Annotated in this window: 43 protein-coding genes, 2 tRNA genes and 1 pseudogene (1 of these 46 running past the window's edge); 7 read left to right on the top strand and 39 right to left on the bottom strand. The window is 71.7% G+C overall.

Translation table 11 applies throughout. The annotated features are described in order from the left end of the window. Positions 1-589, bottom strand: the 5' portion of a protein-coding gene (locus AB0G35_RS03895) for an AMP-binding protein (protein ID WP_360943220.1). Its footprint begins 1,301 nt before the window's first position; 589 of the gene's 1,890 nt are visible here — the first part of the coding sequence; the start codon lies at positions 587-589; its stop codon lies beyond the left edge, outside the window. A gap of 372 nt (positions 590-961) precedes the next feature. Next, positions 962-2,836: a translation elongation factor 4 gene (gene lepA / locus AB0G35_RS03890; protein WP_360943217.1), complete on the bottom strand. Its 1,875-nt coding sequence runs from the start codon at positions 2,834-2,836 to the stop codon at positions 962-964. 473 nt (positions 2,837-3,309) lie between these two features. Here lepA and rpsT point away from each other — a divergent pair, with 473 nt between their 5' ends. Together rpsT and AB0G35_RS03880 are read left to right on the top strand one after the other, a co-directional pair. Then, the gene (rpsT, locus tag AB0G35_RS03885; RefSeq protein WP_360943214.1) at positions 3,310-3,576 is read left to right on the top strand and encodes a 30S ribosomal protein S20; all 267 of its coding nucleotides are present in this window, start codon (positions 3,310-3,312) and stop codon (positions 3,574-3,576) included. Positions 3,577-4,307: 731 nt separating this feature from the next. After that, positions 4,308-5,288 (top strand): hypothetical protein, encoded by a 981-nt coding sequence (locus tag AB0G35_RS03880; protein ID WP_360943211.1) that lies wholly within the window; start codon positions 4,308-4,310, stop codon positions 5,286-5,288. Between the two features lie 435 nt (positions 5,289-5,723). Here AB0G35_RS03880 and holA read toward each other — a convergent pair whose 3' ends face one another. Further along, complete coding sequence (holA, locus tag AB0G35_RS03875; RefSeq protein WP_360943208.1) at positions 5,724-6,707, bottom strand: DNA polymerase III subunit delta; 984 nt, start codon at positions 6,705-6,707, stop codon at positions 5,724-5,726. Positions 6,708-7,064: 357 nt separating this feature from the next. Between holA and AB0G35_RS03870 the strand changes: the two genes are divergently transcribed. Next, positions 7,065-7,301 carry a hypothetical protein gene (locus AB0G35_RS03870; protein ID WP_360943795.1) on the top strand — a complete coding sequence of 79 codons (237 nt, stop codon included), beginning with the start codon at positions 7,065-7,067 and terminating at the stop codon, positions 7,299-7,301. Between the two features lie 260 nt (positions 7,302-7,561). On the opposite strand, the gene AB0G35_RS03865 is transcribed toward AB0G35_RS03870, so the two are convergent. The 8 genes and pseudogenes from AB0G35_RS03865 to AB0G35_RS03830 form a co-directional block, all read right to left on the bottom strand. Further along, on the bottom strand, positions 7,562-8,347 hold the full coding sequence (locus AB0G35_RS03865) for an arylamine N-acetyltransferase (RefSeq protein WP_360943205.1): 786 nt from the start codon (positions 8,345-8,347) through the stop codon (positions 7,562-7,564). A gap of 420 nt (positions 8,348-8,767) precedes the next feature. Next, a complete protein-coding gene (locus AB0G35_RS03860) occupies positions 8,768-11,386 on the bottom strand; it encodes a ComEC/Rec2 family competence protein (RefSeq protein WP_360943202.1) in 2,619 nt (872 codons plus the stop codon). A gap of 623 nt (positions 11,387-12,009) precedes the next feature. Continuing rightward, complete coding sequence (locus AB0G35_RS03855; protein WP_360943199.1) at positions 12,010-12,801, bottom strand: ComEA family DNA-binding protein; 792 nt, start codon at positions 12,799-12,801, stop codon at positions 12,010-12,012. Positions 12,802-13,549: 748 nt separating this feature from the next. After that, positions 13,550-14,395 (bottom strand): DegV family protein, encoded by an 846-nt coding sequence (locus AB0G35_RS03850; RefSeq protein WP_360943196.1) that lies wholly within the window; start codon positions 14,393-14,395, stop codon positions 13,550-13,552. Positions 14,396-14,964: 569 nt separating this feature from the next. Next, a pseudogene (locus tag AB0G35_RS03845) lies at positions 14,965-15,708 on the bottom strand (hypothetical protein); the annotation flags it as partial. A gap of 415 nt (positions 15,709-16,123) precedes the next feature. Then, complete coding sequence (locus tag AB0G35_RS03840) at positions 16,124-19,030, bottom strand: class I tRNA ligase family protein (protein WP_360943193.1); 2,907 nt, start codon at positions 19,028-19,030, stop codon at positions 16,124-16,126. A gap of 269 nt (positions 19,031-19,299) precedes the next feature. Further along, positions 19,300-21,258, bottom strand: coding sequence for a S53 family peptidase (locus tag AB0G35_RS03835; protein ID WP_360943190.1), 1,959 nt, complete (start codon positions 21,256-21,258; stop codon positions 19,300-19,302). Between the two features lie 343 nt (positions 21,259-21,601). Continuing rightward, positions 21,602-21,674, bottom strand: a tRNA-Ala gene (locus AB0G35_RS03830). A 155-nt stretch (positions 21,675-21,829) separates the two neighbouring features. Here AB0G35_RS03830 and AB0G35_RS03825 point away from each other — a divergent pair. Beyond that, positions 21,830-23,164 carry a glycosyltransferase 87 family protein gene (locus tag AB0G35_RS03825; RefSeq protein ID WP_360943187.1) on the top strand — a complete coding sequence of 445 codons (1,335 nt, stop codon included), beginning with the start codon at positions 21,830-21,832 and terminating at the stop codon, positions 23,162-23,164. Between the two features lie 197 nt (positions 23,165-23,361). On the opposite strand, the gene AB0G35_RS03820 is transcribed toward AB0G35_RS03825, so the two are convergent. From AB0G35_RS03820 to AB0G35_RS03780, 9 genes are all read right to left on the bottom strand, one after another. Beyond that, positions 23,362-23,595, bottom strand: a complete 234-nt coding sequence (locus tag AB0G35_RS03820) for a hypothetical protein (RefSeq protein ID WP_030413843.1) — start codon at positions 23,593-23,595, stop codon at positions 23,362-23,364. A gap of 3 nt (positions 23,596-23,598) precedes the next feature. Then, positions 23,599-23,775, bottom strand: a complete 177-nt coding sequence (locus AB0G35_RS03815) for a hypothetical protein (RefSeq protein ID WP_360943183.1) — start codon at positions 23,773-23,775, stop codon at positions 23,599-23,601. A 146-nt stretch (positions 23,776-23,921) separates the two neighbouring features. Beyond that, a tRNA-Ala gene (locus AB0G35_RS03810) sits at positions 23,922-23,994 on the bottom strand. Between the two features lie 114 nt (positions 23,995-24,108). Beyond that, on the bottom strand, positions 24,109-24,762 hold the full coding sequence (locus tag AB0G35_RS03805; protein ID WP_360943792.1) for a histidine phosphatase family protein: 654 nt from the start codon (positions 24,760-24,762) through the stop codon (positions 24,109-24,111). Beyond that, the gene (gene rsfS, locus AB0G35_RS03800; protein ID WP_360943180.1) at positions 24,759-25,193 is read right to left on the bottom strand and encodes a ribosome silencing factor; all 435 of its coding nucleotides are present in this window, start codon (positions 25,191-25,193) and stop codon (positions 24,759-24,761) included. The genes AB0G35_RS03805 and rsfS overlap by 4 nt, the downstream gene beginning before the upstream one ends. A 272-nt stretch (positions 25,194-25,465) precedes the next feature. Then, positions 25,466-27,334: a LytR C-terminal domain-containing protein gene (locus tag AB0G35_RS03795; RefSeq protein ID WP_360943177.1), complete on the bottom strand. Its 1,869-nt coding sequence runs from the start codon at positions 27,332-27,334 to the stop codon at positions 25,466-25,468. A gap of 24 nt (positions 27,335-27,358) precedes the next feature. Continuing rightward, a complete protein-coding gene (nadD, locus tag AB0G35_RS03790; protein ID WP_360943174.1) occupies positions 27,359-27,970 on the bottom strand; it encodes a nicotinate-nucleotide adenylyltransferase in 612 nt (203 codons plus the stop codon). Positions 27,971-28,022: 52 nt separating this feature from the next. After that, positions 28,023-28,232 carry a hypothetical protein gene (locus AB0G35_RS03785; protein ID WP_360943852.1) on the bottom strand — a complete coding sequence of 70 codons (210 nt, stop codon included), beginning with the start codon at positions 28,230-28,232 and terminating at the stop codon, positions 28,023-28,025. Positions 28,233-28,324: 92 nt separating this feature from the next. Continuing rightward, a complete protein-coding gene (locus tag AB0G35_RS03780) occupies positions 28,325-28,474 on the bottom strand; it encodes a hypothetical protein (protein WP_360943171.1) in 150 nt (49 codons plus the stop codon). A gap of 151 nt (positions 28,475-28,625) precedes the next feature. On the opposite strand from AB0G35_RS03780, the gene AB0G35_RS03775 reads away from it, so the two are divergent. Further along, positions 28,626-29,714 (top strand): M48 family metallopeptidase, encoded by a 1,089-nt coding sequence (locus tag AB0G35_RS03775; RefSeq protein WP_360943168.1) that lies wholly within the window; start codon positions 28,626-28,628, stop codon positions 29,712-29,714. 72 nt (positions 29,715-29,786) lie between these two features. Here the strand turns inward: AB0G35_RS03775 and AB0G35_RS03770 are convergent, their stop codons facing one another. The 5 genes from AB0G35_RS03770 to proB all read right to left on the bottom strand — a co-directional run bounded on the left by AB0G35_RS03770 (position 29,787) and on the right by proB (position 34,934). Further along, positions 29,787-30,911, bottom strand: coding sequence for a hypothetical protein (locus AB0G35_RS03770; RefSeq protein WP_360943165.1), 1,125 nt, complete (start codon positions 30,909-30,911; stop codon positions 29,787-29,789). Between the two features lie 107 nt (positions 30,912-31,018). Beyond that, positions 31,019-31,636, bottom strand: a complete 618-nt coding sequence (locus tag AB0G35_RS03765) for a hypothetical protein (RefSeq protein ID WP_360943162.1) — start codon at positions 31,634-31,636, stop codon at positions 31,019-31,021. A gap of 96 nt (positions 31,637-31,732) precedes the next feature. Next, entirely contained in the window at positions 31,733-33,001 is a 1,269-nt protein-coding gene (locus AB0G35_RS03760) for a glutamate-5-semialdehyde dehydrogenase (protein ID WP_360943159.1), read from the bottom strand. Positions 33,002-33,073: 72 nt separating this feature from the next. Further along, on the bottom strand, positions 33,074-33,571 hold the full coding sequence (locus AB0G35_RS03755; RefSeq protein ID WP_360943156.1) for a hypothetical protein: 498 nt from the start codon (positions 33,569-33,571) through the stop codon (positions 33,074-33,076). A 244-nt stretch (positions 33,572-33,815) separates the two neighbouring features. Beyond that, a complete protein-coding gene (gene proB, locus AB0G35_RS03750; protein ID WP_360943153.1) occupies positions 33,816-34,934 on the bottom strand; it encodes a glutamate 5-kinase in 1,119 nt (372 codons plus the stop codon). A 504-nt stretch (positions 34,935-35,438) separates the two neighbouring features. Between proB and AB0G35_RS03745 the strand changes: the two genes are divergently transcribed. Further along, complete coding sequence (locus AB0G35_RS03745; protein ID WP_360943150.1) at positions 35,439-37,523, top strand: hypothetical protein; 2,085 nt, start codon at positions 35,439-35,441, stop codon at positions 37,521-37,523. Between the two features lie 422 nt (positions 37,524-37,945). Here AB0G35_RS03745 and obgE read toward each other — a convergent pair whose 3' ends face one another. From obgE to AB0G35_RS03705, 8 genes are all read right to left on the bottom strand, one after another. Then, positions 37,946-39,382, bottom strand: coding sequence for a GTPase ObgE (obgE, locus tag AB0G35_RS03740; protein WP_360943147.1), 1,437 nt, complete (start codon positions 39,380-39,382; stop codon positions 37,946-37,948). Positions 39,383-39,602: 220 nt separating this feature from the next. Further along, complete coding sequence (rpmA, locus tag AB0G35_RS03735; RefSeq protein ID WP_360943144.1) at positions 39,603-39,860, bottom strand: 50S ribosomal protein L27; 258 nt, start codon at positions 39,858-39,860, stop codon at positions 39,603-39,605. 14 nt (positions 39,861-39,874) lie between these two features. Then, a complete protein-coding gene (rplU, locus tag AB0G35_RS03730; RefSeq protein ID WP_360943141.1) occupies positions 39,875-40,195 on the bottom strand; it encodes a 50S ribosomal protein L21 in 321 nt (106 codons plus the stop codon). A 285-nt stretch (positions 40,196-40,480) separates the two neighbouring features. Continuing rightward, a complete protein-coding gene (locus AB0G35_RS03725) occupies positions 40,481-44,332 on the bottom strand; it encodes an Rne/Rng family ribonuclease (RefSeq protein WP_360943138.1) in 3,852 nt (1,283 codons plus the stop codon). A gap of 225 nt (positions 44,333-44,557) precedes the next feature. After that, complete coding sequence (locus AB0G35_RS03720) at positions 44,558-45,358, bottom strand: TIGR03936 family radical SAM-associated protein (RefSeq protein ID WP_360943135.1); 801 nt, start codon at positions 45,356-45,358, stop codon at positions 44,558-44,560. 133 nt (positions 45,359-45,491) lie between these two features. Next, on the bottom strand, positions 45,492-46,091 hold the full coding sequence (locus AB0G35_RS03715; protein ID WP_360943132.1) for a GNAT family N-acetyltransferase: 600 nt from the start codon (positions 46,089-46,091) through the stop codon (positions 45,492-45,494). A 76-nt stretch (positions 46,092-46,167) separates the two neighbouring features. After that, complete coding sequence (locus tag AB0G35_RS03710; RefSeq protein WP_360943129.1) at positions 46,168-48,090, bottom strand: TIGR03960 family B12-binding radical SAM protein; 1,923 nt, start codon at positions 48,088-48,090, stop codon at positions 46,168-46,170. 91 nt (positions 48,091-48,181) lie between these two features. Beyond that, positions 48,182-49,765 (bottom strand): CYTH and CHAD domain-containing protein, encoded by a 1,584-nt coding sequence (locus AB0G35_RS03705; RefSeq protein ID WP_360943126.1) that lies wholly within the window; start codon positions 49,763-49,765, stop codon positions 48,182-48,184. A 185-nt stretch (positions 49,766-49,950) separates the two neighbouring features. On the opposite strand from AB0G35_RS03705, the gene AB0G35_RS03700 reads away from it, so the two are divergent. Continuing rightward, complete coding sequence (locus tag AB0G35_RS03700; RefSeq protein WP_360943123.1) at positions 49,951-50,421, top strand: ATP-binding protein; 471 nt, start codon at positions 49,951-49,953, stop codon at positions 50,419-50,421. 24 nt (positions 50,422-50,445) lie between these two features. Here the strand turns inward: AB0G35_RS03700 and rodA are convergent, their stop codons facing one another. From rodA to ndk, 6 genes are all read right to left on the bottom strand, one after another. Then, entirely contained in the window at positions 50,446-51,627 is a 1,182-nt protein-coding gene (gene rodA / locus AB0G35_RS03695; RefSeq protein ID WP_360943789.1) for a rod shape-determining protein RodA, read from the bottom strand. A gap of 29 nt (positions 51,628-51,656) precedes the next feature. Further along, positions 51,657-53,807, bottom strand: a complete 2,151-nt coding sequence (gene mrdA / locus AB0G35_RS03690) for a penicillin-binding protein 2 (RefSeq protein WP_360943120.1) — start codon at positions 53,805-53,807, stop codon at positions 51,657-51,659. Next, on the bottom strand, positions 53,804-54,520 hold the full coding sequence (mreD, locus tag AB0G35_RS03685) for a rod shape-determining protein MreD (protein WP_360943117.1): 717 nt from the start codon (positions 54,518-54,520) through the stop codon (positions 53,804-53,806). The genes mrdA and mreD overlap by 4 nt, the downstream gene beginning before the upstream one ends. Positions 54,521-54,523: 3 nt before the next feature. Further along, a complete protein-coding gene (mreC, locus tag AB0G35_RS03680; RefSeq protein ID WP_360943114.1) occupies positions 54,524-55,456 on the bottom strand; it encodes a rod shape-determining protein MreC in 933 nt (310 codons plus the stop codon). A 287-nt stretch (positions 55,457-55,743) separates the two neighbouring features. After that, complete coding sequence (locus AB0G35_RS03675) at positions 55,744-56,763, bottom strand: rod shape-determining protein (protein WP_003985182.1); 1,020 nt, start codon at positions 56,761-56,763, stop codon at positions 55,744-55,746. A 294-nt stretch (positions 56,764-57,057) separates the two neighbouring features. Then, positions 57,058-57,471, bottom strand: coding sequence for a nucleoside-diphosphate kinase (gene ndk / locus AB0G35_RS03670; RefSeq protein WP_360943111.1), 414 nt, complete (start codon positions 57,469-57,471; stop codon positions 57,058-57,060). Positions 57,472-57,671 lie beyond the last annotated feature (200 nt).

Below are 57,671 nucleotides of genomic sequence, written 5' to 3'. Positions count from 1 at the left end.
GCAGCCCGGCGACCCGCTCCTTGACGCACTCCGGGTGCTTCTCCAGATAGGCGTTGCCGCGCTTCTCCAGGTCGGCGAGGGAGAGCACCCACCCCTCGGGGTCGTCCGGGTCCGCCTCCGCGTCGGCCGCGTCGATGACCACGACGTGCGCCAGGTCGGGCAGCTCGGCGCGGCGCTCCCGCGCCTTGGCGAGCTGCCCGGCGTCCTCGGCGATCAGCACCCGGCTGCCGGAGTCGGCCAGGATGTAGGCGGTCTCCTCGCCGTTGGTGCTGGGATAGACCGTGGTGGTGGCGGCGCCGGAGCACAGCACACCGAGGTCGGCGAGGATCCACTCCACGCGGGTGCCGGCGGCCAGCGCGACCCGCTCCTCGGGCCGTACGCCCAGCGCGATGAGCCCGGCGGCCACGCCGTAGACCCGCTCGGCGGCCTCGGCCCAGCTGATCGCCTTCCAGTCGTCCGGCCCCTGGCCGGAGGCAGGGGGGACCGGATGGCGATAGGCCTCGATGTCGGGAGTGGCCGCGACCCGCTCCAGGAAGAGGTGTGCCACCGAAGGCGGCCGGTTTTCGATCAGCGTGTGGATGTCCGTCACGGCGTCCTCCGGGGCCCGCTTCGTTGCTGGTGACTCGCGAGTAACCTTTGAGCAGTGATCAGAGTAGAGCGCGTTGCGCCGACACGTAAGGGGCTACGCCCGACTGGTTCACGATGTGACCAGGGCGATAGGTGTACGTAGCACACGCATCGCCCGATGGCGAGGCGCGCCGATCACCCCCACCAGACCACACCCGTGGACCGCGGAGCCCGGCCTCGCGGAACGCCACGCTCCGCGTTCATCCCGATGACGGGCCCGCGGCCATCCCGATGACGGGTCCGCGGCCGCCGGCCCAGGCCGGGACGCAGAGGGGCGCCGGGCCCCTGCACGGACCCGGCGCCCCTCTTCTGCGGTACGGCTACCGCCCCACCGTCACTTCTTCGCCTTGGAGTCGCCGTCGGAGTCCGAGGACAGCACCGCGATGAAGGCCTCCTGGGGGACCTCCACGCTGCCGACCATCTTCATCCGCTTCTTGCCCTCCTTCTGCTTCTCCAGCAGCTTCCGCTTACGCGAGATGTCACCGCCGTAGCACTTGGCGAGGACGTCCTTGCGGATGGCGCGGACCGTCTCACGGGCGATGACCCGGCTGCCGATGGCCGCCTGGATCGGCACTTCGAAGTTCTGCCGCGGGATCAGCTCCCGCAGCTTGGCGACCAGCCGCACACCGTAGGCGTAGGCCTTGTCCTTGTGGGTGATCGCGGAGAACGCGTCGACCTTGTCGCCGTGCAGCAGGATGTCGACCTTGACCAGGTCGGAGGTCTGCTCACCGGTCGGCTCGTAGTCCAGCGAGGCGTAACCGCGCGTCTTGGACTTGAGCTGGTCGAAGAAGTCGAAGACGACCTCGGCGAGCGGCAGGGTGTAGCGGATCTCGACGCGGTCCTCGGACAGGTAGTCCATGCCCAGCAGCGAGCCGCGGCGGGTCTGGCACAGCTCCATGATCGCGCCGATGAACTCGCTCGGCGCCAGGATCGTGGCCCGCACGACCGGCTCGTGGACCGTGTCGATCTTGCCGGTCGGGAACTCGCTCGGGTTGGTGACGACGTGCTCGCTGCCGTCCTCCATGTCGACGCGGTAGACGACGTTCGGCGCGGTGGCGATCAGGTCCAGCCCGAACTCGCGCTCCAGCCGCTCCCGGATCACCTCCAGGTGCAGCAGGCCGAGGAAGCCGACGCGGAAACCGAAGCCGAGCGCCGCGGAGGTCTCCGGCTCGTAGACCAGCGCCGCGTCGTTGAGCTGGAGCTTGTCGAGCGCCTCGCGGAGCTCGGGGTAGTCCGAGCCGTCCAGCGGATACAGACCCGAGAACACCATCGGCTTGGGGTCCTTGTAGCCGCCGAGCGGCTCCTCCGCCCCCTTGGAGAGCTGGGTGATCGTGTCACCGACCTTGGACTGCCGGACGTCCTTCACACCGGTGATGAGGTAGCCCACCTCACCGACGGAGAGACCGTCCGCCGGCGTCATCTCCGGCGAGTTCGTCCCGATCTCCAGCAGTTCGTGCGCGGCACCGGTGGACATCATCTTGATCCGCTCGCGCTTGCTGAGCGTGCCGTCGACGACCTTCACGTACGTCACCACGCCGCGGTAGGCGTCGTAGACGGAGTCGAAGATCATCGCGCGGGCGGGGGCGTCCTTGACGCCGACCGGGGCCGGCACCTCGCGGACGACCTTGTCGAGCAGCTCGGGCACGCCGACGCCGGTCTTGGCGGAGACCTTCAGCACGTCCTCGGGCTCGCAGCCGACCAGGTTGGCCAGCTCGGCGGCGAACTTCTCGGGCTGCGCGGCCGGCAGGTCGATCTTGTTGAGGACGGGGATGATCGTGAGGTCGTGCTCCATCGCCAGGTAGAGGTTGGCGAGGGTCTGGGCCTCGATGCCCTGGGCGGCGTCGACGAGGAGGATGCACCCCTCGCACGCGGCGAGGGAGCGCGACACCTCGTACGTGAAGTCGACGTGGCCCGGGGTGTCGATCATGTTGAGGATGTGGGTCGTACCACTTCCCTCTTCGCCCTCGGAGGGGGCCCAGGGCAGCCGGACCGCCTGGGACTTGATCGTGATGCCGCGCTCGCGCTCGATGTCCATGCGGTCGAGGTACTGCGCGCGCATCTGCCGCTGGTCGACGACACCGGTGAGCTGGAGCATCCGGTCGGCGAGCGTCGACTTGCCGTGGTCGATGTGCGCGATGATGCAGAAGTTACGGAGGAGGGCCGGATCGGTACGGCTCGGCTCCGGCACGTTCGTAGGGGTCGCGGGCACGCAGGGTCCATTCAGTGAACGCGGGTAGGCGGGACTCGGGTATGTGACGTCTCCCCCCATCGTCCCATGAGCAACGCCCTCGGTCCGGTTCGGGCGGGTGTGGCTTGAAGGGGAGGGGGGCCTGAGGCGAGTCCGAGGCGCGGGTGCGGCCTCGGGGGAAGGGGAGTCTGGGGCAGGGGGCTACGGGGGAGGGGCGCGGTCTTGCGGGGGGAAGGTTGCGGTCTTCCGGGGAGAGGGTGGCGGTCTTCCGGGGGGAGGGTTGCGGTCTCCCTGGGAACGGTGGAGGTCTTCTCGGGGAAGGTTGGGGTCTTCGCGGGCCTCTTCGCAGGCCCGGGCTTCGAGGGCCTGTGGTCGGGGGCCCGGTCCGGTTTGGGAGGCCGTAGACCCTGCTGGTAGCCTGGTCCACTGCGCTTCGTGCCCTCTCTCGTGCGCGGCGCAACTCGAAACTCCAACGAACCTGAAAAGGCTCTTTCGTGGCGAACATCAAGTCCCAGATGAAGCGGATCAAGACCAACGAGAAGGCTCGTCAGCGCAACAAGGCTGTCAAGTCCGCTCTGAAGACCTCGATCCGTCGCACCCGTGAGGCCATCGAGGCCGGCGACCTGCAGAAGGCCACCGCCGCCCAGGCCGAGGCGGCCAAGAAGCTCGACAAGGCCGTCAGCAAGGGTGTCATCCACAAGAACGCCGCCGCCAACAAGAAGTCGGCGCTGGCGAAGAAGGTCGCGACCCTCAAGGGCTGACCCCGACCTTCGCGGGGGATCTTCCCGGCACTCGGCCCCGGCCCGGCCCCTTATTAGGGAAAGCCGTACGGAGTCCGGGTCTCTACGAGACCGGATCGGGATCTTCACCCGCGTCACGCAGAAGGCAGTTCCGACTGCCACTGCACTTGCACTACTGCACGACCCTGCCGACAGGGACCCAGCGGCCCCTCTCACCGCTCCCTGACCGGTGCACCACCGCGCCGCACGCGGCCTGCGTTCGCCACGCGGGTGCGGCGCACCCGGCTCACCGGCGGCCTCCACCGCCGATCGAGCCCGAACTTTCCAAGACGAAGGCCTTCCGCCCCGTTCTCCGGGGTGGGGGGCCTTTGTCGTGGGCTGGTCGCTGTGGGGCGGTCGCTGTGGGCCGGTCGCTGTGGGGCGGTCGCTTTCGATGAGGCGAGCGGAGCAGGGAGTGGGACGGGCTGGTTACGCCAGCCGGAACTGCCCCGTCGCAAAGACAGGCCCACGAAGAGATGGCCGTCGCAGAGAGAAGTGATGGCTGTCGCAGAGAAGAGACGGCCGTTGTAGAGAAGAAACGGCCGGTCGCAGAGAGAACAGATGGCCGTCGTAGAGAAGAAACGGCCGTCATGGAGAGAAGAGAAGGCCGTCGTAGAGGGGGTGCAGACGCGCCTCCCTCGTCGTGGGGTTATTCGTCGTACAGGCGTCCGCGGGCCGCAGCCCGGGCCCGGCCGGTCCGCTACGCTGCGGCCATGTCCACCCCGGGGGAGCCCTCTCATCCGTACGGCCTGCCGCAGCCCAACCCTTACGGCCAGGTCCCCGCACCACCACAGAATCCGGTGCCCGCGCAGCAGAATCCGTACGCGCAGCAGAATCCCGTGCCCGGACAACCGGGGCCGGCCGCCGGGCAGCAGTCCCCGCCGCAGCCACCGTTGCCGCCCCCGTCGCAACCGTCCGTCGGCACCTACGGCTATCCGCCGGTGGGCATGGGCGCGCCCGTGACGACACCCGGGGCTTCCTCCGGGCCGGTCGGTGTTCCCGGCGGCAGCGGCAGTGCCGGCGGCCGCGGTGCCTCCGGCTGGCTGTGGGCGCTCGGTGGTGCGGTCGCCGCCTCCGCGATCTGGGGTTCGCTGCTGTTCGCCACCAGTGGTTTCTCCTCCGAGCCCAGCCCCGACCTCGCGGGCTACGCCTACACCGACGACCTGTGTGCGGCCACCTCGATGTCGCCCTTCGAGAACGCCCACTACAAGACCAAGGAGAACACCGGCTCCTCGTCGAAGGACGCCAACCCCCAGCACAGCGGGGCACGGCAGAAGTCGATGGACAACATGTGGTGCAACGTCTCACTGGAGCAGGAGAACGCGAGCTCCTCCACCTACTCCTCGACCTGGCTCTACACCAGCGCCACGCTGCACCGGACTGCCGACCCGGCACCGGAATTCGCCGACAACTACCGCGCGTACGAGAAGCAGGAGACCTCGGTCGGCTACAAGGTCGAGTCCGTTCCTGGCATCGGCGACGAGGCCTACCTGGTGACGCGGAACGACATGGGCAGCGACAGCGGTTCCTACGTGATCCTCGGCGTGCGGGACGGCTGGATGACCTTCCAGGCAACGTGGTCGAGCTACGCCTCCAGCAGCAGCTCCGGCAAACAGCCCACCTCCGACGAGGTCGCCACCATGCTCAAGACCAGCGCCACGGAAACCCTCAAGCGCCTGCAGAACGCACGCTGAGGCGGACCGCCGGAATTCCGGCTGGCGTCCCGCCGGGACTTGAGGCACCGCGGCCCGCCGTATTAGGGGGCTGGGGACAGGACGGGGGTCGGAGGTCGGAGGGCTGAGGCCTTGAGGCCCGCGGTTCGGGGGTGCGGTCCGGGATCAGACGGAATCCTGGGTTCGGCGTCCGCTGGAACTTCCGGGATGGCCGGGGCTCGGCGGACGCCCGGCATGCCGGTGAAACCGGGGTCTGGGCCCGGGATCTGACGGAATTCCGGGCTCCAGGCCCAACGGAACTCTGGGCTCCGCGGCCCGCGGGAACTCACGTGGCCCCCGGCCCGCCGGAATTTCGAGTTTCGAAGGCCTGTGACCTGATGGCTCCTGATGGCTCCTGATGGCTCCTGATGGCTTACGGGGCAGCAGAGCTCGCCCGAATGTCCGTTCGCCCGCGCCTCAGCGGGACCGCGCCGCGCGGGCAATCGTCACGACCGCCTTCTCCAGGGCGTACTCGGGATCGTCCCCGCCCCCCTTGACGCCCGCGTCGGCCGCCGCGACCGCCCGCAACGCCGTCGCCACGCCGTCCGCCGACCAGCCGCGCATCTGCTGCCGGACCCGATCGATCTTCCAGGGCGGCATGCCCAGTTCGCGCGCGAGGTCGCCGGGGCGGGCGCCGCGCGGCGCGGAAGCCAGCTTGCCGATGGCGCGGACGCCCTGCGCGAGCGCGCTGGTGATCATGACGGGCGCGACACCGGTCGCGATCGCCCAGCGCAGCGCCTCCAGCGCTTCGGCGGCCCGGCCCTCGACGGCACGGTCCGCGACGGTGAAGCTCGACGCCTCGGCCCGACCCGTGTAGTACCGCCCGACGATCGCCTCGTCGATCGTGCCCTCGATGTCGGCGGTCAGCTGCGCACATGCCGAGGCCAGCTCCCGCAGATCGCTGCCGATCGCATCGACCAGCGACTGGCATGCCTCGGGCGTCGCCGATCGCCCGACCGTACGGAACTCCCCCCGCACGAACGCCAGCCGGTCCGCCGGCTTGGTCATCTTCGGACAGGCCACTTCCCGCGCCCCGGCCTTACGGGCGGCGTCCAGCAGCCCCTTGCCCTTCGCACCACCGGCGTGCAGCAGCACGAGCGTGATCTCCTCGGCGGGCGACCCGAGATACGCCTTGACGTCCTTGATCGTGTCCGCGGACAGATCGTGCGCCGAGCGCACCACCACGACCTTCCGCTCGGCGAAGAGCGAGGGGCTGGTCAGCTCGGCGAGGGTGCCGGGCTGGAGCTGGTCGGGGGTGAGGTCGCGCACATCGGTGTCCGCATCGGCCGCGCGGGCAGCCGCCACCACCTGCTGCACCGCACGCTCCAGCAGCAGGTCTTCCTGCCCCACCGCGATCGTCACGGGGGCAAGCGGATCGTCGTTAGCTGTCTTCCTGGCCATCGCGATCCAGCATCCCACGCCCCACCGACAACGCCGCCCGAACCCTCTCCGTCCCCTGCCCCCCGCCCCGCCCGTCCGCCCGTCCCCTCCCCCTCCCCCCGGCCGCCAGTCGCCGGTCGCCGGTCGCCGGTCGCCGGTCGCTTTCAGCCCGGTAACCGAACTGGACATACGGCCCGGTACGCCGGGAGACGGGTTCCTGCACCCGGGCATCGGAAGCCGCACTCACCGAACCGGGACAATGGCCTGATGAACGACCACGCCGCCGCGCCCAGGCACCCCGACCACCCCGGTCCCCCCGGTCCCACCGATCGCCACGCATCCGCATCCGCTTCCGCCGCCGTGCCCTCCCCCGAGCACGTGCGCCACGTTCTGGTCCTTCCCGACCGCGACACCGCGGAGGAGGTCGCCGAGGCCCTCGTCGAACGGTTCGGTATCGCCGAAGAGCCCCAGCTCGTACGGGACGCCCTGGCCGGTGAGGACGACGCCGAGGACGCCCAGTGGCTGGTCGTGGTCGAAGACCCGGACGCCCGCCACGACCCGGCACAGTTGGACGACCTCGCGGCGGAGTACGAGGGCTGGCGCGAGGCCGAGTAACGCCCCACCGACGCCGCCACGGTCACCACCGTTACCGCAGTCATCGCAGTCACTCCAGCCACCGCAGCCATGGCGGCCACCAGCCACCACAGCCACCACAGCCACCACCCGCGGAACGCATAGGCGGCACGGCTGGGCACGGGCCGCAGCGGACGCGACGCACAGGAGGAAGTCACCTTCCCTGCCCGCACCCACGCCGCCGCAGCCCGCCCCGCCAGCCCACCAGCCCGCCTCCTACGGCGCCGTCCATTTCCCCCGGGTCAGCCGGCCACCGCCGCCCCCACCACCGGCTCCCGGTCCACCACCACCCCGAAGTGCTCCCGGTAGGCGGCCAGTACTTCATCCGCAGCCAGCTCACGTTGCTCACGTGCACCGTCCGCCCCGGTGATCACGAGCGTGCGGCCGGAGAGCGTGATCCGGCCGGTCTCGGTCAGACGCGAGCACACCAGGGACTGGGTGAAGTGGGAGGTCGGCGAGGTGCGGTTCCACCAGCAGCCGACCTCGAAGTCGGCCAGTGCGCGCGGCCGTTGTTCGATCCGGTACTGCGGCGAGCCGTCCCTCAATACGTCCACGTCCCCCTCCGCCGTCTCCTCCAGTTGGAACGTCCCACCCGGATCGGCCTGTTCCTCGCGGCTGTCCCAGCGCAGCGGAAAGTGGCTGTTCCGGCCGAAGCCGACATCGGCCAGCCACGGCCCGCTCGGCGTATGGACCCGCAGCGCAAGGTGGTCGTACGGGATGCCGAGGCGCCCCTCGGCACCGAACACGCGCGCCGACAACAACTCGACCTCGTACCCGAGGGCCCGCAGCAGCCCGGCGAAGGCGCCGTTGAGTTCGTAGCAGAACCCGCCGCGCCGAGCACCAACGATCTTGTCCAGCAGCGGCTTCTCCGCCAGGACGATCTCCTCGCCGAGGTGGATGGCGAGATTCTCGAACGGCACAGTCCTCAGATGCCTGAGGTGCAGCGCAGACAACGCGCCCTCATCAGCGGCCTCGGGCCGCGCCGCCCCGATGCGCTCCAGATAGGCATCGGCCGCCATGTCATCCATCTGCCCCGCCTCCGTACATCTCGTATCCCTCCACCGGCATGCAGCGCCGCTGCTCCTGCCATCGCGAGCCTGTTTCGGAGCCTACAGAGCCAGGAACAGCCCGAACGGGAGGACGAGGGGCGGATCGGATGCCCGCGTCCTGCGGCGACACGGACCGTGACGAACCGGCGCGCCTGACGCGCTGCGAGGTGAGCAGCACCAAGAGCCTGCTGTACGCGGTGGATCGGGCGCCGGGCGCCATCGGCTGTGCCGAGGTCTATGCGGCGGGGCAGCGGCAGCACGTGGTCAGCGTGCGCCTGAACGGGCACGAGCCGGACATCGAGTGGGGACAGCAACGTGGTGAACCCTTCTGGACGGTGGACTACCTCTCCGCATACGGGCGGCCCGAGGACGGCTCACCGACCGCGAAGTTCCTGGCGTTCATGGACTCCGACACGGCGAAGAACATCGGCGAAGAACATCATGCGGATGTACAAGCACGTGCCCCGCGCCGACCGCCAGAGCCTGTCGGACGCGATCTGCCGGACGCGATCTGCCGGACGCGACCTGCGGGCCGCGATCTGCCGGCCCTGAGCCCGCGGACCTGCTGGCCCGCCTCGGCCGCCCGGCGCCCGGTCCCGGCACCCGGCACCCGGCGCCCGGCGCCCGGCTGCGTATTCGCCGGCCGCGCCGCCTTCCCCGACCGCGCCCCTCGCCTGGGTCGCCCGGCAGGCGGGCTCCGGTGCGGCGGCCGGTCACGGTGGCGGCGAGCCTGCCCGGAGTGCCGAGGACCGCGATCGCACCGTCGGTGTCGGTACGCAGCACCCGGGCGCCCTGAGCCCGCAGCGCGGCGATCGTCCGCGGCGCCGGATGGCCGTAGGGATTTCCGGTACCGCACGAGATCAGCGCCAGGCGCGGCGCCAGCCGGTGCATCAGCGGCGGGTCCTGGTGCGCGGAGCCGTGGTGCGCCACCTTCAGGACGTCGACGTTGGCGATCTCCGGATGCGCCGCCAGCAGCGCCTGTTGAGCAGGCGGTTCGAGATCGCCGAGGAGCAGGAGCGTCAGTCCGCCGGTCCGTACGAGCAGGGTGACGCTGGCGTCGTTGGGCCCGTCGAGCACCGGGGCGAACGCCATGGCAGGAGGCCAGAGCACTTCCCAGCTGAGCGGGCCGAGGCGCCGCCGCTCCCCCGGGACGGCGCGGACGAGCGGAATCCGGGCCCGCGCGGCCGTCTCCCGTACGAAACGGGCCTGGCCCTGCGGATCCTGGAGGGTCGTGGTCTCGATCGCGCCGACCGACCGGCCACGCAGCGCGCCGGGAAGTCCGTCCACATGATCGGCATGGAAGTGGGTGAGGACGAGCAAGGGGATCCGGTGAATACCCAGGTCCGTGAGGCAGCGGTCGATGGCGCGCGGCTCAGGACCGGTGTCCACCACCAGCGCCGTACCGTCCCCGGCGGCCAACACCAGGCCGTCGCCCTGCCCCACGTCACAGACGACCGCGCGCCACCCGGGCGGCGGCCAGCCGGTGATGACACGGGTGAACGGAGCGGGGCGGCACACCGCCAGCAACAGGGCGAACGCGCACAGGACGCAGAGCCAGGGGCGGCGCAGCACCCGTCGCCCGACCGGCACCAGCGCCACCATGACGGCCACCAGCGCCAGCGCACCCGCCCAGCCGTCGGGCCAGCCGATCTCCGCTCCGGGCAGCGCCGCGCCCGTACGCGCGACACCGGCGATCCACTCGGCGGGCCACCCGGCGCACCATGCCAGCACCTTGGCGACGGGCAGGACGAACGGGGCGGTGACGAGCGCCGCGAACCCGAGGACCGTGGCCGGGCCCACCGCCAGCTCGGCCAGCAGATTGCACGGCACGGCCACCAGGCCCACGCGGGCGGCAAGCAGCACGATGACGGGCGCACAGACCGCCTGTGCCGCCGCGGCGGCCGCGACCACTTCGGCGAGCCTGGGCGGCATCCGACGCCGCTGGAGGGCGGCACTCCAACGCGGCGCGAGCAACAACAGTGCGCCGGTGGCCAGTACGGAGAGCAGGAAGCCGTACCGTCGCGCGAGCCACGGGTCGTAGAGCACCAGCAGCAGCACCGCGGCGGCCAGCGCGGGAAGCAGCGAACGGCGGCGGCCGGTGCCGATCGCCAGCAGGGCGATCAGGCCGCAGGCGGCGGCCCGCAGCACGCTGGGATCCGGGCGGCACACGACCACGAAGGCCAGCGCAAGCACACCCCCGATGACGGCGGTGCCGCGCAACGACAGCCTCAGACGGGGTGCCAGCCCCCGCCGCTCGGCGCGCGTGGCGAGGTGCGGCGGACCGATCAACAGGGCGAGCACGATCGTCAGATTGCTGCCGGAGACGGCGAGCAAGTGCGTCAGGTCCGTGGCCCGGAAGGCTTCGTCCAGGTCCGGCGGCACGCGTGAGGTGTCCCCTACGACCAGCCCGGGCAGCAGCGCACGGGCGTCGGGCCGGAGCCCGTCCGTGGCCTCACGCAGCCCGGCCCGCACGTGTCCGGCCACCCGCTGCAGCGCGGACGGCCCACCGACCTTGACCGGCGGCGCGTCGGCGTCCACCCGCAACACCGCGGCGACCTGATCACCCGGCAGGAGCGGCGGCACGGCCCGCGCCACGACCCGAATACGCGTCGACGGCAGCAGCCCCCGCCAGGCCTCCGAAAGCGCCGCGGCCTCTGACCCCGAGCGCCCGCCCCACCCGTTCCGCTCATCCACGGAGCCCGCGCCGCCGGGCCTCTCGCCGCCGGGCCCTTCGCCGCTGGGCCCCTCACCGCCGGCACCATTCGCAACGGCCACGGCGGCGGACGCGGAACCGGTGCCCTTCGCCTCGCCTCCCCTGCCGCCGGACGGCGCGTCTTCGTCGCCTCCGCCCTGCCGTACGAGGACCAGAACCGGCGTACGTACGGCCGTGACCGCACCGTCCGGCGCCGTGACCCGCACGGCATCGGCGTGGAACGCCACGGCCGGAGGCGTCCGTTGGGAGCCGCGCACCCGGGGCCGGGTCAGCCGGGGATCATCCGTCACCTCCAGCTCCACCATGGCCCGTGCATAGCGGTCCGCCAGGTCAGGCAGCGGACCACGCCGGACGTCCGCCGCATGCAACGCCGCGGACGCCGCCCCCGAGACAGCACCCAGCAGTACGGCGGCCAGCGCCACCCACGCCCCGGAGGACCATCGACGGAAGGAGGCGTACCGCCGCCTGCACCCCACTCCGCCGCCCCGAGCGGCCCCCGCCCCGCCGCCCTCCGCACGGCCCGCGGCTTCCCCACTCAGCTCGCCTTCCTTGCCCTCCCTGTATTCCTCGCACTCCGCTGTCTCCTCGTACTCCTCAGTTCTCTCGCGGCCCTCAGTTTTCTCGCGGCCCTCAGTTCTCTCGCGGTCTTCAGGCCTCTCACGGTCCTCAGTTCCCTCACCCTCCTCGCCTCCCCCTCGTTCCACCCGGCGTCGGAGCACGGCCACCCGTAACGCGAGTGCCGCGAGCACTACTCCCACCGCGCAGGCCACCGCCACGCCGCCGCCCGGCGCGCCGAGCCCGATCGCCGCTGCGGCCCAGGCCGCCAGGGCTGGTCCGACCAGGCGCAGATCGGGCGCGCTCTCCTGCTGCGGGTCCGAAGCGCCGTGCTGTGAGGGAGCCGTGGCATGCACCGCGGGCCGAGCGGTGGTCATGGCTTCACCAAGGGCCGCAGATCGGCGAAGCGACGGTCGCCGATACCGGTCACCTGACGCAGCTGCTCCACCGAGGTGAAACCACCGTGCTGAGTGCGGAATTCGATGATGTGGCGCGCCAATACGGGGCCGACACCGGGCAGGGCGTCGAGTTGCTGCTCGGTCGCCGTACTGAGGCTCACCGGCTCGCTCGGACCGGTTCCGCCGCCCGCCGTCCCGCTGCCCGTACCGCCGGCCCCCGCACCACCGGCCGCCGCACCACCGAGGCCGGCGCCGCTCCCGGCTGCGACGCCCGGAACGCCGACCGCGATCTGTTCGCCGTCGGTCAGCAGCCGCGCACGGTTGAGCCCGCTGATGTTGGCCCCGTGCAGCACACCGCCCGCGGCCCGGAGCGCGTCGATCACTCGCGAGCCCGGCGGCATCCGCTGAATACCGGGATGCCGGACCTTGCCCGTGACGTCGACGACCAACTGGCGCCCCGCACCGCCCGATGCGCCACCCGTCGGACCGCCCGATGCTCCACTCCGGCCCGTTGAGGAGGTCGACGAGGACGCGGGTGACGGGGGTGCGGACGAGTTCAGGTCGGCCGCCGCGCGGGGCCCGTGGTGCTGACCCGGCCCCGTTGCGGACCGTTCGACCGCCGGGGCACGTACCGGTTCCGGGCGGCCGGTCCAGAAGTGGTGCACCGCGAACGCCACCGCCACGAGCAGCACCAGCGCCAAGGCGGCCAGTGCCCTGGGATCGGTACCGCACCGTAACTGCAGCCACAGCGGGAGTCGTTCGCGCACCGTCAGCCACGCTCGCTCCGTACGACGCGGCCGTGGGCTCGGGCGCAGGGCCTGGGGCGACGGCTGGGGCTTGGGCTGAGGCTCGGGCTCGGGCTCGGGCTCGGGCTCGGGCTCGGGCTCGGGCGGCGGATCGTGTCCGGGTGGCGGTGGTCCGGTCAGCGCGGTCGCCCGCTCCGTATCACCGAAGATCGCCGCAACCCGGGCACGTACCCGCTCGCGCTCCCACTCCTCACGCGCCCGCGCCCGAGAGGGAGCCGCGGGTGGTTCAAGCACCGGTTCCGGTGAGGACGCCACAGGTTCGCCCACGGGCTCTGGCGAGGGTGCCACCGATGCACCCGCCGGTCGCGGAGGCGGCGATGAGCCAGGAAGGGATGTGGACTCAGGAAGAGGTGTGGACTCAGGAAGGGGTGTGGATTCTGGAAGGGATCCTGGGCCAGGAACGGGTGTGGAGCCAGGAGGAGACGGGGTGTCAGGTGGTACGTCCGGCTCGTACGGGACTGGCGAGTCGGACACCCATGACCAGCCGGAACGTTCGGCAGAGGCTTCCGGACGAGCCGAGGAGGGGCCGTCAGCCGGCCCGGCCCACGCGGAGACGGATACGGACGAGTCGAGTCGAGCGGTCTGCGAAGAGTTCATAACTCATGACGCTAAGTGACCGGTGCAGAATCCGCCGAGCGACGTCAAATCCCGTGGACGGAAACGGAGTTGTGGATAACTTCGTCACCCACACGTGCCCCTGGTGCCTCACTCAACGCGGCGACACCACGACCGCCAGCAGCCCCGGCCCGGTGTGTGCACCGATCACCGCGCCGACCTCGCTCACATGGAGCTCGTTCAGTCCCGGGACCCGCTCGCGGAGCCGCTGGGCGAGCGCGTCCGCGCGTTCCGCGGCGGCGAGGTGGTGCACCGCGATGTCGATCTGCCCCTCGCCCGCCCGCTCCACGGCGATCTCCTCAAGCCGTGCGATGGCCTTGGAGGACGTACGGACCTTCTCCAGCAGCTCGATCCGTCCGTCCGCCAGTTGGAGAAGGGGTTTGACGGCGAGGGCCGAGCCGAGCAGGGCCTGGGCCGCGCCGATCCGGCCGCCGCGGCGGAGAAAGTCCAGCGTGTCGACGTAGAAATAGGCGGAGGTACCCGCGGCCCGTTTCTCCGCCGCGGCGACCGCTTCGTCCACGTCGCCGCCGGCCTCCGCGGTCTCGGCGGCGGCGAGGGCGCAGAACCCAAGGGCCATGGCGACCATCCCGGTGTCCACGACGTGTACCGGAACCGGGGCGTCCTTGGCGGCCATCACAGCCGCGTCGTAGGTGCCGGAGAATTCCGAGGAGAGGTGAAGGGAGACGATGCCGGTCGCTCCGGCCTCCGCCACCTCGCGGTAGGTGTCCGCGAACACGGCCGGGCTGGGCCGGGAGGTCGTCACGCTGCGCCGCTTCTGCAGGGCCTGGGCGACGGATCTCGCGGAGATCTCGGTGCCCTCTTCGAGGGCCTGGTCCCCCAGGACGACGGTCAGCGGTACGGCCGTGATGCGGTGGCGCTCGACGGCCGTCCGCGGCAAGTAGGCCGTGGAATCGGTGACGATCGCGACATGGCGGGACATGACTGGGAGATTATCCGGGGATCGGGACGTCGCACAGTGCGGGTCCCTCCCCAAGATCTTCCAGGTTTCCCCAAGGCTCCGCCAAGTGCCCAGCGGGGAACGGGGTCGTCATCCCCGTAACGGCCCTCGCGGCGGCCTTCCTGGCGGCAGACGCGGCCGCTTCCACGGCTGCCACGGTCACACGCGGGGCACTCCGGTTGGCGGGCAGGCAATGGTGGCGGTTTCCCGGTCGGCGGGCGCTGGTCGTCGTTTCCCCGTCGGCGGGCACTGGTGGCCGTTTCCCGGTCGGCGGGCACTCGTGGCCGTTTCCGGTTGGCCGCCCTGGGGAGGGGCTCCGGTCGCCGTCCCCTATGACCGCGGGTGGGGTGGGCCTTCCCCTGGCGCCCCGCCCCGCCCCGCCCCCACCCACCTCCACCACCTCTCATCACTCAAGTCTTAGTCGAGCCGGTGCCCGTGCCAGCGCCCGTACCCCTGCCCGTACCGGTGCCGGTGCCCGTACCCGTGCCGGTGCCCGTACCCGTGCCGGTGCCGGTACCCGCACCCCCGCCCCTGCCCTCCGTCCTCGGAGTCGTCATGCCTTCCGCCCGCGGGGCCTTCTCCCACGGGTACGTCGGCCGGCCGCGGTCGTCGCGCGCAGTGATCGCCCGCTGCTGCTCATCCGCGCCCTCCGGCCCCCACGAGCGGTGACCGTCATACGGCTCCCGCCCCGCCTCCCGACGCCCCTCAGAGTGCCCCGGTCCCCCACCCCGGCCCGTCGGCTCCTCAGGGGCCTGGGTCCAGTGGCGCAAGGCGCCCGCCTCGACGTCGATCTGGTCGGTCAGTGCGGCGAGGTCGTCGTCCGCGAACTTGCGTGCGCGGTCGCGGGCGGCCCAGCGGAGGGACTCGGCGGAGTGGATGATCCGCTCCATGCGCTCCCTCAGCCCCGGGAGGCGGGCGGCGATGGTGGCGCGGTCGGGCTCTCGTTCCAGGCGTTTGAGCTCGGCTTCCAGCTCGTGGCCATGGACGCTGAGCCGCTCGAACAGGCCGATCGCCTCGCTCAGGGACGCATCGTCCGGAGCGCCCCCGTACAGCACGTCCTGGGTGGCCCGCATGGACGTTCTGAGCGACAGCCGGAGCTGGGCCAGCTCGCCGACCACGCCGGGCTGGGCGAGCTGCCGGGCGCGGAGGGTGGTGTCCTCGACCGTTCTGCGTGCCTGGGCGACCGTACGGTCCACGCCGCGCTTGGTCGCCTTCACGGCCTTGACCGTCAGGAGCACACCGGCCAGGACGAACAGCACGAAGAGCAGTCCGATGATGGCGGCGGCGGCTTCCATGGGCTCTCCCCAAGCGTGTCGGTGGCGCCGGGCTTCCGCCCGCGCTCTGTCCCTCCACCGTAAACGGAAAGGGCAGGTTGCGGGGTTCGGGAGAACCCCCAACCTGCCCTTAGGGGAACCCCCCTATGCCGCGTTCGTCCGGCCTTCCACCGCCTCCGACCGGCGCACGCGGAAGGCACCTCACCGTCTCCGACCGGCGCACGCGGAAAGCACCCTCACCGCCTCCGACCAGCGCACGCGGAAAGCACCCTCACGGCCTGCCGTCGGCGGCCGACAACTGCGTACCGACCGGACCGGCACCTGCCGGAACGTCCTCACGGACCGGCAGGCGCCCTCGACGGCTCAGCCCCTCACAAACCGCCGGACGCCCCCCGACCGCTCAGCCCCTCACAAACCGCCGGACGCCCCCGTCGGCTCACGCCGGGACGATGTTCACCAGCTTCGGGGCGCGGACGATGACCTTGCGGATGCCCGCGCCGTTCAGCGCCGCGACCACCGCCGGCTCGGCCAGTGCGGTCGCCTCCAGGTCGGCGTCGGAGATCGACGGGGCAACCTCCAGGCGGGCCTTGACCTTGCCCTTGATCTGGACGACGCAGGTCACGGTCTCGTCCACGACGTACGCCGGGTCCGCGACCGGGAAGTCCGCGTGCACCACCGAGTCGGTGTGGCCCAGCTTGTGCCACAGCTCCTCGGCGATGTGCGGGGCCAGCGGGGCGACCAGCAGGACCAGCCGCTCCGCGACCGTGCGCGGGACCGGGCCGCCCGTCTTGGTCAGGTGGTTGTTCAGCTCGGTGACCTTGGCGATGGCGGTGTTGAAGCGCAGGTTCGCCATGTCCTGGCCGACGCCGTCGATGGCCTTGTGCAGGGCGCGCAGGGTGTCCCCGTCGATGTCCGACTCGGGCACGTCCACGACGGTGACCTCACCGGTCGCCTCGTCGACGACATTGCGCCACAGGCGCTGCAGCAGCCGGTACTGGCCGACGACCGCCCGGGTGTCCCACGGCCGCGACACGTCCAGCGGGCCCATCGCCATCTCGTACAGGCGCAGGGTGTCCGCACCGTATTCGGCGCAGATCTCGTCGGGGGTAACGGCGTTCTTCAGGGACTTGCCCATCTTGCCCAGCAGGCGGCTGACCTTGTCGCCCTGGTAGTAGTAGGCGCCGTCCCGCTCCTCGACCTCGGCCGCCGGAACGGCGATGCCGCGGCTGTCCCGGTAGACGAAGGCCTGGATCATGCCCTGGTTGTACAGCTTGTGGAACGGCTCGGAGGACGAGACGTGACCCAGGTCGTACAGGACCTTGGACCAGAAACGGGCGTACAGCAGGTGCAGCACGGCGTGTTCGGCGCCGCCCACGTACAGGTCGACACCGCCGGCCGGCTGTCCGTCGCGCGGGCCCATCCAGTACTGCTCGATGGCCGGGTCGACCAGCGCGTCGTCGTTGTGGGGGTCCAGGTAGCGCAGCTCGTACCAGCAGGAACCGGCCCAGTTGGGCATGGTGTTGGTCTCGCGGCGGTAGCGCCGGACGCCGCGGCCGTCGCCCAGGTCCAGGTCGACGTGGACCCAGTCCTCGTTGCGGGACAGCGGGGTCTCGGGCTGGGTGTCGGCGTCGTCCGGGTCGAAGGTGCGCGGGGAGTAGTCCTCGACCTCGGGCAGTTCCAGCGGCAGCATCGACTCGGGCAGCGCGTGCGCCACGCCGTCCTCGTCGTAGACGATCGGGAACGGCTCGCCCCAGTAGCGCTGGCGGCTGAACAGCCAGTCGCGCAGCCGGAAGTTGACGGTGCCCTCGCCGATGCCGCGCTCGGTCAGCCAGTCGGTGATCTTCGCCTTGGCCTCGGTGACGCCCAGGCCGTCCAGCGAGATGCTGTCACCGGACGAGTTGATGATCTTGGCGTCGTACGAGGCGAAGGCGTCGTCCCAGGTGGCGGGGTCGGTGCCGCGGCCGTCCGTCGGCTCGACGACACAGCGCATCGGCAGCTCGAAGGCCCGGGCGAAGGCGAAGTCGCGGGTGTCGTGCGCGGGCACGGCCATGATCGCGCCGGTGCCGTAGCCCATCAGGACGTAGTCGGCGATGAAGACCGGGACCTGCTCGCCGCTGACTGGGTTGACGGCGAAGACACCGGTGAAGACGCCGGTCTTGTCCTTGGCCTCGGCCTGCCGCTCGATGTCGGACTTGGCGGCGGCCTGCTTGCGGTAGGCGGCGACGGCCTCGCGCGGGGTGGCGTGGCCGCCGGTCCACACGTCGTGGGTGCCCTCGGGCCAGGCGTCGGGGACGATGGTGCCGGTGGTGTCGCCGTTCTCGGAGCCGGCGATCAGCGGGTGCTCGGGGGCCAGCACCATGTACGTGGCACCGAACAGGGTGTCCTGGCGGGTGGTGAAGACGGTGATCGCCTCGTCGCCCACCGGGAAGTCGACCCGGGCGCCCTCGGAGCGGCCGATCCAGTTGCGCTGCTGCAGCTTGATGGCCTCCGGCCAGTCCAGCGCGTCCAGGTCGCGCAGCAGCCGGTCGGCGTAGGCGGTGATGCGCATGTTCCACTGGCGCAGCTTGGCCTTGAACACCGGGTAGTTGCCGCGCTCGGAGCGGCCCTCGGCGGTGACCTCCTCGTTGGCCAGTACGGTGCCCAGGCCGGGGCACCAGTTGACCGGCGCGTCCGAGGCGTACGCCAGGCGGTACTCGCCCAGGATGTCGGCGCGCTCGGTGTCGCTCAGCTCGGCCCACGGGCGGCCGTCGGGGGTCGGGCGGGTGCCGGCCTCGAACTGGGCGACCAGGGTGTCGATCGGGCGGGCGGCGTCCGCCTCCGGGTCGTACCAGGAGTTGAAGATCTGCAGGAAGATCCACTGGGTCCACTTGTAGTACGCCGGGTCGATCGTCTCGATCGAACGGCGCCGGTCGTGGCCCAGGCCCAGCCGGCGCAGCTGACGGCGCATGTTGACGATGTTGGCCTCGGTGGAGACCCGCGGGTGGGTGCCGGTCTGGACGGCGTACTGCTCGGCGGGCAGGCCGAAGGCGTCGAAGCCCAGGGTGTGCAGGACGTTGTGGCCCGTCATGCGCTGGTGGCGGGCGTAGACGTCGGTGGCGATGAACCCCAGGGGGTGGCCGACGTGCAGGCCGGCACCCGACGGGTAGGGGAACATGTCCATGATGAACTTCTTGGGGCGGGCCACCAGCTCCGGGTCGCCGACCAGATCCCCGCTGACGTTCGGGGCCTCGTAGGTCCCGTCCTTCTCCCAGAAGTCCTGCCAGCGTGCCTCGATGTCGGCGGCCAGCGCGGCCGTATAGCGGTGCGGCGCTGCCACCTCGGCAGCGTTGGTCGTCTCGCTCATCGTCCTCAAAGCTCCATCGATCGTCTCTGCCTGCGGAAACGCGCCTTGTCCCGGACCTTGTCCCAGACCTTGCCCCCGGAACTCCGGAAACAAAAAGACCCCTCGCACAGGAGGGGACGCCGCGCCGATTCCGACGGGTTTGTCATCCGTCGGCACTGATCAGCGCGGCCCGCTAAGCAGAAGGCGTACGGCACGCATGGCGCCAGGGTACCGCAGGGCGTGCGGGGCCCGCGCCGAGGTTTCCCCCGGGCGCGGGCCGCGCGGGTCCGTCAGGGACGGTAGGAGCTCACGTAGCCGGAGCTGGGGCTGCCCACGCCGGTGACGTCGTCGTAGCCGACGACGGCGTGCAGGGAGCTGTCCTTGCCGAGGCTGCGCAGCGAGGTCGTGGTGCCCTCGCTGTTGTCGGTGCCGTTGACGTAGTCCACCCGGACGACGGCGAGGTCACGTCCGGCGCCCAGCGGGTGGTCGGTGACATCGTGGTAGGCGGACGTGCCGTAGCGCTGGTAGATGCCGGGGTTGGCGAAGCCGATGGCCACACCGTGCCGGGCCTGCTGGGCGAGCGCCTGGACGCCGGCGATGACCGGGGCGGCCAGGGAGGTGCCGCCGATGCGGTACTCGCTGTAGCCGAGCTTGCCGCCGGGCAGGGTCTGGGTCTGGCCCACCAGGAAGCCGGTGTTGGGGTCGGCGACCGCGGCGATGTCCGGAACGGTGCGCATCCGGCCCTTCAGGGCGATGTTGGACAGCGAGTCCGGGACGACTCCGCGCTGGTAGAAGGGCTGCGGGACGGTCTTGCTGACGCCGCCGCCGGCCCCGCCGTTGAAGGTGCCGGGGAAGCCGGCCCAGCTGTTGCCGTCCTTGGAGAGCAGGGCCTTCTGGGTGCCCCAGCCGGTCTCCCACTGGTAGGTGTCGTGCTTGCCGACGGCAAGGGAGGTGCCGCCGACCGCGGTCACCCAGGCGGAGTTGGCCGGGGTGTCGACCTGCTTGAGGCCGGTGTTGGCGACCTCGTCACCGTTGTCGCCGGAGGAGAAGTAGAAGCCGATGCCCTGGACCGCGCCCTGCTGGAAGAGCTGGTCGTAGGCGGCGGCCACGTCCGGGGTCTCGTTCGCCTCGATGTCGCCCCAGGAGTTGGAGACGATGTCGGCGAGGTGGCCGTCGACGATCTTGCCGAGCGAGTCGATCAGGTCGTCGTCCATGCAGGAGGAGGCGCCGACGTAGACGACGTCGGAGGCCGGGGCGACCGCGTGGACGGCCTCGACGTCGAGGGTCTCCTCGCCGTACCAGCCGGCCGCGCCGCACTCGTCGATGTGCGTGTACTTCTTGGGCAGCACCTGGGAGAGCTGGCCGCGGCGGTAGGCGGCGTCGCCGTTGCGGGCGGCGTAGGTGGCGGCGTCCTTGGAGATCGTCGGCGAGGCGTAGGCGTCGGTGATCGCGATGGTGACGCCCTTGCCGGTCCACTTCTTCGCCCCGTAGGCGGCCCGCAGCTGCTTGCCGGTGTAGCCCTTGACCGCGTACGGCGCCTTGCTTCCGTAGGCGGACGGCAGCTTCTTGTTGGTGCGGGAGCCGTAGTACGAGGAGAACGGGCCGGAGTTCCGGAAGACGTCCTCCGGGGGCGGCAGTTCGCCGGAGTGGTGCTTGGCGAGCTTCGGCGCGTTGTCCAGGCCGGTGACCGTCAGCACCGCGTCGGCCAGCGCGGCGGGCGCGGAGGCGGTGGTCGACGGGGCGTGGTAAGTGTGGCCGCCCTTGCGGTAGTTGTGCAGGTCGGTGGCGAAGGCCCGCTCGGCGGCGGCCGCGTCGCCCTTGACCGTGAGGTAGCGGTTGGTGGTGCCGGTGACCTTCAGGCCGGACTTCGCCAGCCAGTCGGTCACCTTGGCTATCTGCTCGCGGGTGGCACCGAAGCGGGCCCGCGTCTGGGCGGCGCTGAGGTACTTCCCGTACGCCGCCGAGTGCGGGTCGGACACGGCCCGGGCGTAGGCCGCCAGGCCCTTGGCGTCGCGGCCGGCGAGGTAGACCCGGGCGGTGACGGCCGCGGAGTCCGCGGTGGCGCCCTGGTCGGCCTTCTCGGTGGCCCAGAGGGGCTTGGTGCCCAGCAGTGCGTGCCGGCCACCGTCGTGGCCCGCGGCGTCGGCGGCGGGCGCGCCGAGTGCGAGCGCGCCGGCGACCAGGGGCAGCGCGGCTGCCCAGGCCAGACCGGCGCGGACGCGCGGTGATCCGGTGTGGCTTGATCTCATGTAACCCCCTGCTGTGGCGATGCGGTGCGCTGCGGGGTGACGCGGTGCGCCGGTGCGCCGATGCGCGGCACCTCACGAGCGGTGCATGCGGTGGATGTGACGCTCACACGCGATTCGCCACTCTTTCGGTGAACTGTTCATGTCAGGGGAATGTGATCACCAAGAAGAGACCAAGGAATGGCAAGGACTGGTCAGGAAAGGCCATCCGGCGAACAGTGAATCCGCCATAGCGGACAGGTACTTGACCGACCGTCACCCCGCGTACGAGGCGCTCGCCCCCCCCGGGAGACGGGGGCGCACAGCAGAGCAGGCCGTCCGCGATGGACGGCCTGCTCTGTCTCTGTGGAGCTAAGGAGAATTGAACTCCTGACCTCCTGCATGCCATGCAGGCGCTCTACCAACTGAGCTATAGCCCCGTATTTTGTTTTCCGCCCGGTTCCCCGCTGCGGCATCGCCTACATTACACGGACCTCCCCGCCTTCTGCCAAATCGGTTTCCCGGGGGCCCTTGGAAGAGGCGCGCGGTACTGTCGGCAGGCCGTGCCCGATTCGTCCTGGGGGAGCCTTACGCCGTGACCGCGCTGGAGCTGGAACAGTCCACCGACCCCGGCGGCCCGCACCCCGGCAACGGCGTCCTGCGCCGCCACCCGACGGCCGCGGCGGCGCTGGCCTGCCTGGTCTCCTTCACCGCCTTCTGGACCGCGCAGCGGCTCGCGCACGTCACGATGATCGACCTCATGGTCTACCGGGCCGAGGGCTGGACCGTCCGTAACGGCGAGTCCCTCTACGACATGGTGGCCACCTCGGCCCACCTGCCCAACACCTACCCGCCCTTCGCGGCGCTGCTCTTCACCCCGCTCACGCTCCTCGGCGTCCCGGCGATGCGCACCCTGGCCACCGCCGGGAACCTGCTGCTGCTCGTCGCGGTCGTCGGCCTCTCGCTGCGCCTGGCGGACCGGCCCCGGCGGCTGCCCCGGCCGGCCGCCACCCTGGCGGTCTCGGCACTGCTGGTGTGGTGCGAGCCGGTCTGGACGACGCTGCGCTACGGACAGATCAACCTGCTGCTCGCCGCGCTCGTACTGTGGGACCTGACCCGCAAGGACACCCACCGGTTCGCGGGTATCGGCATCGGTATCGCGGCCGGCCTCAAGCTCACACCGGCGCTGTTCGCCGTTTTCCTGGCCGTGGCCGGCGCCGTCCGGGCCGGGCGGCTGCTGCGCTCCGGCGCCGGTCCGCGCGCCGCCTGGAACCCCTGGCTGCGGCAGGCCGCCGTGGCCACCGCGACCTTCCTCGCCACCGTCCTCCTCTCCGCCCTCGCGCTGCCCCGCGACTCGCACCGCTTCTGGACCGAGATCGTGTTCGCCGCCGACCGGGTCGGTGAGGTGGAGATCACCGCGAACCAGTCGCTGCGCGGCGCGCTCGCCCGGCTGCTGCACACCCACGACCCCGGCGCCTCCTGGGCCGTACTGGCCGGGCTGACCGCGCTCGCCGGCCTGGCACTGGCCGCCGGGGCGCTGCTGCGCGGGCGGGAGGCGTCCCCGGCCGACGGCGGGCGCGCCTGGGCCGCCGTCGCCTGCGCCGTGACCGCACTCCTGATCAGCCCGATCTCCTGGTCCCACCACTGGGTGTGGTGCGTGCCACTGCTGATCCTGCTCGGCTCCGAGGCGCTCGACCGGACCGGCACCGGCGCGCGCCGCTGGTGGGTGATCACCGTCACGCTGGGCCTCCTCTTCTGCTCCTTCGCGCTGTGGTGGGTGCCGCACCGCTGGCACCAGCACCAGGAACTGCACCAGAACGGCATCCAGATGCTGCTCTCCGACGTCTATCCGCTCGCCGGGCTGGCCGCCCTCGCCCTGGCCGGGGCCCGGCTGTGGCGGTCCGACCGCTCCCCCGCCGCCCGCGATTGACGCGGAGCGGGAGGCGGCCGGTGCGCCGTCGACCGGTCCAACGCCGGGTGGGCGCACGCCAGTTCCACCCGACCGGAACCGACCGGAACCGTACGGAACTGCCCGGATGCCTCCGGAGATGCCCGGGGGGTGCCAGAACGGCGGGTGCGTCCGACCCAAGATGCACGGAACGCCCGCCAGTTGGCGGGCGACGCCGGTCAGGCCGTGGCGAACGAGTAGAAGCGCTTGAGCGTGCAGTGCTCGTCGAGCAGCCGCCCGTAGATCGGCTCCCCGTCGAGCTCCCGGTAGGTCTCGATCGGGTCGCCTTTTATGACCAGGGCGCGGGCGCATTCCTCGCACCAGTACTGGTAGTCGGTGTTGACCGGTTCCATGTCGCGCACGATCGGCGTTCCGCTGCCGCACCAGTCACATTTCCTGCTGTGGGCGCCCATCCATCAGCTCCAACTGTGGCCGCAGGCCGTACAAACGAAGGAGACACCGCCGTTGTCGCCCAGCACCTGTGCGACGTGCGACGAGCCGCACGAGGGGCACTGCAGGGCAGAGCCGGTGCCCGCGCCCGCCGCAGCGACGTCGAGCGGGTCGTCGACCTCCCCGAGGATGCTCGTGGGCATCGCTGTCCCTCCTCCCCTGGCGGCGCCGTCCGATTCTGCCACGGACGGCCCCCCAGGTCAGGTCCGTCTTCACAGCGGGCGGGCCGCGCAGGTCCGCACATACGCAATGATCCCGCCTCCATCTGGAGGCGGGATCATCCGGGTTGTGGAGCTAAGGAGAATTGAACTCCTGACCTCCTGCATGCCATGCAGGCGCTCTACCAACTGAGCTATAGCCCCGGGTCTTGTTCCGCTCCTCCGGGGTTTTCCCCGGCGGCGCCGCGAACAAGAAGAACTTTAGCCTGCGACCTGCCCAGATGTGAAATCCGGGTCCGTCCGGGCCACCGGCGGGGGTCAGACGTCGTCGCCGAGCACCGGCTCCGGCAGGGTGCCGGCGTTGTGCTCCAACAGGCGCCAGCCGCGCGCGCCCTCACCGAGCACGGACCAGCAGCAGTTCGACAGACCGCCCAGGCCCTCCCAGTGGTGGGCCTCCAGGCCGAGCAGCCGCCCGATGGTGGTGCGGATCGTGCCGCCGTGGCTGACCACGACCAGGGTGCCGTTCTCGGGCAGCTTGTCGGCGTGGTTGAGCACCACGGGGGCGGCCCGGTCGGCCACCTCGGTCTCCAGCTCGCCGCCGCCGCGCCGCACCGGCTCGCCGCGCTTCCAGGCGGTGTACTCCTCGCCGTAGCGCCCGAGGATCTCCTCGTGGGTCAGCCCCTGCCAGGAGCCCGCGTACGTCTCGCGCAGGGCCGCGTCATGGGTCACGTCGAGCCGGGTGAGCACGGCCAGCTCGTTCGCCGTGGCGGTCGCGCGCCTCAGATCGGAGGCGATGATCGCGTCCGGCCTCAGGGCGGCGAGCAGCCGGGCCGAGCGCCGGGCCTGGGCCAGCCCGGCCTCGGTCAGCTCGATGTCCGTGGAGCCCTGGAAGCGGCGCTCCAGATTCCAGGCCGTCTGGCCGTGCCGCCACAGGACGATGCGGCGGCCCGGCGCCTTCTTCGTGCCGTTCAGAGCAGCTCTCCGTCCTGCCGGCCCGCAGTGGCCTCGGCGTGCGCGGCGGCCTTGCCGCGGGTGGCCTGGGCGTCCTCGGGGAGGCCGATCTCCGGGCAGTCCTTCCACAGCCGCTCAAGCGCGTAGAAGACGCGCTCCTCGCTGTGCTGGATGTGCACGACGATGTCGACGTAGTCGAGGAGCACCCAGCGGGCCTCGCGGTCGCCCTCCCGGCGGACCGGCTTGGCGCCGAGTTCCTTGGCGAGCCGTTCCTCGATCTCGTCGACGATCGACTTCACCTGGCGGTCGCTGGGGGCCGAGGCCAGCAGGAAGGCATCGGTGATCGAGAGGACGTCACTGACGTCGTACGCGATGATGTCGTGCGCGAGCTTGTCGGCCGCGGCCTGGGCTGCGGCGTTGATGAGCTCGATGGAGCGGTCCGTGGCGGTCACAAGCGGCTTTCCGGGTCGAGGGCTGCTTTTCCGGCCGGTCACGGGGCGGGGCTCGGCCCCGCCGCGGCGCGCGCCGCGGTCCCCGTGGGCAACCGGATCGGCGGTCAAGTACCCCTCAAGGGTCTCACGGACCACTGACACTCCCGGCAGGGTTTTCGAACCAGCGGGTCAGATCGCGCATCCGGGCTGGTCAGGGGCGGTCGCGGCGCCTTCGGCCCACCGGTGACGGGACGGGGCGGGGCGGCCCTGCGGCGGACCGCCCGCCCCTCCCGTCAGCCCTTGTAGTCCTGGCCGAGGACCACCGTGATGTCGGCGTTCCCGGCGCCCTTGCCCTGCCGGACCACGCCCGCTGACAGACCCAGCGTCTTGGCGACCTCGGTGGCCTTCGCCTTCGAGGCGGCGTCGGCGTAGGTGACCCGGGAGGCGGGCCGGGCCACGCCCTCGGTGCCGTCGTCGACGAAGGTGTAGCCGCCGTTGAGCAGGGCGACCTGCGCCTTTCCGGTGGCCGCCTTGTTGCCGGTGGCGTTGCGGACGGCCACCCGGGCGGTGGTGTCGGGCGCGGTCTTCTTGACCGTGCCGCCGAGCACGTCCTTGACCACGCCGGCCGCGGTGGACGGGCTGAGCGTGCCGTCGGCCTGTACGGGCAGCAGGGTCGTGCGGTAGGCCCCGGTCTTCGCCAGTTCGGCCCGCTGGGCCAGCGAGCTGCCCAGCTGGGCCTCGGTGAGCGGCGGGTCGAGGACCTGGAGGAGCGCCTTGACGGTCGCGGTGGCGCCGTCGGCGTCGCTGGAGACCTTCTTCAGCGTCGCCTGCATGACCTGGCCGAAGCGCTGGAGCTGACGGGTCTGCGGCTCGCCGGGCGCCTGGTAGGTGGCGTAGGCGACGGCCGCCTGACCGCCCAGGTCCTGGGCGCGGCCCTGCTTGACCACCGGGGAGGCGCCCTTCTTGGCGCCGGGCACGGTGGCGTCGGTGTCGAGGGTGATCCCGCCGACCGTCTCGACGAGGTTCTCCAGATAGGGCGTGTCCAGCCGCCAGGTGGCCTTCAGGTCGGCGCCCAGGAGGCTGTTGAGGGCGTCCCGGGTGGGCTCGGCGCCGTCGGCCTTCACGGACTTGCCGAGCGTGGTGCTGCTGCCGTCGTCCTTGGGGACCACGAGGCTGTTGGGCAGCAGGACGGTGGTGCCCTTCTCGGTGGTCTCGTTGTCCACGAGGAGCGCGGTGGAGCTGTTGCCCGTCTTGGTGTCCCGCAGGTGCACCACGAGGACGTCGCGCTTCTGGCCGCCGGCCGCGGCGGCCCGGCCGGTGTCCGGACCGGCCAGTCCGGGCAGCTTGCCCGCCCACCACAGATAGCCGGCGCCACCGGCCACCAGGAGGACCAGGACGACCGACAGCGCGATGATCCGGCTGCGGCCGCGCCGCTTGGCCTCCTCGCGCCGCTCGGTCCGGCTCTCGGTGAACTTCAGCCAGTCGATGACGTCTTCGGAGTCCTCGTCGGGCTCCTCGATGAAGGAGAACTGTTCCGTGCGGTACTCCGGGGCGCCCGAGGGGTCTCCGGCGGCCCCGTCGGCCGGGCCGCTCACCGTCTGTGCCGCCGGACCGTCCGAGGGGGCGCGGCGCCCGCCGCCCGGCTGCCGGGCGTCCTCGCCGCCGCCGGGGGCGGCCGGAGCGCCATAGCGCTGCTCCTCGTAGGAGAGCTGCTCGTACGGCGCCTGCTGGGCCTGCTGCGGGATCCACTCCTGCTGGGAGGCCTGATGCGGGGGCGCTTGCTGGGGGGACGCCTGCTGCGGCCGGCCGTACGGGTCGTACTGCTGGGGGTAGCCGGGGTCCGCCTGGACCTGGCCGCGGCCGTACGGGTCGTAGCCGTGGCCCGCACCGGTCTGCTGGCCCTGCTGCCCCTGGTAGGTCTGCTGCGCCTGGTGGCCCTGCGCCGTGCCGTACGGGTCGTAGCCCTCGTAGGCGGACGGGGCGGGGTGCCCGCCGTACGGGTCGTGCTGCTGCTCGTACGGCTGCCGGGCCGCGTCGTGGTAGACCGGCTGCCCGTAGGCGTCGTAGGTGTAGCCCGGCTGCCCCTGCTGCCCTTGCTCTTGGGCGTAAGGGTCGCGGGCATACGGGTCCTGCGGCCCGTACGGATCGTGTCGGTCGCTCACCGGTGCCCCTTTCCGTCAGCCCCGTCAGCAGTCGTTGCGGTACAGCTGTTTTTTGTCGATGTAGCGCACCACACCGTCCGGCACCAGGTACCAGACCGGATCCCCCTGGGCGACGCGCGCCCGGCAGTCGGTCGAGGAGATGGCCAGCGCGGGCACCTCCACCAGGGACACCGCCCCCTCGGGCAGCCCGGGGTCCGCGAGGACGTGGCCGGGCCTGGTCACCCCGATGAAGTGGGCGAGCGACACCAGCTCCGCGGCGTCGTGCCAGGTCAGGATCTGGCTGAGCGCGTCGGCGCCGGTGATGAAGAACAGATCCGCGTCACGGTGCTCCGCACGCAGATCACGCAGCGTGTCTATCGTGTACGTCTTGCCGCCGCGGTCGATGTCGATACGGCTGACGGAGAACTGCGGGTTCGAGGCGGTCGCGATGACCGTCATCAGATACCGGTCCTCGGCCGGGGACACCTTCTTGTGGCTCTTCTGCCACGGCTGTCCGGTGGGCACGAAGATGACCTCGTCGAGGTGGAACTGACTGGCCACCTCGCTGGCGGCGACCAGGTGTCCGTGGTGGATCGGGTCGAACGTCCCGCCCATCACTCCGAGTCGCCGCTTCACGGGCCCTGTGTGCTCTCCCATGCGTGCAGACCCTACTGGGCGGCGCGCGATGCCGGGGGCCGGGTGCCGGGGCTCAGCGGTCCCGGTTGAACCGGGTCGTGACCCACAGCAGGAGGAGCAGGACAAACAGGGCACCGCCGCCGGTCACGAAAGGGCTGAGGCTGGCGTGACCGCCCTCGTGGCCGGGTTCGGCGGCGAGGGAAACCAGGGACTGTGCGGTGGTGTGCAGGCTCATCGTCAGCAGGACCAATCCGGGCTCGATGCGGGCAGAGACTTCCACCACATCGTATGCGTCGGCTCACTGCGGGCTCACGGCGACTCCACCCGGATGCGCCCGGCCGCGTCCGTCCGCCTCGGGGTCGCGGTCCCGGACGGTCAGTCCTGGCCGTAGCCGCGCAGCAGGAACCACGCGAGCAGGGCGGCGCCGAGCACGCCGACGATGATCACGGTGCGCAGGATCCATCCGGGGCCGCTGTCCCTGGCGGTCTGCTCGGCTGCGGCGAGCAGCAGGCTCGGATGCGGCATGGCGGCGCTCCTCGGGTACCGGCCCGCGGGGTCTTTTGTACGGGCCTGTGCGGTCATTGGTGCGATCGCCAGCGTACGCCCGAGCATCCATTCGCGTGTCAGTGGCGTCCTCTAGTCTGAAACTCACGCAGTCGAAGAGGGGGAGGCCCCAATGACGGAGAGCCCAGACGGCAGCGCGCGTGTACCGAGCCGGGACCGGCGGCGATTCCCCGGAATCTCCTCCCGGTCGTACGAGCACCCCGCGGACCGCTCGGCGCTGGTCGCCCTGCGCAAGCTCAGCGGGTTCGACACCGTCTTCAAGACGCTCAGCGGCCTGTTGCCGGAGCGCAGCCTCCGGCTGCTGTTCCTGTCGGACTCGGTGCGCGTCAGCGACCAGCAGTTCTCGCACCTGAACGACATGCTGCGCGACGCCTGCTACATCCTGGACCTGGAGAAGGTCCCGCCGATGTACGTCAATCAGGACCCGCAGCCCAACGCCATGTGCATCGGCCTGGACGAGCCGATCATCGTGGTGACGACCGGCCTCGTCGAGCTGCTCGACGAGGAGGAGATGCGCGCGGTCGTCGGCCACGAGGTCGGCCACGCCCTCTCCGGGCACGCGGTCTACCGCACGATCCTGCTGTTCCTGACGAACCTCGCCATGAAGGTCGCCTGGATCCCGCTGGGCAACGTCGCGATCATGGCGATCGTGACGGCACTGCGCGAGTGGTTCCGCAAGTCCGAGCTGTCGGCGGACCGCGCCGGGCTGCTGGTCGGGCAGGACCTGCAGGCCTCGATGCGCGGCCTGATGAAGCTGGCCGGCGGCAATCATCTGCACGAGATGAACGTCGACGCCTTCCTCAAGCAGGCCGACGAGTACGAGTCGGGCGGCGATCTGCGCGACTCCGTGCTGAAGATCCTCAACCTCCTGCCGCGCAGCCACCCGTTCACGACCGTGCGGGCGGCCGAGCTGAAGAAGTGGGCGGCCAGCCGCGACTACCAGCGGATCATGGACGGCCACTACCTCCGCCGCGACGAGGACAAGGACGCCTCGGTGTCCGACTCGTTCCGGGACTCGGCGGCGCACTACGCGGAGTCGGTGCGCAACAGCAAGGACCCGCTGATGGGCCTGGTCCGCGATATCGCGGGCGGTGCGGGCGACTTGGGCGGCAAGCTGCGGGACACGGTCTTCGGCGGCGGCTCGCGCGGCGGTCAGGGCGGCGCCAACGGCACGGACCGGACCAACGGCTCGGAGGCCTGAGGGAACGGCTCGCACGCTCGGCACGGCGCGCACCCCCGGAGCGGCTCGCCTGCCCGGAGGGTCCTCGGACGCCTAGCGGATCGGGTGGGCCGGCTTCGGCTCGGCGGACGGCGCCAGCTGACCGCACAGCGAGGGGTTGGCCCGGTCCCTGGCGTAGGGGTCGGTGCCGGCCGGGCGCTCGCTGCTGGCGTGCTGTCCCGCGAAGAGCGGGCGCAGTGCGTCGGCCGGCTGCGAGGAGCAGGCCAGCGGCCCGGCCTGCAAGCTGCTCTGCAGCACCTCCAGGCGGTGATCGGCCAGGTCGTCGCGGCCCAGCCGGAAGTGCATCTCGCGCCGCACGGTGACCAGCGAGGCGGCGCCCGCGGTGGCCTTGCCGACGCCCTGGCCGGCCGCGTCCTGCCGGGCGCCGGGGCCGGGCCGGACGGCATAGACGAAGGTGTAGTCCGCGGTGACCTCCAGCGCGTCCGGGCTCAACTCCGCTGCGGACAGCGTGCCGTTGACCCGTACGTTCCGGTCCGCGAGCCGGGTCTGCTTCGGGTCGAAGCGGACCAGCCAGCCGGTGGCGGCGTTCCTGCCGTTGTCGTCCGGGTGCGCCAAGCTGCGGTCGAACTGGTCGAGTTGGCCGGTGTCGAGCAGCAGCCGCAGCGGCCGTACGGACCCACCGGTGAGGGTTTCCGGGTCCAGCGAGGAACGGACGAGGTAGTCCTTGGCGATGGTCAGCGCGGAGACGATCTGGCCGTCGGAGAAGTGGTCGGTGCGGGAGACCGTGGGCAGGTTCACGCCCGCGGCGCCGATCCGGTAATTCGCCGCGGGACTGTGCGCGAAGAGGTCCTCCGGCGTCCCGCCGGGCACCTCCCCGCTGGGCGCGAGCGGCACGACGGCCGACCGCAACGGCTGCGCCCGGGGCGGTTCCGGGGTCTTGTACGGATGCCGGATGCCCATGTAGACGGCGGTGCCGAAGGCCAGCACGATCAGCAGTACCAGCAGGATCGCCTGCCGGGAGCCCCCCAGCCGCATCCAGGCGTGCCGGGTCTTCACGGCGGGTGCGTGGTGCTCGCCGAGCCGTTCGTCGGCGGAGAATTCCTGCAGCCGCGCAGCGCGCACGAACGATTCGTCGAAGACGACGGATCGGTATTCGTCCTCACCGCCTCCCGGGGCGCCGTTGGGCGTCCCTTCGGGAGGGTCACCAGGCCCGGTCATACAACAAGAGTAGGTCGGCCGGGGCAAAGGTAAACGCCGGGGCGGCGGGCAACTTCAGCGCACCGTTCCGTTTCGGGCGCCCCCGATACGGGCAGCGCACGGCGGCGTCACTGCGCGCGGGTGCCGGCGGAAAATGACGGGCGCACGGTATCAGCGGACGGCAGCGACGGCAGGCCGGGGCGCGCCGTGCGCCCGCTGTCCGCGCCGCCCGTGGCCGGGGCGTCGGCACCGCTGGACGTGGGTGCCGGCGCGGGGCTCTGGTTGCGCCCGGAGGCACCACGGTAGACGGCGCTGAAGGCGAGCGCGACCAGCCCGATGCCCATGACCACGGCCAGGACCCAGGCCACCGGCCGGTGCCAGCGGGTGCTGCCGCGGTACGGGCGCAGCGACCCGCCGTAGGGGCCGTACGGGTGGTCGTCGTAGTCGTCGTCCTCGAACCCGCCGTACGTGCCGCGGTGCCGCGGGACGCCGTACGCGTCGTGGTCGTCCGCGCCGTCGGGGCCGAAACCGGGGGCCGAGCGGGCCGCTTCGGCCTCGGCGCGCGCCTCGGCGGCGGCCAGCATCCGTTCGACCGCCGAGGGCTCGTGGATGCGCGCGGACCGGACGAATTCCTCGTCGAAGACCACGGAAGCGAATTCCTCATCCGCTTTTCCGTGGCTCCCGTGGTGGTGCTCGTCGGGCTCTTCGCCGTCCGGGAACGGCGTGCCCCCCACGTCGTCCGGCACCCGTCCAGGTTAGCCCCGGGGGACCATTTTGGGCAGGGAGAAAGCACAGAGAACACAGAGAACGAGGTGCCGGTGACGGGGAATCCGGGGCCGGTGTCAGCGGGTGTGGCCATCGCCGGTGACGATGTATTTGGTGGAGGTCAGTTCCGGCAGGCCCATGGGGCCGCGGGCGTGAAGCTTCTGGGTGGAGATGCCGATCTCGGCGCCGAAACCGAACTGTCCGCCGTCTGTGAAGCGGGTCGAGGCGTTGACCGCGACGGTGGTGGAATCCACCAACTGGGTGAACCGGCGGGCCGCGGCCTGCGAGGTGGTGACGATCGCCTCGGTGTGCCCGGAGGACCAGCGCCGGATGTGCGCCACCGCCGCGTCCAGGTCGGGCACCACGGCGGCCGCGATGTCGTACGAGAGGTACTCGGTCGCCCAGTCCTCGTCGGTGGCGGCCGCGACCAGCCCGGGGCCGGCCTGCTGCCAGGCGGCGTCGCCGTGCACGACCACACCGGCCTGGGTGAGCGCCTCCAGGGCGCGCGGCAGGAACTTCTCGGCGATGCCGGCGTGCACCAGCACGGTCTCGGCGGCGTTGCAGACGCTGGGCCGCTGGGCCTTGGAGTTGATCAGGATGTCGATCGCCATGTCGAGGTCGGCGGCCTCGTCGACGTAGACGTGGCAGTTGCCGGTGCCGGTCTCGATCACCGGGACGGTGGACTCCTCGACGACCGTGCGGATCAGCGAGGCGCCGCCGCGCGGGATCAGCACGTCGACCAGGCCGCGGGCGCGCATCAGCTCGCGCACCGAGTCGCGGCTCTCGCCGGGCACCAGCTGGACGGCGTCGGCGGGCAGTCCGGCGCTCTGGACGGCGTCGCGCAGCACCTCCACCAGGGCGCTGTTGGAGGCGTAGGCGGAGGACGAGCCGCGCAGCAGCACGGCGTTGCCGGACTTCAGGCAGAGGGCGGCGGCGTCCACCGTCACGTTGGGCCGGGCCTCGTAGATGATGCCGATCACGCCGAGCGGGACCCGGACCTGGCGCAGGTCGAGGCCGTTGGGCAGGGTCGAGCCGCGGACCACCTCGCCGACCGGGTCGGGCAGCGCCACGACCTGGCGGACGTCCGCGGCGATCGCCGCGATCCGCTCCGGGGTGAGGGTGAGCCGGTCCACGATCGACTCGGCGGTGCCGGCCTCCCGGGCCTTGGCGATGTCCCGGGCGTTGGCCTCGACGATCGTCTCGGCCCGCTCCACCAGGGCGTCGGCGATGGCGAGCAGCGCGGCGTCGCGGGCCGTCCGCGGCAGTGGCGCCAGGACGGCGGCCGCCTCCCGCGCGCGGCGGGCGGTGTCGAGGACGGGCGAGGTCTGCGATGCGCTGCTGGTCATGGCCGCAGCCTATCGGGCGGGCAGGCCGCGGCCACGGGTCATCTCACAGCGCGGAACGCATCGGGCCGCCCCTCAGAAGGGGTGCACGCCTACGGGTGCGGCCGGTGGCGGACCGTAACCCTCGGCGATGCGCTGGTGGTACGTCTCACGGTCGATGACCTCCAGGCCGACGATCTCCCACGGGGGCAGCTTGGCCGTCGAGCGGTGCTCGCCCCAGAGCCGCAGGGCGACCGCCGCGGCGTCGTGCAGATCGCGGGCCTCCTCCCAGTAGCGGATCTCGGCGTGGTCGTTGGCGTAGCGGCTGGTCAGCAGGAAGGGATGGTCGTGCGCGAGCTGCTCCAGCGCCCGCCGGACCTCCCGCAGCGGGGCCTCGGCGCCGGAGACGCTGAGGGTGATGTGCCAGAGCCGGGACGCCTCCCGGCCGTCACTCTCCGTGTTTCGCCGCGCGGTACCGCTCCGCTCCTCCGGGTGCGTCTCGTCCGGCCGGCCGGTGGCCGGGCCGGGTCCGACGCTGGTCAGCGTGCGCTCCGCCGTCCCTCGGGGCGGTGCTCCTGGGCGCCCTCGTCTCACCGGCGGCCTCCTGTACTGCGAATTGCTCGGCCCTGGGCGGTTGCGGGCCGACTGGGTGGTACGTCGACGGTGCGCTTGCGCGCGGCGGGCACCCCTCCCCCGTGGCGCCCCGCAACAAAGTTGACCAGTCCGCGGGCCGTCGCGGGGGCGTTTTTGCCAAGCTCTCGCGGGAAAGCCCGGTCCGCACACCGCGGCCGGGGCGGGGTGCCGGTGCCGCGACGGCCGGCGGCGGGGCGCGACGGCGTCAGTGGTGCAGCAGCACGAGATCGTCGCGGTGCACGACCTCCCGCTCGTAGGCGGGGCCCAGCTCACGGGCGAGATCGCGGGTCGAACGGCCAATCAATCGGGGGATTTCCCGGGCGTCGAAATTGACGAGCCCGCGGGCGATCGCCCGGCCCCCGCCGTCCCGCAGCTCCACCGGGTCACCGGCCGAGAACTCGCCCTCCACGGCGGCGATCCCGGCGGGCAGCAGCGAGGAGTGCCGCTCCACCACGGCCCGCACCGCGCCGTCGTCCAGGACGAGCGCGCCGCGCGGGGTGGAGGCGTGTGCGAGCCACAGCAGCCGGTCGGCGGAGCGCCGCCCGGTCCGCAGGAAGTGCGTGCCCGTGGGCCCGCCGGCCAGCGCCTCGGCGGCGTGCACGGCGGAGGTCAGGATGACGGGGATGCCGGCCGCGGCCGCGATCCGGGCCGCCTCGACCTTGGTGACCATGCCGCCGGTGCCCACACCGGCCTTGCCCGCGCTCCCGATGGAGACGCCTTCGAGGTCCTTGGGACCACGGACCTCGGCTATCCGCGAGGTGCCCGGGGTGGCCGGGTCGCCGTCGTAGAGGCCGTCCACGTCGGACAGCAGGATCAGCAGGTCGGCGCGGACGAGGTGGGCGACCAGCGCGGCCAGCCGGTCGTTGTCGCCGAAGCGGATCTCGTCGGTGGCGACCGTGTCGTTCTCGTTGACGATCGGCACGGCACCCATGGCGAGCAGCTGGTCCAGGGTCCGGCAGGCGTTGCGGTAGTGGGCCCGGCGGCTGGTGTCGTCGGAGGTCAGCAGGACCTGGCCGACGCGCCGGCCGTAGCGGGCGAAGGAGGCGGTGTAGCGGGCGACCAGCAGGCCCTGGCCGACGCTGGCGGCGGCCTGCTGGCGGGCCAGGTCGCGGGGCCGCCGGTCCAGGCCCAGCGGGGCCAGGCCGGCCGCGATGGCACCGGAGGAGACCAGCACGATCTCCTTGTCCTGGTGCTTGGCCAGCACGTCCACCAGCGCGTCGACCCGGTCCGCGTCCAGTCCGCCGGCGGCCGTGGTCAGTGAGGACGAGCCCACCTTCACCACGATCCGCCGTGCGTGAGCGACGTCCTGCCTTGCGCCTGCCACCTGCTGTACCCCTGTACTGCTCGCCTGTTTCCCGCCGCCGTACGGGTGGTCCCGACCGTCCCGTACGCGTCCCTACGGGCGCAATCTACGGCAGTGCGGCCCGCCGGCGCGTGCCGATATCGCCTGGCGGACGCCCGGTGGGACGGCGAACGGACCGGCACGGGTGGCGTGCACCACCGCCAAGGGCCTGGAACAATACGGAGGGGCGCCCTCCGGCCCGCCCGCCGTATTCGGTCGAAGGCTTCTTCCCGTGGCTGTATTTACTGCATTTACCGCCACCCACCCGGAATTCCTTAAGACGGGCGGAACGGCCAAGGGGTTGCGTTCGATTGATCCGCTTTCGCGGTGATGAGAGCCACAGCAGATTGTCACCAAGGCCAACAAGGTCATACGGTCGGGTGTCCATCGGTCCCGTTTCGCCGCTCCGGCGGCGTCGCAGCGCGGGACCCGGCCGCCCCACTTCGGCCTCCCCCCTGACCTTCTTGCTGCCAGGAGCCCTCCCCCGTGCCTTCCGCCGGAATCGTTCCCCGCCGAGCCGTACAGCTCGCGGCACTCCTCGCGATGATGCTCGCGTTCACCGCCCAGCTCGTCGGTGCGCTGCTGCCCGTCATCCCGCTGTTCATCGCCGCCTCCGTGATCAACCTGGGTCTCGACCTGGTCCTCCAGCACAAGCAGCCCGGCCTGCTCGCCGTGCTGGGCCGGATCCGGTTCGACGTCACGGTGCGCCAGCTGCTGCGCGACATGCTGATACTGGTCGGCCTGCTGCACATCGACGGCATCAACCCGCTGGAGGAGCAGGCGCCGCTCACCATCACGCTGCTCCTCTTCTACGGCACCCACTTCGTGTGCCAGGCGGTCGCGGTGCTGGTCCGCAGGACCCGCAGCCTGCCGTTCGTGACGCGCAACATCGACGCCGGCGAGCTGCGGCTGTGCGACGCGCCGCCGCGGATCCTGTCCCGCCAGACGGGCCGGCGGCTGCTGCGCTTCTCGGTGCCGACCACGGTCGGCATGATGGTGACCGCGATCACGACCGACGCCTACTGGGGCGGCATCGGACTGACCGTCTCCCTGGCCCTGTCGGCCGGCGGCACCCTCTACCTGGGCACCTGGCTGCTGCCCAAGAAGCGCGTGGTCGCCGAACAGCAGGCGCTGGAGTGGCTGGACAACTGGCTGGCCGAGTACCGGCCGACCGTCGGCATGTACTTCTCCGGCGGCTCGTCCTCCGCCTACCAGGCCAACATGTGGCTGAGCACGCTCGCCTCCCTGGACGGCAACCCGATCATCGTGCTCCGTGAGCGCTTCATGGTGCAGAAGATCGAGGCCACGGACATCCCGATCGTCTGCATCCCGAAGGTCGCCAACCTGATGCGCCTGGAGCACTCCACGCTGAAGGTCCTGCTGCACCCGGCGAACTCCGGCAAGACCTCGCAGATCCTCCGGATCCCGTCGATCAAGCACGCGTTCATCAACCACGGCGAGAGCGACAAGCTGTCCTCCTGCAACCCGTACGCCAAGGCGTACGACGAGGTCTGGGTGGCGGGTCCGGCGGCCCGCGACCGCTACCAGCTCGCCGACATCGGCGTGGAGGACAAGGACGTCGTCGAGGTCGGCCGCCCCCAGCTGGCCCCGATCCGCCCCTACGAGGGCGCCCCGGCCGGCCGGACCACCGTGCTGTACGCCCCGACCTGGGAGGGCTGGGACGGCAACCCGGGCAACACCTCGGTGATCCTGGCCGGCGAGAACATCGTCCGCGAACTCCTCGCCGACGAGAACGTGCGACTGCTGTACAAGCCGCACCCGATGACCGGTTCCGTCGACCCGCGGGCGGGCGCCGCGAACGCCCGTATCCAGGCGATGATCACGGAGGCCAACGCCCGGCGCAGCGGGGACCGCCCCGGCCCGGAGGCCGCCGCCGAGCTGGCCCGCCGCGCCGAGGCGCTGAACGCGCTGACCACCTCGGCGTTCCGCAAGAGCGCCGACGAGCTGGAGCGGATGCGGCTGCAGGGCACTCCCGAGGAGGGCCGCGCGACCGCCGTCGCGGACGCGGTCACCGCCTGGGAGGAGGCGTACTGGAACTCCTTCCCCGAGTGGGAGCACCAGATCATCACCACCGCCCGCCCCGGCATCTTCAGCTGCTTCAACCAGGCCGACGTGCTGATCAGCGACGTCTCCAGCGTGGTCTCGGACTACCTGACCAGCGAGAAGCCGTACGCGGTCGCCAATACGTCGGGCATGAGCGAGGACGACTTCCGGGCGAACTTCCCGACCGTCCGGGCGGCGACGATCCTCACGCCGGAGGCGGCCGAGGTGGCCGGTCTGCTCGACGCGGTCCGCAACCCGGAGAAGGACACCCTCGTCGCGGAGCGGGCCGAGCTCAAGGAGCACCTGCTGGGCCCGTCGGACCCGCCGTCGTCGGTCCGCTTCAACCGGGCGGCGATGGACCTGTGCGCCAAGGCCGACGAACGCCGCATCCGCATGGAGAACCGGCTCTCCGGCATCCCCGGCCAGCGCTCGCAGGAGGGCGTGGACGGCCCGGAGACGGCCGAACACGAGGCCAACGGCACCTCGGACGCGACGGCCGGCGTCTAGCCCGCAGAACGCCGTCTGCGGCCTCCGCGGACGGCGCTGAGCACAAGCGCAGGCCCCGGGAAGATCTCTTCCCGGGGCCTGCGCTTCGGTTTTCGGGGCCTGCGCTTCGATTTTTCGGGGGCGGTGCCTTGGTTTTCGGGGGCGGTGCCTTGGTTTTTCGGTGGCGCTGGATTTCCGGTGCCTGGTTTTCCTGCGCCCTGGTTGTTTGTTTTCCCCGCCGCCCACCCCCCTTCGGGGGGTGGGCGGGTACATGTGCGCGGGCTTGCGCGGGTTTACGGCGCGCGGCGGTTCCGGGCGCGTCGGTCTCCGGCGCACAGCAGTCTCCGGTTACCGGCGGCTCCCCAGAGCGTCCGTTCCCTAGAGCATCGGCTCCCCAGCGCGCCGCTGAGCGGCAGTCCGCCAGGCCGCTGAGCGTCAGTCCGCTAGAACGGCTTGAAGCCGTCGTACTCCTGGGCGGCCTCGTCGCGTTCCGCGTCGCGGTCGCGGCGGCGCTGGGCGGCCGGGCGGGGTGCCTCGAAGCGGTGGTCCTCGCCGCGCCGGCCCAGCATCTCCGCACCGGCCGTCATCGACGGCTCCCAGTCGAAGACCACCGCGTTGTCCTCCGGGCCGATCGCCACGCCGTCCATGGCGCGGGCGCCCGCCTTGAGGAGCGCGTCCTCGACGCCGAGGCGGTTGAGCCGGTCCGCCAGATAGCCGACCGCCTCGTCGTTGTTGAAGTCCGTCTGCCGCACCCAGCGCTCCGGCTTCTCGCCCCGTACGCGGAAGAAGCCCTCGCCCTCCTGCGTGACCGTGAAGCCCGCGTCGTCCACCGCCTTGGGACGGATGACGATCCGCGTCGCCTCCTGGACGGGCTTGGCGGCGCGCGCCTTGGCGACGATGTCGGCCAGCGCGTACGACAGCTCCTTGAGGCCCTGGCGGGCCACGGCCGAGACCTCGAAGACCCGGTAGCCGCGCTCCTCCAGGTCCGGCCGGATCATGTCGGCCAGGTCCTTGCCGTCGGGGATGTCGACCTTGTTGAGCACGACCACCCGCGGCCGGTTCTCCAGGCCGCCGTACTGGGCCAGCTCCTCCTCGATGACGTCGAGGTCGGAGACCGGGTCCCGGTCGGACTCCAGGGTCGCGGTGTCCAGGACGTGCACCAGCACCTCGCAGCGCTCGACGTGCCGCAGGAACTCCAGGCCCAGGCCCTTGCCCTGGCTGGCGCCCGGGATCAGGCCGGGGACGTCCGCGATGGTGTAGACCGTGGCGCCGGCGGTGACCACGCCGAGGTTGGGCACCAGCGTCGTGAAGGGGTAGTCCGCGATCTTCGGCCGGGCCGCGGAGAGCACCGAGATCAGCGACGACTTGCCCGCGCTCGGGTAGCCGACCAGCGCGACGTCCGCGACGGTCTTGAGCTCCAGGACGATGTCCCGGGTCTCCCCCGGCTCGCCGAGCAGCGCGAACCCGGGCGCCTTGCGGCGGGCGGAAGCCAGCGCGGCGTTGCCGAGGCCGCCGCGGCCGCCTTGGCCGGCGACGAAGGTGGTGCCCTGGCCCACCAGGTCGGCGAGCACCTCACCGTTCTTGTCGAGCACGACCGTCCCGTCCGGGACCGGCAGGACGAGGTCCTTGCCGTTCTTGCCCTCGCGGTTGTCGCCGGCACCGGGCTGGCCGTTGGTGGCCTTGCGGTGCGGGTGGTGGTGGTAGTCGAGGAGGGTGGTGACGTCCTGGTCGACGACCAGGATCACATCGCCGCCGCGGCCGCCGTTGCCGCCGTCGGGGCCGCCGAGCGGCTTGAACTTCTCCCGGTGTACGGAGGCACAGCCGTGGCCTCCGTTACCCGCGGCGACGTGCAGCTCGACGCGGTCCACGAAGGTGGTCATGGTGGGGTGCCTCCAGATGAGCGGGGTGGTCTGGGTACTGCGGTACTACGGGGGCGCCGCGGCGGCCACGCAACTACGGGGAGCAGCGCGGCGGTTACGGCCGGGACGGCGGGTACGGCAGCGGTCTCACTGTCGTAACACGCCAAGGGCGGACCGGCCTTCCCGCTCACGCAGGAAAGGCGGTCCGCCCCTAGTGGTGCTGTGTGACGTCCGGCCGGAATTACTCGGCGACCGGGACGATGTTCACGACCTTGCGGCCACGGTGGGTGCCGAACTGCACCGCACCGGCCTGCAGGGCGAACAGGGTGTCGTCGCCGCCGCGGCCGACGCCCGAGCCCGGGTGGAAGTGGGTGCCACGCTGGCGGACCAGGATCTCACCGGCGAGGACGGCCTGACCGCCGAAGCGCTTCACGCCGAGCCGCTGAGCATTGGAGTCGCGACCGTTCCGGGTGGACGATGCGCCCTTCTTGTGTGCCATGTCTCCTCAGTCCCTTACTTCGCCGGAGCGTCGATGCCGGTGATCTTCAGCGCCGTGTGGAGCTGGCGGTGGCCGATCCGCTTCTTGTAACCGGTCTTGTTCTTGTACTTCTGGATCCGGATCTTGTTGCCCTTGTGGTGGTCCACGACCTCACCCTGGACCTTCACGCCGGCCAGGACCCACGGGTCGCTGGTGACCGAGTCACCGTCGACGACCAGCAGCGTGGAGAGCTCGACGGTGTCGCCGACCTTGCTGGTGGAAATGCGGTCAACCTCGATGACGTCGCCGACAGAGACCTTCTGCTGGCGCCCGCCGGTGCGCACGATCGCGTACACGCGGAACTCTCTTTCGCTAGAAACGGATCCTCTGATGCCAGCCGCTCTCACGGGCTCGGGACGTCCCGTGGAATCCGATCGGACGAGCGGCCTCCCTCGGCGGACCGAGAGGTAGTTGCTCAGAAGTGGTGGTGTGCTGAGTTCTCAGACACCGACGGTCAAGGTTACGGGGCCTTGACCAGGGGGTCAAACCGGCCCCGGGCCGCCGTGACGGCCCGGGGTACGGTCGTGACGCTCAGTCCTCCGCGGAGAACCCGGTGCAGGCACCGGCTCCACCGGAGCGGCTTACGCCGCGCCCTCTGCCTGCGCGACCGAGGGCTGCTCGGCGGCGGCGGTCTTCTTGGCCGCGGCCTTCTTCGTCGTCGCCTTCTTCGTGGTGGTCTTCTTCGCCGTGGCCTTCTTGGCGGTGGTGGTCTTCTTCGCCGCCGTCTTCTTGGCCGTGGTCTTCTTCGCCGCGGTCTTCTTGGCGGTGGCCTTCTTGGCCGTCGCCTTCTTCGCGGCCTTCTTGGCCACGGGCGCCGCCTCCGGCTCGGCCGCCTCGGCGCCCTCGACGGGCTCCGCGGTCGCGGCCGGCGCCTCGGCCGGCTCCGTCACCGGCTCGGCGGCCGGCTCCGGCTCCGCCGCGGCCGGCGTGGCGATCACCACGGTCGCCGCGGAGTCGTCGGACACCTCGGGCGAGCCCGCCGGAGCGGTCACCTTACGGGTCACCCGACGGCGCGGACGGGCCGGCGCGGGCTCCGGGGCCTCGGCGACCGGCTCCGGCGCAGCGGCCGGCTCCGGCTCGGCGACCGGCGCGGGCTCCGGCTCGGCCGGCAGCACGATCGCGGCGGCCTCCTCGGCGGCGGCCTTGGGAGCGCCCGCCGGAGCGGACACCTTCCGGCTCACCCGGCGGCGGCCCCGCCCGCGTCCGGCAGCCGCCTCGGCCTCCGCCGGGCTGCTGAACCACTCGTCGGTACCGGCCACCGCGGGCTGCAGCTCGGCCTCCGTCACGGCCACCGGCTCCAGCTCGGGCGCACCGCCGTCCGGGCCGGGCTCGGCGGCCTCGACCTCGTGGACGTGCGGCGGGGCGGCCTCGACCGGCGCCGCCTTGCCCTTCTTCTTGCGCTTGCCGCCACCACCGGCCGTCGTCGGCTGGTCCATGTGGACGATGACGCCCCGGCCGTTGCAGTGCACACACGACTCGGAGAACGACTCCAGCAGGCCCTGGCCGACCCGCTTGCGGGTCATCTGGACCAGGCCGAGCGAGGTGACCTCGGCCACCTGGTGCTTCGTACGGTCCCGGCCCAGGCACTCCAGCAGGCGCCGCAGCACCAGGTCCCGGTTGGACTCCAGCACCATGTCGATGAAGTCGATCACGATGATGCCGCCGAGGTCGCGCAGCCGCAGCTGGCGCACGATCTCCTCGGCCGCCTCCAGGTTGTTCCTGGTGACCGTCTCCTCCAGGTTGCCGCCCTGGCCGGTGAACTTGCCGGTGTTGACGTCGACCACGACCATCGCCTCGGTCCGGTCGATCACCAGCGAACCGCCGCTGGGCAGCCAGACCTTGCGGTCCAGCGCCTTCATCAGCTGCTCGTCGATCCGGTACGTCGCGAAGACGTCGACGTCCGAGGTCCACTTCTGCAGCCGGTCGGCGAGGTCCGGCGCCACGTGGGCGACGTAGCCGTGGATCGTCTCCCAGGCGTCGTCACCGCTGACGATGACCTTGGAGAAGTCCTCGTTGAAGATGTCGCGCACGACCCGGACGGTCATGTCCGGCTCGCCGTACAGGAGCGACGGCGCGCTGGAGCTGCTGCTCTTGGACTTCTTCTGGATCTCTTCCCACTGGGCCTGCAGGCGCTGGACGTCGCGGGCCAGCTCCTCCTCGCTCGCGCCCTCCGCGGCGGTACGGACGATCACGCCCGCGTCCTCGGGGACGATCTTCTTGAGGATCTGCTTCAGCCGGGCCCGCTCGGTGTCCGGGAGCTTGCGGCTGATCCCGGTCATCGAGCCCTCGGGCACGTAGACCAGGTAGCGGCCGGGCAGCGAGACCTGGCTGGTCAGGCGGGCGCCCTTGTGACCGATCGGGTCCTTGGTGACCTGCACCAGCACCGACTGGCCGGACTTCAGCGCGGTCTCGATCCGGCGCGGGCCGTTGGCCATGCCCAGCGCCTCGAAGTTGACCTCACCGGCGTACAGCACGGCGTTGCGGCCCTTGCCGATGTCGACGAAGGCGGCCTCCATCGACGGCAGGACGTTCTGCACCTTGCCGAGGTAGACGTTGCCGACGTACGAGGTGGCCTGCTCCTTGTTGACGAAGTGCTCCACGAGCACGTTGTCCTCAAGGACGGCGATCTGGGTGCGCTCGCCGCTCTGGCGGACGACCATCACCCGCTCGACGGCCTCGCGGCGGGCGAGGAACTCCGCCTCGGTGATGATCGGCACCCGGCGGCGGCCCTGCTCGCGGCCCTCGCGGCGGCGCTGCTTCTTGGCCTCCAGGCGCGTCGACCCCTTGATCGACTGCACCTCGTCCGCGCCGGTGCCCTCCTCCTTCTTGCGGGGCTCGCGGACCTTGACCACCGTGCGCTCGGGGTCGTCGGCGTGCGCGGCCTCGACGTCGGCGGCCTCCCCGCTGCGACGGCGGCGGCGACGGCGACGGCGGCTGCTGCTGCTGCCGGCGGCCGGCTGCTCGTCCTCGGCGTGCTCCTCCGCCTCCTCGGCGGCCTCCTCCGGGCGGCCGGCCTCCTCGGTCTCGGCCTCCTGGGCGCCCTCCTCAGCAGCGGCCTCGGCGGGCTGCTCCTCGGCACCCTCGGCGGCCTCCCCGCGGCGACGGCGACGGCCACCACGGCGACGGCGGCGCGACGGACGCTCGGCGAACTCGTCCTCGGCGTGGCCGGCCTCCTCGGACTCGGCCTCGGCCTCCTCGGCGGCCTCCGGCTCCTCCACCGGAGCGGTGACGACCTGCTCGGCCTCAGCGGGGGCGCCCCGGCGGCGACGGCGCCGCGCGGCGGCCGGCGGCTGCTCCTCGGAGAGCTGCTCGGCCTCGGCGGCCTCCTGACGCGCCGCGGCATGGGCGGCGGCGGCGGTCTCGGGGGTCTGGAACATCGGCTCGGTGAAGACCGGCGCCTGGAAGACCGCGGTCGGCGGCCGCTGGGCGCGGCGGCGGCCGCGCGCCGGGGCCTCCTGCTCGGGCTCCTCCTCGGCGCGCGGTGCCTCGGCGACCGGCTCCGCGGCGCGCTCGGCACGGCGGCGGGTACGGCGGCGCGGCCCCTCGGTCTCCTCGGTCTCCTCGGCGGCGGGCGCGGCGGGGGCCTCGGCCTCCGCCGCGGCCTCCCCGGTCGGCAGGGGCGCCTCGGCGGGCTCCTCGGCCGGCTGCGGAGCACCCGCGGGGGCGGTGGCCTTACGGGTGGCACGGCGACGCGTACGGGCCGGCTTGGCGGGCTCCTCGGCGACCGGGGCCTCCTCGACGGTCTCCGCGGGCGCCGGCGCCTCCACTGCGGCGGCCGGGGCCTCGGCCGGCGCCTCGGCGCTCACCTGGGGGGCACCGGCGGGAGCGGTGGCCTTACGGGTCGCACGGCGACGCGTACGGGCCGGCTTCGCGGGCTCCTCGACGACCGCGGCCTCCTCGACGACCGGCGCGGTCTCCTCGGCCTCCTCGGCTTCTTCGACCACCGCGGCCGGTTCCGGGGCGGCCTCGGGCTGCGGGGAAGCGGTGGGGGAGGTCACCTTGCGGGTCGCCCGGCGGCGGGTACGGCGCGGGGCGGCCTCCTCGGCCTGCGGCACCTCCGCGGGCGCCTCGGCGGCGGGGGCGGGGGCGGCAGGCGCCTCTGCCGGCGCCTCGGCGGCGGCCGGCGGGGCCCCGGCGGGGGCGGTGGCCTTACGGGTCGCACGGCGGCGCGTACGGGCCGGCTTGGCCTCGTCGCCGCTGCTCACCGCGGACGCGGCGGGCTCCTCGGCGGCGGCGCGGGTGGCCGTCGGCTCGGTGGGCTCGGTGCTCACCACGGTGGCCGCGGGGGCGTCGCCGGCGACCGGGGGGCCGGCCGGCCGGGACGCCGCCCGGCGCCGACGGCGCGGCGGCAGCGTGTCACTGGGTGAGTGGTTGTCGTCCGGACCGCGGTCCGGGGACGACGTGGCTTCAGTGGGCTCAATGGGCTCGAGCATGCGGGCGGTTCTCCCGTCACGCTCCCGGGCGCCGCGCCTTGTTCCGGTAGCGGGCCGCGTGATGAGCGCGGAACCCGCTGTCCGGGGCGTGGGCGCCGCACGGGAGCTGTCGTCTCGCTCGCCGGCCCCTTTTTTTGGGGTGGGGACCGGCGAAAGTCTCCTGGTCAGTGCGTCTGCCGGACCGGGGTGGCGCCCTGGTTGATCGGCGACGCGACGACGGCGGTCCTACGCAGTGCCTTCCCCGGCTGCCGGGGAGGCCCCGCCCGGCGCCTTCGCGGCACTCTGCCCGGCGGCCGTGGATGGGGCGGCCGTGGCAGCGTCGCGGTCGGGCGCAAGCGGGTCGGTCACCGCGCCGGTCTCCTCATCGAGCAGCCCCTGCGCCAGCCTGGTCACCGCAGCGGGGACCGGCGGCGCCAGGTCGGCCGTAGCTCGGAGGCCGGACAGGACGTCGTCGGGTCGAACGGCGGGTGTCACATGCCGAACAACCAGCCGCAGTATCGCACAGGCTTTGCCGTCGGGCCTATCGCCCTGGCAACCGGCCACCTCCAGATGTGCCACCGCGGCCCGGGCGTCGAAGGTCCGCATGCCGTTCTTCGTGCGGCGCTCGACCAGCACCTCTTCGGCCGCGAGGAACGCCTCGACGGCGCGGGCAGCGGCCTCGGGGTCGACGCCGTCGAGCCGGAGCTCCCACACCGATGCCTGCAGCCGGTCGGCCAGGCCGCTGGTGAGCGCCTCGACCGAGTCGATCACGTCGAGCCCCGTCGGCAGCGACTCGTCGAGGAGCTCGCGAAGCTTGTCCGGGTCGCGGCGCTCGGCGAGCTGGATCTCCAGATACTCGGCCTCGCTGCCCGTGCCGGTCGGGGCGGCGTTCGCATACGACACCTTGGGGTGCGGGGTGAAGCCCGCCGAATAGGCCATGGGGACCTCGGCGCGGCGCAGCGCCCGCTCGAAAGCGCGCTGGAAGTCGCGGTGGCTGGTGAACCGGAGGCGGCCGCGCTTGGTGTAGCGCAGTCGGATGCGCTGCACCGCCGGTGCGGGCGGCGGGCCTTCGGGCTGTCGCTTGCCCAGTGTCGTTCAGTCCTTCGTGAGAGCGGTCGTACTGCTACCTAGAGTACGTGTCCCCGGGCCTCCTGGTTCCCCAAGGGCGGCCCGGCCCCCCTCAGACCTGATCACCGGACCCGTCGCCGAGGCCGCCGGCGGGCACCGTCGCGGTGATCCAGTACCGCAGCTTCTCGTCCCGCTGGTCCTCGAAGATCCCCCCGCAGGCCTCGATGACCTTGCGTGATCCGGTGTTGTCCGCGTCGCAGGTGACCAGCAACGGATCGATGCCCAGCTCGTCCCGGGCGATCGGCAGGGCGGCGCGCAGCATCGCGGTGGCGTGCCCCTGCCGCCGGGCACCGGGCCGGACCGCGTACCCGATGTGACCGCCCCAGGTGCGGAGGGAGGGGGTGAGCCGGTGACGGAAGGTGACGCGTCCCAGATAGCTGCCGTCCACCACCCACCACCGGGTGGACATCGGCACCCGGCCGTCGGCGCGCTCGTCGTAGGCGGTCCCGGCGACCTCGGCGACGTACGCGGCGAACCCCTCGGGGGTCGGCCAGCGGGTGTGCCAGGTGCGCAGTTCGCGCGCCAGGTGGGACTGCGGGGTGTGCTCGGCGCCGTCGGCGCGGAACTCGTCCATGGCGGCGAGGAAGGAGTCGCGGAACTCGACGGAGGGGGCGACGAGCCGCCCTGCCGTCGACGGGTGCGGTGCGGGCATCGGATCATTGTGCCGAGCACGCTGCGGCCCGGCCACCGCGAGGGCGGGGCCGGGCCGAACTTCCTTACGGCACGCGCTACTTGACGACCGTCAGCGGCAGCAGCTTCTTGCCCGTGGGGCCGATCTGGATCTGGGTGTCCATCTGCGGGCAGACACCGCAGTCGAAGCACGGAGTCCAGCGGCAGTCCTCGACCTCGGTCTCGTCGAGGGCGTCCTGCCAGTCCTCCCAGAGCCAGTCCTTGTCGAGGCCGGAGTCCAGGTGGTCCCAGGGCAGGACCTCCTCGTACTCCCGCTCGCGGGTGGTGTACCAGGCGACGTCCACGCCGAACTCCGGCAGCGTCTTCTCGGCGGCCTGCATCCAGCGGTCGTAGGAGAAGTGCTCGCGCCAGCCGTCGAAGCGGCCGCCGTCCTCGTAGACGGCCCGGATGACGGCGCCGATGCGGCGGTCACCGCGGGAGAGCAGGCCCTCGACGATGCCGGGCTTGCCGTCGTGGTAGCGGAAGCCGATGGAGCGGCCGTACTTCTTGTCGCCGCGGATCTTGTCGCGGAGCTTTTCGAGCCGGGCGTCCGTCTCCTCCGCCGACAGCTGCGGCGCCCACTGGAACGGGGTGTGCGGCTTGGGCACGAAGCCGCCGATGGAGACCGTGCAGCGGATGTCGTTGGACCGGGAGACCTCGCGGCCCTTGGCGATGACCTTGGTCGCCATGTCGGCGATCTGCAGCACGTCGTCGTCGGTCTCGGTGGGCAGACCGCACATGAAGTACAGCTTCACCTGGCGCCAGCCGTTGCCGTAGGCCGTGGCGACCGTACGGATCAGGTCCTCCTCCGAGACCATCTTGTTGATGACCTTGCGGATGCGCTCGGAGCCGCCCTCGGGGGCGAAGGTGAGGCCGGACCGGCGGCCGTTGCGGGTCAGCTCGTTGGCGAGGTCGATGTTGAAGGCGTCGACCCGGGTCGAGGGCAGCGACAGGCCGATCTTGTCTTCCTCGTACCGGTCGGCGAGGCCCTTGGCGATGTCACCGATCTCGGTGTGGTCCGCGGAGGACAGTGACAGCAGGCCGACCTCCTCGAATCCGGTGGCCTTCAGACCCTTGTCCACCATCTCGCCGATGCCGGTGATGCTTCGCTCCCGCACGGGGCGCGTGATCATGCCGGCCTGGCAGAAACGGCAGCCGCGGGTGCAGCCCCGGAAGATCTCCACCGACATCCGCTCGTGCACGGTCTCGGCGAGCGGCACCAGCGGCTGCTTGGGGTACGGCCACTCATCCAGGTCCATGACGGTGTGCTTGGAGACCCGCCACGGGACGCCGGAGCGGTTGGGCACGACGCGGGAGATCCGGCCGTCGGCCAGGTACTCGACGTCGTAGAACTTGGGGACGTAGACGCTGCCGGTCTTCGCGAGGCGGAACAGCAGCTCGTCCCGGCCGCCCGGGCGCCCCTCGTTCTTCCAGGTGCGGATGATCTCGGTGATCTCCAGCACCGCCTGCTCGCCGTCGCCGACCACCGCGCAGTCGAGGAAGTCCGCGATCGGCTCGGGGTTGAAGGCGGCGTGGCCGCCCGCGAGGATCAGCGGGTGCTCGTCGGTGCGGTCCTTGGACTCGAACGGGATGCCGGCCAGGTCCAGGGCGGTGAGCAGGTTGGTGTAGCCCAGCTCCGTCGAGAAGGAGACGCCGAGCACGTCGAAGGCGCCGACGGGGCGGTGCGCGTCGACCGTGAACTGCGGCACCTTGTGCTCGCGCATCAGCGCTTCGAGGTCCGGCCAGACGCTGTAGGTGCGCTCGGCGAGCACGCCCTCCTGCTCGTTGAGGACCTCGTAGAGGATCATGACGCCCTGATTGGGCAGCCCGACCTCGTACGCGTCGGGGTACATGAGGGCCCAGCGGACGTCGCAGCTCTCCCACGGCTTGACCGTGGAGTTGAGCTCACCGCCGACGTACTGGATCGGCTTCTGCACGTGTGGGAGCAGAGCTTCGAGTTGCGGGAAAACCGACTCGGACATCTCGAACCTTCGTGGGCTGACAAGGGGCGACTCTCAAGCGTAACCCGCTCGGCGGCACCCGAAATCGCACGGCGGACGCGGCACCCCCCTCTCAGGCCCCCAGCTTCGCCCGCAGCCCCTTGCGGGAGGCCTTCGCCCAGGTGGCCGGGAGGTCGCGCTCCCGTTCGGCGGCCAAGGCTTCCTCATGGCCGTAGAGGAGGCCGAAGGTGAAGCCGCCCTCGCCGGCGCGGTGGGCCTGGGTGGCCAGGTCGCGAAGGGCGCCCCGGGCCACCACGCTGTCCTGGTGGTCGCCGAGCAGCTGCTGCACCTTCTTGATCCGCTTGGCGAACTTCTTCGCCGGCTTGCCGAGCGCCGGGCGGGCCGCCTCCGCCGCGTACCGGGCCCGCTTGGCGGCCTTGCGGGCGCTGTGCAGCGCCTCGTCCCGGCCCTGGCCGGCGGGGGCGTCCAGCGCGGCCTCCACCCGGCCGGCCAGCCGCCGGTAGTCCTTGAGGACGGCCCGGGCCGCCGCCTCGGGGGCGGGTCGCTCGGCGGCGGCGCGCAGCGGCGGCTCCGCCAGGAGGGCGTGCAGCCGGTCCAGGAGGGCCAGGTAGCGGGGGTCGTCCAGTACGGCGAGCACCCGGTCCCGGGCGCCGGCCCGGTTGCGCTGCGACCACAGCTGCAGCCGGGCGGCCACCGGGCCGAGCCGCAGCGTCCGGGGCACCTCGGCCAGCCCCGCACTCAGCCGCTCGGCCAGCACCTCCTGATCCCGGCCCACCCCCAACTCCCCTGCCAACCACTTCAGTTCGACACCGATCGGGTCGGTGACGACACGGTCGAGGACCTTGGCGTAGGAGCGGAAGGCGCTGCGCAGACGGCGGGTGGCGACCCGCATCTGGTGCACGGAATCGGGCAGGTCGCGGCGGACCGCGGGATCGAGCGCGGTGATCGCCCGCACCTGCGCGGCGGCGTAGTCCAGGACGAGGTCGGCGGCGGTGCGCGGCTTCCCGCCGGAGCGGGCGGACGAGGCGCCCGCGGGGCGCTCGTCGGCCCCGTCGGCGCGCAGGCCGGTCTCGGTCAGGGCCCGGGCCAGCTTGGAGGGCGCCGAGGCGGGGCGCACCCCGGCGGCGGCCAGCGCCCGGCCGATCGCGTCCAGCAGCCCGGTGTCGCCGTCGCCCTCGGCCAGCTCGACCTCGATCTCGTGCCAGCGCGCCTCCATCGGGCCGGTGCCGCCGGGCGCCGCGTCCGGCGGAGCCGCGAACGTCACCCGCCGCGCGGTCACCGCGTCCACCGCCACTTCGGCGAGGGGTGCGCCCGCGGCATCGCGCAGCACCCGGACCGTCCGCCGGGTCCGCAGCCGGACGAGCGGGATCAGGTCCCGGCCGCGGGTCCGGGAGCGGACCAGTGCGGTCAGTTCGGGGGGCGGGGCGTCCGAGAGGGGCGCCCGGATCTCGTCGCGCACACCGGCGGCGACCGGTAGCTTCAGGTGCCAGCCGGCGTCCGGGCCTCCGGTGCGCCGCCGGAGGGTGACGCCGTCCGCGGCGAGGCGCTGGTCCGCGGTGTCGTAGTAGAGGGCGTCCAGGCTGTCGGTGCCGCGTTCGTCCACGCTCGCGACCCGGTCGACGCCGGCCAGGTCGGGCAGGTGGGTGTCGTCGTCGGCCTCGTATTTCCGCTCGATCTCCCGCACGGTGTCCGCCATGCCTCGAATGTAGCCAGCGGCCATACGAGGGACCAGCCTCCCGGACGGGGTCGCTCTCCGTGGTCCGTTCCAGCATCCGGAAGGCGGGTGGCACATGCCGGGGAAGGTGGATTACGGTGTGTCACTAGCCACCCACGCAGGGTGGCGATCGGCGCTCACTCGACCCTCCGGGGAGGGAGACACCCGTGCACCCCCACAGCGCAGCCGTCGCCCGGTCACCCATCCGCGTCTCGGCGGGGGCCCGCCCGTTCCTGCTGACGGCGCCGAGCGATCCCAGCACGCCGAAGCTCGCCCGGGATTTCGTGGCGGCCGTCCTACGGAACACCCCGCTCACCCCGCTTCTGGACACCGCGGTGCTGCTCACCTCGGAGGCGGTCACCGCCTCCCATCTGCGCACCCCGCGGTCGGCCGACATCCTGCTGCGGATGCTGACGGCCGGGCACGGCCTGCGGATCAGCGTGCACGACGCGGCCCTGGTCCGCCGTCCCCCGCGGGCCGTTCCGCCGCCGGCCCGCCCGCCGTACGACCCGCTGGCCGAGGACGCCGATCACGGGCAGCGGCTGACCGGCGCGCTCGCCGACGACTGGGGCACCACGCCGTACGCCGGCGGGCCGCGGTCCGCGTCGCTGTGGTTCGCGCTGTACACCGGGCGGTGACCCGGCCGCGGCCGGGCCCCGCCGTCAGCGGGACGCCGACAGCGGGCGGCCGACCCGGATCGACTGGAGCAGCCCTATGGCGATCCAGACCGCGAACATCGACGTGCCGCCGTAGGAGACGAAGGGCAGCGGCAGACCGGTGACGGGCATGATGCCCAGCGTCATGCCGACGTTCTCGAAGGACTGGAAGGCGAACCACGCGATGATGCCGGAGGCCACGATCGTGCCGTAGAGCTCGGTCGACTCGCGGGCGATCCGGCAGGCGCGCCAGAGCACGACGCCGAGCAGAACGATGATCAGGCCCGCCCCCAGGAAGCCCAGTTCCTCACCGGCGACGGTGAAGATGAAGTCCGTCTGCTGCTCGGGGACGAACTGACCGGTGGTCTGGCTGCCGTGGAAGAGCCCGGAGCCGGTCAGTCCGCCGCCGCCGATCGCGATCCGGGCCTGGTTGGTGTTGTAGCCGACACCGGCCGGGTCCAGGCTCGGGTTGGCGAACGCGGCGAAGCGGGCGATCTGGTACGCGTCGAGCAGCCCGAGCTGCCAGATGGCGACGCAGCCGACGACTCCGGCGCTCACCAGTCCGAGGATCCAGCGGTTGGACGCGCCGGAGGCGAGCAGCACGCCGAGGATGACGGCGCCGAGCACCATGACCGAGCCGAGGTCGGGCATCAGCAGGATGATGAGGACGGGCACGGCGGCCAGCCCGAGCGCCTGGACGACGGTGCGGTGTCCGGGGTACGGGCGGTCGCCGGCGTCGACCCGGGAGGCCAGGATCATCGCCATGCCGAGCGAGATGGTGATCTTCGCGAACTCGGCGGGCTGGAGGGAGAAGCCGCCGGGGATCGCCAGCCAGGAGCGCGAGCCGTTGATGGTGGCGCCGAGCGGGGTCAGCACCAGCACGGCCAGCACCACCGACAGGGCGTACAGCACCGGGATCGCGCCGCGCAGGGTGCGGTGGCCGAGCCAGATCGTGCCGCCGGCCAGCGCCAGGCCGATGCCGAGGTTGAGCAGGTGGTGCAGGAAGAAGTAGTACTCGTCGCCCTTGTTGAGCTCGGTGCGGTTGCGGGTGGCGGAGAAGACGAGCAGCGAGCCGAGGAGGGACAGCAGCAGACAGGACACCAGCAGTATCCAGTCCAGCTTGCGCAGCACGGAGTCACGTGCCGTCAGCTTTCCCCAGGTGCCGAGTTCCGGGGTGTAGCGGCGGATGGAGAACGCCCGGGAGGTGTGGCTTGAGGTCACTGGGGGCTCCCCGAGGGTGAGGGCGACGGGGACGGCGGGACGTAGGGCTTGATGGGCTGGGCCTCGATGGTGCCGTCGCTCTCGATCTTGGGCAGCTTGCCCTGCGGCCTGGGCAGCAGTGCGGCCTTCGGGTCGATGCCGCCCTTCGCGTCGATGCCGTAGAGGGCGTTGTAGATGTTGCGCACGGCCGGACCGGAGGCTCCGGATCCGGTACCACCCTGGGAGATCGTCATGACGATCGTGTAGTCCTTGGTGTACGTCGCGAACCACGAGGTGGTCTGCTTGCCGTAGACCTCGGCGGTACCGGTCTTGGCGTGCATCGGGATCTTGTCCTGCGGCCAGCCCTGGAAACGCCACGCGGCGGTACCGCGGGTGGCGACGCCGGCCAGTGCGGAGTCGATCTGCTTGAGGGTGTGGGGGCTGTCCGGCAACTTGCCGTGCGCCTTCGGCTTGATCATCTGGATGTGCTTGCCGTCGGGGCTGACGATCGCCTTGCCCACGGTCGGGTTGTAGAGCGTGCCGCCGTTGCTGAGCGCGGCGTAGATGGTCGCCATCTGGATCGGGGTGACGAGGGTGTCGCCCTGGCCGATGGCGTAGTTGATCGAGTCGTAGGCGTGCAGCTTCATGCCTTCGAGGCAGCCCTCACGGGCGAGCTTGGTGGTGTAGTCCTTCTTCTTCGGCCAGGCCTTGGCCTGCTGGCACCAGCCGTCCTTGTTGGCCTTCCAGAAGTTGTGCTTCCACCGGCGGTCGGGGACCCGGCCGTTGACCTCGTTGGGGAGGTCGATGCCGGTCTCCTTGCCGAGCCCGAACTGGTGGGCGGTCCGGTAGAACCAGTCGTTGGGGTCCTTCTTCGGCTTGTCGCCGCCGTCCTTCTTCCACTCCTCGTGCGAGAGCCGGTAGAAGACGGTGTCGCAGGAGACCTCCAGCGCCCGGCCCAGGCTGATGTCGCCGTGGCCCTCGCCCTCGAAGTTCCGGAAGACCTGGCCGCCGATGCTGTACGAGCTGGTGCAGGGGTAGTGGCCGTCGAAGTCGTAGCCCGCGTTGACCGCCGCCGTGGTCGAGATGACCTTGAAGATCGAGCCGGGGGCGGCCTGCCCCTGGATGGCGCGGTTCAGCAGCGGGTAGTTGGAGTCCTTGCCGGTGAGGCGGGCGTAGTCCTTGCCCGAGATGCCGCCGACCCAGGCGTTGGGGTCGTAGCTGGGGTTGGAGGCCATCGCCACCACCCGGCCGGTCTTGGCCTCCATGACGACCACGGCGCCGGAGTCCGCCTTGTAGTTGGTGCCGGTGTTCTTGTCGTGGACCTTACGGGCGTCCTTCATGGCCTGGTCCAGCTGCTTCTCCGCCAGTGCCTGCACCCGGGCGTCGATGCTGGTGACTATCGACGAACCGGCCTGGCCCTTCACGCTCTTGGCCTGGCCGATGACCCGGCCGAGGTTGTCGACCTCGTAGCGGGTGACGGCGGCCTTGCCGCGCAGGTACTCGTCGTAGGTGCGCTCCAGGCCGGAGCGGCCGACCTGGTCCGAGCGGAGCAGCGGTGAGCTGGTGTTCTTGGCCTTGTTGATCTCCTCGTCGGTGACCGGCGAGAGATAGCCGAGCACCTGCGCGGTGTTGGCCCCGACGGGGGCCGGATAGCGGCGGACGGCGGTGGGCTCGGCGGTGATGCCGGGGAAGTCCTCGGACCGCTCGCGGATCTGCAGGGCCTGCTGGGTGGTGGCCTCGTCGGTGATCGGGATCGGCTGGTACGGCGAGCCGTTCCAACAGGGCTGCGGGGTCTTGGAGTCGCAGAGCCGGACCTTGTTGCGGATCTCCTTCTCGGACATGCCGAGCACCTTGGCGAGCCGGCCGAGCACGGCCTTGCCGTCGTCCTTCATCTTCAGCAGGTCGGTGCGGCTGGCGGAGACCACCAGCTTGGTCTGGTTGTCGGCCAGCGGCACGCCGCGCGCGTCGAGGATGGAGCCGCGGGTGGCCGGGTCGACGACCTGCTGGACGTGGTTGTTGCGCGCCTCGGTGGCGTACTCCTGGCCGTTGCGGATCTGCAGGTACCAGAGCCGGCCGCCGAGCGTGAGCAGCAGGGAGAAGACCAGGATCTGGAGGGCGATGAGCCGGACGGTCACCCGCGACGTGCGGGTCTCGGGGAGGTGGGTCACAGCCGCTTGACCCCCTTGATCCGGCCGGCCTTGTCGCGGGCCGACTTGCCGAGCAGCCCGCCGCGCTGGCTGCCGATGTGGGCCTTGGTGCGGACCGACTTCATGGCGCCGCGGCTGGCCTTGAGTCCGGTGCCGGTGGTGAGCCAGCCGTACGCGGAGTCACGGGTGGCGGTGCCGCTGGGGCTGGGGGAACCGTCGCCGACCACCGAGTCGTGCTCGGTACGGCGGGCCAGCGACATCACCAGCGGGACCGTGAACGGCGCCAGCAGCAGGTCGTAGAGGGTGGCGCTGACCAGCAGCCCGACCAGGCCGACGTGCCGGGCGGCGGTGTCGCCGACGAGCGAGCCGACGCCGGCGTACATCAGGGTCGAACCGATGGCGGCGCCGATGACGACCATCAGCGGCACGGTCGCCGAGCGGTGATGGCCGGAGTCGGGCTTGGTCAGTCCGGCGACGTAGCCGATGACGCACAGCACCAGCGCATAGCGGCCGATGGCGTGGTCGGACGGCGGGGCCAGGTCGGCCAGCAGCCCGGCGAAGAAGCCGACGAGCGAGCCGGCGACATGGCCGTAGACAAGCGCCAGGCCGAGCACCACGAGCAGCAGCAGGTCCGGTACGGCGCCCGGCAGTTGGAGTCTGCCGAGGATGCTGACCTGGATGATGAGGGCGACGACCACCAGCGGGGCCGAGAGCAGGATCCGGTTGATGCGCATCGGTCAGCTCCTGGGTGAGGCGCTCGCGGAGGGCGTGGCCGTGACGGTGACCGTCGGCGTCGGCTTGGGCTTGGCCGGCGCGGGCGGCAGGACGGTGTCCCGCGGGTCCTGGCGGGGCGGCTGCACGACGACGCCGACGATGTCGAGCTGGGAGAAGGAGACGAACGGCCGGACCTGGAGGGTGCGGGTCAGATCGCCGTTGGAGGGCTCGACCTTGACGACCCGGCCGACCGGCACGCCGGGCACGAAGGGCTTGTCCTTGCTGGAGCCGAAGGTGACCAGGCGGTCGCCCTTCTTGACGGTGGCCCGGCCGTTGAGCAGCTGGACGCGCAGCGAGCGGACGCCCTGCCCGTTGGCGAAGCCGATCTCGTTGGTCTTCTCCATGCGGGTGCCGACGGTGAAGTCGGGGTCGGCGGCCAGCAGGACGGTGGAGGTGTCGGGGCCGACGGTGGTGACCCGGCCGACCAGTCCGTCGCCGTTGAGGACGGTCATGTCGCGGGCGATGCCGTCGCGGCTGCCGGCGTCGATGGTGATGGTCCAGGAGAAGCCCTGGGCCGAGCCGATGGCGATGACCTGGGCGCCCTTGATGGCGTACTGGCCGGTGCCGGCGGTCTTGAGGATCTTGTCGAGTTCCCGGGCCCGGTTGCGGTTGCGGTCGGAGGAGCCGAGCTTGGCCTTCAGCGCCTCGTTCTCGTGCTGCAGCCGGGCGATCCTGCTGTGCCGCCGGCCGGAGTCCCGTACGGCGCTGACGGCGTTGCCGACCGGGTCGACGACGCGGGCGACACCGGCCTCGACCGGCCCGAAGGCGGCGGCCGCGGCCTGCCGGGCGCCATCGAGCGGGGACTGTTCGCCGCCGCGGATGTCGACCGTGATCAGCGCGAACGCGATCGCGACCAACAGCACCAGCAGCAGCCGGCTCTCTCGTGTGTCCCTCACGTGCGGCGGCCGTGTCCTTCCTCGTAGGACCGGCCGGCTGCGGGCCCCGCCGGTCTCGTTCGGGAGTTGAGCGTTCTGCCTTGCTGTGACGGGCCCGGTGGTGAAGCGTCAGGGCACCGTGTCTGTCGGGATGTTGTGCCTGTATATCAGCGATTCGCAGCAACGATCCGGATCAACGACCGGGACCGCCGGTACGGAGCGGTCCGCCGGGCGGACGGGCCGCACTCGCCATGGTGCCCGACCGCCGCGGACCCCGCAGGGCGCCGCGGCGGGGCGGGAACCGGGTGTTACCTGCGCGGCTGGGAGTCGAGGACCTGCTGCAGCGCCTCGAACTCCTCCACGCACTTGCCGGAACCGAGGGCCACCGAGTCCAGCGGGTCCTCGGCGATGTGGATGGGCATGCCGGTCTCGCGGCGCAGCCGCTCGTCGAGGCCGCGGAGCAGGGCGCCGCCTCCGGTGAGCACGATGCCGCGGTCCATGACGTCACCGGACAGCTCCGGCGGGCACTTGTCGAGGGTCGTCTTGACCGCGTCGACGATGGAGTTGACCGGTTCCTCGATGGCCTTGCGGACCTCGGCGGCCGAGATGACCACGGTCTTGGGCAGGCCGGAGACCAGGTCGCGGCCGCGGATCTCGGTGTGCTCGTCCTGCTCCAGGTCGTACGCCGAACCGATGGTGATCTTGATGCTCTCGGCGGTGCGCTCGCCCAGCAGGAGGCTGTACTCCTTCTTGATGTGCTGGATGATCGCGTTGTCGAGCTCGTCGCCGGCCACCCGGATCGACTGGGCGGTGACGATCCCGCCGAGCGAGATGACCGCGACCTCGGTGGTACCGCCGCCGATGTCCACGACCATGTTGCCGGTGGCCTCGTGGACCGGCAGGCCGGACCCGATAGCGGCGGCCATCGGCTCCTCGATGATGTGCACCTGGCGCGCACCGGCCTGGGTCGACGCCTCGATGACCGCGCGGCGCTCAACTCCCGTGATACCGGAGGGAACGCACACCACGACCCGCGGCCGGGCCAGGTACCGACGCTTGTGGATCTTCAGGATGAAGTAGCGGAGCATCCGCTCGGTGATCTCGAAGTCGGCGATCACACCGTCCTTCAGGGGCCGCACGGCGACGATGTTGCCGGGCGTGCGCCCGATCATCTTCTTCGCTTCTGCGCCCACCGCGAGGATGCCGCCGGTGTTGGTGTTGATGGCCACGACCGACGGTTCGTTCAGGACGATTCCGCGGCCCCTGACGTACACCAGCGTGTTGGCGGTCCCGAGGTCGACAGCCATGTCACGGCCGATGAACGACATGTTGTTCCCCATGAGGATACGTCTGGCCTTCCCAACTGGAGCGAATGCTTACTGGAGGTCGGCAGGAGGTGGTGCGCACTGCGGCGCGGAAGCCTCCATCGTAGTTCGTAGTGCACCCACTCGAACACGTCGGGAGGCTGTTTCGCCATTGTCAGCCGTACACGTACCCGCCCCCCTCAATGGTGACGTCGTGTCGCGGTGATGCGTTCCCCCGATCGTGTCGCATACACCAAAGGGCGACCGATGAATTCTTCGGTCGCCCCTGGTCACGAGGGGTGTACAGCTGATGAAGCGTCAGGAAATCCCGGGGAAGAAAATCTTGATCTCGCGCTCGGCGGACTCTTCGGAATCCGAGGCATGGATCAGATTCTCCCGGGTGACCGTTCCGAAGTCCCCACGAATGGACCCACTCGGCGCGGCAATCGGGTCAGTCGGACCGGCCAGCGCACGAACGCCCTCGATCACCCGCTCCCCCTCGACGACCATCGAGACGACCGGACCGGAGGACATGAACGCGACCAGCGGCTCGTAGAAGTCCCTGCCGACGTGCTCGGCGTAGTGCTGCTCCAGGATCGCCCGGTCGAGGGTGCGCAGTTCCAGCGCGCTGATCGTCCAGCCGGCCTTCCGCTCGATCCGGCCGATGATCTCGCCGATCAGACCCCGCTGGACGGCGTCGGGCTTGAGAAGGACGAGGGTGCGCTGGCTCACGGTACGGCTCCTTGGGGGTACGGGTTGCGATGCGCTTGAGGCTACCCCGTACGCACTCGGCCTCCCCGCCGCGGGTCGCCTCGCCGTTGCGCTTTGCGGCGCCCCGTACGTAGCTGTCTGACCCGCCGTGGGGCTTCTCGGCGTTGGTGCCCCCCAGGCCCGGGGGGGGGGGGGGGGCCCCCCCGGGCCCCCCCCCCCGG

The organism is Streptomyces sp. NPDC021749 (genome assembly GCF_040640655.1).
Classification (GTDB): domain Bacteria; phylum Actinomycetota; class Actinomycetes; order Streptomycetales; family Streptomycetaceae; genus Streptomyces.
This window is presented reverse-complemented; position numbering and strand designations above follow the sequence as displayed.

What these genes read in the sequence shown, in the direction of transcription:
- AB0G35_RS03865 (WP_360943205.1), bottom strand. Translation starts at nt 8,347, where the DNA reads ATGGATGACATGGCGGCCGATGCCTATCTGGAGCGCATCGGGGCGGCG.
- AB0G35_RS03760 (WP_360943159.1), bottom strand. Translation starts at nt 33,001, where the DNA reads ATGACCAGCAGCGCATCGCAGACCTCGCCCGTCCTCGACACCGCCCGC.
- AB0G35_RS03775 (WP_360943168.1), top strand. Translation starts at nt 28,626, where the DNA reads ATGACGGAGAGCCCAGACGGCAGCGCGCGTGTACCGAGCCGGGACCGG.
- AB0G35_RS03880 (WP_360943211.1), top strand. Translation starts at nt 4,308, where the DNA reads ATGTCCACCCCGGGGGAGCCCTCTCATCCGTACGGCCTGCCGCAGCCC.
- obgE (WP_360943147.1), bottom strand. Translation starts at nt 39,382, where the DNA reads ATGACCACCTTCGTGGACCGCGTCGAGCTGCACGTCGCCGCGGGTAAC.
- mreD (WP_360943117.1), bottom strand. Translation starts at nt 54,520, where the DNA reads ATGCGCATCAACCGGATCCTGCTCTCGGCCCCGCTGGTGGTCGTCGCC.
- holA (WP_360943208.1), bottom strand. Translation starts at nt 6,707, where the DNA reads ATGGCCAGGAAGACAGCTAACGACGATCCGCTTGCCCCCGTGACGATC.
- AB0G35_RS03705 (WP_360943126.1), bottom strand. Translation starts at nt 49,765, where the DNA reads ATGGCGGACACCGTGCGGGAGATCGAGCGGAAATACGAGGCCGACGAC.
- AB0G35_RS03675 (WP_003985182.1), bottom strand. Translation starts at nt 56,763, where the DNA reads ATGTCGTTCATCGGCCGTGACATGGCTGTCGACCTCGGGACCGCCAAC.
- AB0G35_RS03850 (WP_360943196.1), bottom strand. Translation starts at nt 14,395, where the DNA reads ATGTCCCGCCATGTCGCGATCGTCACCGATTCCACGGCCTACTTGCCG.
- rpmA (WP_360943144.1), bottom strand. Translation starts at nt 39,860, where the DNA reads ATGGCACACAAGAAGGGCGCATCGTCCACCCGGAACGGTCGCGACTCC.
- AB0G35_RS03725 (WP_360943138.1), bottom strand. Translation starts at nt 44,332, where the DNA reads ATGCTCGAGCCCATTGAGCCCACTGAAGCCACGTCGTCCCCGGACCGC.
- AB0G35_RS03860 (WP_360943202.1), bottom strand. Translation starts at nt 11,386, where the DNA reads ATGGTGGAGCTGGAGGTGACGGATGATCCCCGGCTGACCCGGCCCCGG.
- AB0G35_RS03715 (WP_360943132.1), bottom strand. Translation starts at nt 46,091, where the DNA reads ATGCCCGCACCGCACCCGTCGACGGCAGGGCGGCTCGTCGCCCCCTCC.
- AB0G35_RS03815 (WP_360943183.1), bottom strand. Translation starts at nt 23,775, where the DNA reads ATGCCCACGAGCATCCTCGGGGAGGTCGACGACCCGCTCGACGTCGCT.
- AB0G35_RS03710 (WP_360943129.1), bottom strand. Translation starts at nt 48,090, where the DNA reads ATGTCCGAGTCGGTTTTCCCGCAACTCGAAGCTCTGCTCCCACACGTG.
- AB0G35_RS03780 (WP_360943171.1), bottom strand. Translation starts at nt 28,474, where the DNA reads ATGCCGCATCCGAGCCTGCTGCTCGCCGCAGCCGAGCAGACCGCCAGG.
- AB0G35_RS03770 (WP_360943165.1), bottom strand. Translation starts at nt 30,911, where the DNA reads ATGACCGGGCCTGGTGACCCTCCCGAAGGGACGCCCAACGGCGCCCCG.
- AB0G35_RS03835 (WP_360943190.1), bottom strand. Translation starts at nt 21,258, where the DNA reads ATGAGATCAAGCCACACCGGATCACCGCGCGTCCGCGCCGGTCTGGCC.
- nadD (WP_360943174.1), bottom strand. Translation starts at nt 27,970, where the DNA reads ATGGGAGAGCACACAGGGCCCGTGAAGCGGCGACTCGGAGTGATGGGC.
- AB0G35_RS03840 (WP_360943193.1), bottom strand. Translation starts at nt 19,030, where the DNA reads ATGAGCGAGACGACCAACGCTGCCGAGGTGGCAGCGCCGCACCGCTAT.
- AB0G35_RS03820 (WP_030413843.1), bottom strand. Translation starts at nt 23,595, where the DNA reads ATGGGCGCCCACAGCAGGAAATGTGACTGGTGCGGCAGCGGAACGCCG.